The organism is Cellulosimicrobium sp. CpK407, assembly GCF_051844275.1.
GTDB classification, from domain to species: Bacteria; Actinomycetota; Actinomycetes; order Actinomycetales; family Cellulomonadaceae; genus Cellulosimicrobium; species Cellulosimicrobium cellulans_G.
In genome coordinates this window covers 113,194-167,723 of the sequence record NZ_JBGNYC010000004.1, presented here as the reverse complement: position 1 = coordinate 167,723, position 54,530 = coordinate 113,194, and the positions used below count along the sequence as shown (strand labels likewise).

49 protein-coding genes (1 of these 49 running past the window's edge) are annotated in these 54,530 nt (G+C 74.4%); 31 read left to right on the top strand and 18 right to left on the bottom strand.

Annotated elements, in window-relative coordinates; all coding sequences use genetic code 11:
- The first annotated feature begins 143 nt into the window (after positions 1-143).
- From pyrH to ABWU78_RS03515, 8 genes are all read left to right on the top strand, one after another.
- A complete protein-coding gene (gene pyrH / locus ABWU78_RS03550; protein ID WP_253051283.1) occupies positions 144-899 on the top strand; it encodes a UMP kinase in 756 nt (251 codons plus the stop codon).
- 46 nt (positions 900-945) lie between these two features.
- Positions 946-1,503: a ribosome recycling factor gene (frr, locus tag ABWU78_RS03545; protein ID WP_253051284.1), complete on the top strand. Its 558-nt coding sequence runs from the start codon at positions 946-948 to the stop codon at positions 1,501-1,503.
- Positions 1,504-1,535: 32 nt separating this feature from the next.
- A complete protein-coding gene (locus ABWU78_RS03540) occupies positions 1,536-2,393 on the top strand; it encodes a phosphatidate cytidylyltransferase (protein WP_353708125.1) in 858 nt (285 codons plus the stop codon).
- Positions 2,394-2,518: 125 nt separating this feature from the next.
- Positions 2,519-3,610, top strand: coding sequence for a 23S rRNA (adenine(2503)-C(2))-methyltransferase RlmN (gene rlmN / locus ABWU78_RS03535; RefSeq protein ID WP_253051465.1), 1,092 nt, complete (start codon positions 2,519-2,521; stop codon positions 3,608-3,610).
- Positions 3,607-4,158 (top strand): DivIVA domain-containing protein, encoded by a 552-nt coding sequence (locus ABWU78_RS03530; protein ID WP_253051286.1) that lies wholly within the window; start codon positions 3,607-3,609, stop codon positions 4,156-4,158. The genes rlmN and ABWU78_RS03530 overlap by 4 nt, the downstream gene beginning before the upstream one ends.
- A gap of 23 nt (positions 4,159-4,181) precedes the next feature.
- The gene (locus ABWU78_RS03525) at positions 4,182-4,943 is read left to right on the top strand and encodes a class I SAM-dependent methyltransferase (protein WP_353708126.1); all 762 of its coding nucleotides are present in this window, start codon (positions 4,182-4,184) and stop codon (positions 4,941-4,943) included.
- 55 nt (positions 4,944-4,998) lie between these two features.
- On the top strand, positions 4,999-6,198 hold the full coding sequence (gene dxr / locus ABWU78_RS03520) for a 1-deoxy-D-xylulose-5-phosphate reductoisomerase (RefSeq protein ID WP_353708127.1): 1,200 nt from the start codon (positions 4,999-5,001) through the stop codon (positions 6,196-6,198).
- A gap of 55 nt (positions 6,199-6,253) precedes the next feature.
- Positions 6,254-7,564: a M50 family metallopeptidase gene (locus ABWU78_RS03515; protein ID WP_253051289.1), complete on the top strand. Its 1,311-nt coding sequence runs from the start codon at positions 6,254-6,256 to the stop codon at positions 7,562-7,564.
- An 89-nt stretch (positions 7,565-7,653) separates the two neighbouring features.
- Here the strand turns inward: ABWU78_RS03515 and ABWU78_RS03510 are convergent, their stop codons facing one another.
- From ABWU78_RS03510 to ABWU78_RS03485, 6 genes are all read right to left on the bottom strand, one after another.
- Positions 7,654-9,924, bottom strand: a complete 2,271-nt coding sequence (locus tag ABWU78_RS03510; RefSeq protein ID WP_353708128.1) for a glycoside hydrolase family 31 protein — start codon at positions 9,922-9,924, stop codon at positions 7,654-7,656.
- Positions 9,921-11,114 carry a glycoside hydrolase family 15 protein gene (locus ABWU78_RS03505; protein ID WP_353708129.1) on the bottom strand — a complete coding sequence of 398 codons (1,194 nt, stop codon included), beginning with the start codon at positions 11,112-11,114 and terminating at the stop codon, positions 9,921-9,923. The genes ABWU78_RS03510 and ABWU78_RS03505 overlap by 4 nt, the downstream gene beginning before the upstream one ends.
- A gap of 88 nt (positions 11,115-11,202) precedes the next feature.
- Complete coding sequence (locus ABWU78_RS03500) at positions 11,203-12,468, bottom strand: ABC transporter substrate-binding protein (RefSeq protein WP_353706758.1); 1,266 nt, start codon at positions 12,466-12,468, stop codon at positions 11,203-11,205.
- A gap of 43 nt (positions 12,469-12,511) precedes the next feature.
- Positions 12,512-13,408, bottom strand: coding sequence for a carbohydrate ABC transporter permease (locus tag ABWU78_RS03495; protein WP_353706757.1), 897 nt, complete (start codon positions 13,406-13,408; stop codon positions 12,512-12,514).
- Complete coding sequence (locus ABWU78_RS03490) at positions 13,401-14,384, bottom strand: carbohydrate ABC transporter permease (protein WP_353706756.1); 984 nt, start codon at positions 14,382-14,384, stop codon at positions 13,401-13,403. Before ABWU78_RS03490 ends, ABWU78_RS03495 begins: the two co-directional genes overlap by 8 nt.
- Positions 14,384-15,616, bottom strand: coding sequence for an ROK family protein (locus ABWU78_RS03485; protein WP_353706755.1), 1,233 nt, complete (start codon positions 15,614-15,616; stop codon positions 14,384-14,386). Before ABWU78_RS03485 ends, ABWU78_RS03490 begins: the two co-directional genes overlap by 1 nt.
- A 224-nt stretch (positions 15,617-15,840) precedes the next feature.
- Between ABWU78_RS03485 and ispG the strand changes: the two genes are divergently transcribed.
- The gene (gene ispG / locus ABWU78_RS03480) at positions 15,841-16,980 is read left to right on the top strand and encodes a flavodoxin-dependent (E)-4-hydroxy-3-methylbut-2-enyl-diphosphate synthase (RefSeq protein WP_237843615.1); all 1,140 of its coding nucleotides are present in this window, start codon (positions 15,841-15,843) and stop codon (positions 16,978-16,980) included.
- 7 nt (positions 16,981-16,987) lie between these two features.
- Positions 16,988-17,950 carry a GNAT family N-acetyltransferase gene (locus ABWU78_RS03475; RefSeq protein WP_308202276.1) on the top strand — a complete coding sequence of 321 codons (963 nt, stop codon included), beginning with the start codon at positions 16,988-16,990 and terminating at the stop codon, positions 17,948-17,950.
- A gap of 18 nt (positions 17,951-17,968) precedes the next feature.
- Here the strand turns inward: ABWU78_RS03475 and ABWU78_RS03470 are convergent, their stop codons facing one another.
- Positions 17,969-18,892 (bottom strand): Fpg/Nei family DNA glycosylase, encoded by a 924-nt coding sequence (locus tag ABWU78_RS03470; RefSeq protein ID WP_253051290.1) that lies wholly within the window; start codon positions 18,890-18,892, stop codon positions 17,969-17,971.
- Between the two features lie 33 nt (positions 18,893-18,925).
- Between ABWU78_RS03470 and ABWU78_RS03465 the strand changes: the two genes are divergently transcribed.
- The gene (locus ABWU78_RS03465) at positions 18,926-20,794 is read left to right on the top strand and encodes a proline--tRNA ligase (RefSeq protein ID WP_439157555.1); all 1,869 of its coding nucleotides are present in this window, start codon (positions 18,926-18,928) and stop codon (positions 20,792-20,794) included.
- Between the two features lie 161 nt (positions 20,795-20,955).
- Here ABWU78_RS03465 and ABWU78_RS03460 read toward each other — a convergent pair whose 3' ends face one another.
- A complete protein-coding gene (locus tag ABWU78_RS03460; RefSeq protein ID WP_353706753.1) occupies positions 20,956-22,071 on the bottom strand; it encodes a DUF4439 domain-containing protein in 1,116 nt (371 codons plus the stop codon).
- 150 nt (positions 22,072-22,221) lie between these two features.
- Between ABWU78_RS03460 and rimP the strand changes: the two genes are divergently transcribed.
- The 5 genes from rimP to rbfA all read left to right on the top strand — a co-directional run bounded on the left by rimP (position 22,222) and on the right by rbfA (position 27,917).
- A complete protein-coding gene (gene rimP / locus ABWU78_RS03455) occupies positions 22,222-22,851 on the top strand; it encodes a ribosome maturation factor RimP (protein WP_253051293.1) in 630 nt (209 codons plus the stop codon).
- Between the two features lie 2 nt (positions 22,852-22,853).
- Complete coding sequence (nusA, locus tag ABWU78_RS03450) at positions 22,854-23,915, top strand: transcription termination factor NusA (RefSeq protein ID WP_253051294.1); 1,062 nt, start codon at positions 22,854-22,856, stop codon at positions 23,913-23,915.
- Positions 23,916-23,939: 24 nt separating this feature from the next.
- Positions 23,940-24,320, top strand: a complete 381-nt coding sequence (locus ABWU78_RS03445) for a YlxR family protein (protein ID WP_353706752.1) — start codon at positions 23,940-23,942, stop codon at positions 24,318-24,320.
- 156 nt (positions 24,321-24,476) lie between these two features.
- A complete protein-coding gene (gene infB, locus ABWU78_RS03440) occupies positions 24,477-27,338 on the top strand; it encodes a translation initiation factor IF-2 (protein ID WP_253051296.1) in 2,862 nt (953 codons plus the stop codon).
- A 138-nt stretch (positions 27,339-27,476) separates the two neighbouring features.
- Complete coding sequence (gene rbfA, locus ABWU78_RS03435) at positions 27,477-27,917, top strand: 30S ribosome-binding factor RbfA (protein ID WP_253051297.1); 441 nt, start codon at positions 27,477-27,479, stop codon at positions 27,915-27,917.
- 106 nt (positions 27,918-28,023) lie between these two features.
- Here rbfA and ABWU78_RS03430 read toward each other — a convergent pair whose 3' ends face one another.
- On the bottom strand, positions 28,024-29,496 hold the full coding sequence (locus tag ABWU78_RS03430) for a DHA2 family efflux MFS transporter permease subunit (protein WP_353706751.1): 1,473 nt from the start codon (positions 29,494-29,496) through the stop codon (positions 28,024-28,026).
- 75 nt (positions 29,497-29,571) lie between these two features.
- On the opposite strand from ABWU78_RS03430, the gene ABWU78_RS03425 reads away from it, so the two are divergent.
- The 5 genes from ABWU78_RS03425 to ABWU78_RS03405 all read left to right on the top strand — a co-directional run bounded on the left by ABWU78_RS03425 (position 29,572) and on the right by ABWU78_RS03405 (position 34,588).
- Positions 29,572-30,162: a TetR/AcrR family transcriptional regulator gene (locus ABWU78_RS03425; RefSeq protein ID WP_253051299.1), complete on the top strand. Its 591-nt coding sequence runs from the start codon at positions 29,572-29,574 to the stop codon at positions 30,160-30,162.
- A complete protein-coding gene (gene truB / locus ABWU78_RS03420) occupies positions 30,159-31,139 on the top strand; it encodes a tRNA pseudouridine(55) synthase TruB (protein WP_353706750.1) in 981 nt (326 codons plus the stop codon). Before ABWU78_RS03425 ends, truB begins: the two co-directional genes overlap by 4 nt.
- A gap of 106 nt (positions 31,140-31,245) precedes the next feature.
- Positions 31,246-32,280 carry a bifunctional riboflavin kinase/FAD synthetase gene (locus tag ABWU78_RS03415; RefSeq protein WP_439157554.1) on the top strand — a complete coding sequence of 345 codons (1,035 nt, stop codon included), beginning with the start codon at positions 31,246-31,248 and terminating at the stop codon, positions 32,278-32,280.
- A gap of 5 nt (positions 32,281-32,285) precedes the next feature.
- Complete coding sequence (locus tag ABWU78_RS03410; protein WP_439157553.1) at positions 32,286-32,987, top strand: ABC transporter ATP-binding protein; 702 nt, start codon at positions 32,286-32,288, stop codon at positions 32,985-32,987.
- Positions 32,988-32,989: 2 nt separating this feature from the next.
- Positions 32,990-34,588, top strand: a complete 1,599-nt coding sequence (locus tag ABWU78_RS03405; RefSeq protein ID WP_439157552.1) for a DUF6297 family protein — start codon at positions 32,990-32,992, stop codon at positions 34,586-34,588.
- 25 nt (positions 34,589-34,613) lie between these two features.
- On the opposite strand, the gene ABWU78_RS03400 is transcribed toward ABWU78_RS03405, so the two are convergent.
- Both ABWU78_RS03400 and ABWU78_RS03395 read right to left on the bottom strand, forming a co-directional pair.
- The gene (locus tag ABWU78_RS03400) at positions 34,614-35,366 is read right to left on the bottom strand and encodes an ABC transporter ATP-binding protein (protein ID WP_439157551.1); all 753 of its coding nucleotides are present in this window, start codon (positions 35,364-35,366) and stop codon (positions 34,614-34,616) included.
- A gap of 55 nt (positions 35,367-35,421) precedes the next feature.
- On the bottom strand, positions 35,422-36,531 hold the full coding sequence (locus ABWU78_RS03395) for an ABC transporter permease (RefSeq protein ID WP_439157550.1): 1,110 nt from the start codon (positions 36,529-36,531) through the stop codon (positions 35,422-35,424).
- Positions 36,532-36,741: 210 nt separating this feature from the next.
- Here ABWU78_RS03395 and ABWU78_RS03390 point away from each other — a divergent pair, with 210 nt between their 5' ends.
- From ABWU78_RS03390 to ABWU78_RS03355, 8 genes are all read left to right on the top strand, one after another.
- A complete protein-coding gene (locus ABWU78_RS03390) occupies positions 36,742-38,088 on the top strand; it encodes a sensor histidine kinase (RefSeq protein WP_439157549.1) in 1,347 nt (448 codons plus the stop codon).
- Positions 38,085-38,726, top strand: a complete 642-nt coding sequence (locus tag ABWU78_RS03385) for a response regulator transcription factor (RefSeq protein ID WP_353706746.1) — start codon at positions 38,085-38,087, stop codon at positions 38,724-38,726. The genes ABWU78_RS03390 and ABWU78_RS03385 overlap by 4 nt, the downstream gene beginning before the upstream one ends.
- 240 nt (positions 38,727-38,966) lie before the next feature.
- Positions 38,967-40,910 (top strand): peroxidase family protein, encoded by a 1,944-nt coding sequence (locus tag ABWU78_RS03380; protein WP_439157548.1) that lies wholly within the window; start codon positions 38,967-38,969, stop codon positions 40,908-40,910.
- 181 nt (positions 40,911-41,091) lie between these two features.
- Complete coding sequence (rpsO, locus tag ABWU78_RS03375; protein ID WP_021479897.1) at positions 41,092-41,361, top strand: 30S ribosomal protein S15; 270 nt, start codon at positions 41,092-41,094, stop codon at positions 41,359-41,361.
- 314 nt (positions 41,362-41,675) lie between these two features.
- Positions 41,676-43,901 carry a polyribonucleotide nucleotidyltransferase gene (locus ABWU78_RS03370; RefSeq protein WP_253051309.1) on the top strand — a complete coding sequence of 742 codons (2,226 nt, stop codon included), beginning with the start codon at positions 41,676-41,678 and terminating at the stop codon, positions 43,899-43,901.
- Position 43,902: 1 nt separating this feature from the next.
- A complete protein-coding gene (locus ABWU78_RS03365; RefSeq protein WP_439157547.1) occupies positions 43,903-45,234 on the top strand; it encodes a M16 family metallopeptidase in 1,332 nt (443 codons plus the stop codon).
- Positions 45,235-45,409: 175 nt separating this feature from the next.
- Positions 45,410-46,165: a 4-hydroxy-tetrahydrodipicolinate reductase gene (dapB, locus tag ABWU78_RS03360; protein WP_290445096.1), complete on the top strand. Its 756-nt coding sequence runs from the start codon at positions 45,410-45,412 to the stop codon at positions 46,163-46,165.
- 104 nt (positions 46,166-46,269) lie between these two features.
- On the top strand, positions 46,270-46,704 hold the full coding sequence (locus ABWU78_RS03355; protein ID WP_439157561.1) for a hypothetical protein: 435 nt from the start codon (positions 46,270-46,272) through the stop codon (positions 46,702-46,704).
- Between the two features lie 41 nt (positions 46,705-46,745).
- Here ABWU78_RS03355 and ABWU78_RS03350 read toward each other — a convergent pair whose 3' ends face one another.
- From ABWU78_RS03350 to ABWU78_RS03325, 6 genes are all read right to left on the bottom strand, one after another.
- Complete coding sequence (locus ABWU78_RS03350) at positions 46,746-47,204, bottom strand: hypothetical protein (protein WP_439157546.1); 459 nt, start codon at positions 47,202-47,204, stop codon at positions 46,746-46,748.
- Positions 47,205-47,284: 80 nt separating this feature from the next.
- Positions 47,285-47,794 (bottom strand): GNAT family N-acetyltransferase, encoded by a 510-nt coding sequence (locus ABWU78_RS03345; RefSeq protein ID WP_439157545.1) that lies wholly within the window; start codon positions 47,792-47,794, stop codon positions 47,285-47,287.
- A 42-nt stretch (positions 47,795-47,836) separates the two neighbouring features.
- Positions 47,837-48,157, bottom strand: coding sequence for an AzlD domain-containing protein (locus ABWU78_RS03340; RefSeq protein ID WP_439157544.1), 321 nt, complete (start codon positions 48,155-48,157; stop codon positions 47,837-47,839).
- Positions 48,154-48,969, bottom strand: coding sequence for an AzlC family ABC transporter permease (locus ABWU78_RS03335; protein WP_439157543.1), 816 nt, complete (start codon positions 48,967-48,969; stop codon positions 48,154-48,156). The genes ABWU78_RS03340 and ABWU78_RS03335 overlap by 4 nt, the downstream gene beginning before the upstream one ends.
- Positions 48,966-49,625 carry a TIGR00645 family protein gene (locus tag ABWU78_RS03330; protein ID WP_253051315.1) on the bottom strand — a complete coding sequence of 220 codons (660 nt, stop codon included), beginning with the start codon at positions 49,623-49,625 and terminating at the stop codon, positions 48,966-48,968. Before ABWU78_RS03330 ends, ABWU78_RS03335 begins: the two co-directional genes overlap by 4 nt.
- Positions 49,626-49,755: 130 nt before the next feature.
- Positions 49,756-51,240, bottom strand: a complete 1,485-nt coding sequence (locus ABWU78_RS03325) for an NAD-dependent succinate-semialdehyde dehydrogenase (protein ID WP_439157542.1) — start codon at positions 51,238-51,240, stop codon at positions 49,756-49,758.
- A gap of 114 nt (positions 51,241-51,354) precedes the next feature.
- On the opposite strand from ABWU78_RS03325, the gene dapA reads away from it, so the two are divergent.
- On the top strand, positions 51,355-52,281 hold the full coding sequence (gene dapA / locus ABWU78_RS03320; protein ID WP_439157541.1) for a 4-hydroxy-tetrahydrodipicolinate synthase: 927 nt from the start codon (positions 51,355-51,357) through the stop codon (positions 52,279-52,281).
- 50 nt (positions 52,282-52,331) lie between these two features.
- Entirely contained in the window at positions 52,332-54,017 is a 1,686-nt protein-coding gene (locus ABWU78_RS03315) for a ribonuclease J (protein ID WP_439157540.1), read from the top strand.
- 92 nt (positions 54,018-54,109) lie between these two features.
- Here ABWU78_RS03315 and ABWU78_RS03310 read toward each other — a convergent pair whose 3' ends face one another.
- Positions 54,110-54,530: the 3' portion of a TetR/AcrR family transcriptional regulator gene (locus ABWU78_RS03310; RefSeq protein WP_439157539.1), read on the bottom strand. Its footprint extends 167 nt past the window's final position; the window shows 421 of its 588 coding nt (coding positions 168-588); its start codon lies off the right edge, out of view; the stop codon is at positions 54,110-54,112.

Here is a 54,530-nt window from a genome sequence, read left to right as displayed (position 1 = left end):
CCCCCCCCCTCTCCCCCCCCCCCCCCCCCCCCACCGCGCACCCGGCTCCGGGCGCGCGACGACCGGCGTCGTGCCGCACCATCGGGTGGGACGACGGCGGAGCAGGACCACCCCCCACCCCACCGGGCCAGGACGAAGGACAGGTGTCGACAGTGACGGCAGGCGAGCAGACCACGCCCCGCGAGGGTTCCGAGCACCGGCGGGTGCTCCTCAAGCTGTCGGGCGAGACGTTCGGCGGCGGGCAGATCGGTCTGGCGCCGGACGTCGTCCAGCGCGTGGCCCAGGAGATCGCGGACGCGGTCGCCCAGGGCGTGCAGGTCGCCATCGTCGTCGGCGGCGGGAACTTCTTCCGCGGCGCCGAGCTCTCCCAGCGCGGGCTCGACCGCGCGCGTGCCGACTACATGGGCATGCTCGGCACCGTCATGAACTGCCTCGCGCTCCAGGACTTCCTCGAGCAGGCGGGGGTGAAGACGCGCGTGCAGACCGCCATCACGATGGGCCAGGTCGCCGAGCCGTACATCCCGCTGCGGGCGATCCGCCACCTCGAGAAGGGCCGCGTCGTCATCTTCGGCGCCGGCGCCGGCATGCCCTACTTCTCCACCGACACGGTCTCCGTGCAGCGCGCCCTCGAGACGCACTGCCAGGAGGTCCTCATGGGCAAGAACGGCGTGGACGGCGTCTACACCGCCGACCCGCGCAAGGACCCGTCGGCGACGAAGCTCGACCACCTCACGTACACCGACGCGCTCGTCAACGACCTCGGGGTCATGGACGCGACGGCGCTGAGCCTGTGCCGGGACAACGACGTGCGGATGCGCGTCTTCGGCATGAGCGAGCCGGGGAACGTCACGCGTGCCCTGGTCGGCGAGAATATTGGCACACTGGTCACGACCGACTGACGACGGACACCGCACGACCCCACCGACGAACGACGAAGGAGCACTGGTGATCGACGAGACCCTCCTCGAGGCCGAGGAGAAGATGGACAAGGCCGTCGAGGTGGCCAAGGAGGACTTCGCCGCGATCCGCACGGGCCGTGCGAACGCCGCGATGTTCAACAAGATCACGGTCGACTACTACGGCGCGCCGACGCCGCTGCAGCAGCTCGCGTCGTTCACGGTGACCGAGGCGCGCACGATCCTCGTCTCCCCGTTCGACAAGAGCTCGATCACGGCGGTCGAGAAGTCGCTGCGCGACTCCGACCTCGGCGTGAACCCCTCCAACGACGGCAACGTCATCCGGGTCGTGCTGCCCGCCCTCACGGAGGAGCGCCGCCGTGACTTCGTGAAGCTCGCCAAGGCGAAGGCCGAGGACTCGCGCGTCGCGATCCGCAACGTGCGCCGTCGCGCCAAGGAGGAGCTGGACCGCATCGCGCGCGACGGCGAGGCCGGCGAGGACGAGGTCGGGCGCGCCGAGAAGGAGCTCGAGGCCCTCACCAAGGCGCACGTTGACCAGGTGGACGCGCTCCTCGCGGGCAAGGAGAGCGAGCTGCTCGAGGTCTGAGCACCTCGTCCGGCGAGCTCTTCCACGCACCGATGACCGACACCTCCTCGACGGCCGCCGGCGACAGCACCTCCGCGGCGCGCGCTCCCCAGGCGGGCCGCAACCTCCCCGTGGCGATCGCGGTGGGCCTCGGCCTGCTCGCGCTCGTCGCGGCGAGCCTCGCCTTCCGGCCCGAGTTCTTCGTGCTGCTCGCGACCGTGGCGGTCGGCGCCGCGCTGTGGGAGCTCGCCCAGGCGTTCAAGCGCCGCGAGCTGCACCTCCCGCTCCTCCCGCTCCTCGTGGGCACGGTCGGCATCCTCGTGTCCTCGTACTACTCGGGGCCCGAGGCCCTGCTCGTCTCCTTCATGCTCACGGTCGCGGGCGCGGTCGTGTGGCGGGTCATCGACGGGTCGGGGACGGCGGCGGTGCGCGACGCCGCGGCGGCCACGTTCGCGGCGGCGTACCTGCCGTTCATGGCGGGCTTCGTGATGCTCATGCTGGCCGCTCCCGACGGGCGCGTGCGGGTCCTGATCTTCATCCTGCTCGCCGTCGCGAACGACGTCGGCGGGTACGTCGCCGGCGTCCTGTTCGGGCGCCACCCGCTGGCCCCCTCCGTGAGCCCCAAGAAGTCCTGGGAGGGGCTGGCGGGCTCGTTCGTGCTCGCGACGGCGGTCGGCGTGGTCGGGGCCGTGGTGGGCCTCGGGGCGAGCCCGTTCGTGGGCGTCGCGCTGGGCATCCTCGCCCCGCTCACGGCGACGGTCGGCGACCTCGCCGAGTCGATGATCAAGCGCGACCTAGAATTGAAGGACATGGGGTCGCTCCTGCCCGGTCACGGAGGCATCCTGGACCGGCTCGACTCCATGCTCCTCACCGCCCCGTTCGTGTACGTGCTCCTCGCGCTGGCCGTCTGACAGCCGTCCGACGACCTGCTCGCACCGCGGTGCGAACCGTCCGCACGACCCCCCCACGCTTGGACCTCCTCATGACCGTCCGTTCCGTCCGCCCGTCCGCGGAGTCGAAGCCGCTCCCGCTCGTCATGACCGCGCCCCGGCGCGGCAAGCCGCCGCGCCACTTCGCCGACCTCGCGCCCGAGGAGGTGCGCGACGTCGTCGTCGAGCTCGGGGAGAAGCCGTTCCGCGCCAAGCAGCTCGCGACGCACTACTACGCGCACCTCACGCGCGACCCCGAGGCGATGACGGACCTGCCGAAGGCGACGCGCGACGTGCTCACGGACGCGCTCTTCCCGCCGCTGCTCACCGCGGCGCGCCGGATGGAGGCCGACGGCGGGACGACCGTCAAGACGCTGTGGCATCTCTTCGACGGCGCCAAGGTCGAGTCGGTGCTCATGCGGTACCCGCAGCGCTCCACGCTGTGCGTGTCGAGCCAGGCGGGCTGCGGCATGGCGTGCCCGTTCTGCGCGACGGGGCAGCTCGGCCTCACGCGCAACCTCTCCGTCGCCGAGATCGTCGAGCAGGTGCGCTCCGCCGCCCGGTCGCTCGCGGACGGGGAGATCCCCGGCGGCCCGACCCGGCTCAACAACCTCGTGTTCATGGGCATGGGGGAGCCGCTCGCCAACTACAAGGCCGTCATGGGCACGGTCCGACGCCTCGTGGCGCCGGCCCCGGACGGGCTCGGCATGTCGGCGCGCAACATCACGGTGTCGACGGTCGGCCTCGTCCCGGCGATGCGCAAGCTCGCCGACGAGGGGATCCCGGTGACGCTCGCGCTGTCGCTGCACGCCCCCGACGACGACCTGCGCAGCGAGCTCGTGCCGATCAACACGCGGTGGAGCGTCGACGAGACGCTCGACGCGGCGCGGCACTACTTCGAGGTCACCGGACGGCGCGTGAGCATCGAGTACGCGCTCATCAAGGACATGAACGACCACGCGTGGCGTGCCGACCTGCTCGGCGAGAAGCTCAACGCCCGGGGTCGCGGCTGGGTGCACGTCAACCCGATCCCGCTCAACCCGACGCCCGGCTCGATCTGGACGGCCAGCGACCCTGCCGTCGAGGCGGAGTTCGTGGCACGATTGCGCGGTCACGGGATCCCGACGACGATCCGTGACACCCGCGGCAGCGACATCGACGGTGCCTGCGGGCAGCTCGCGGCAGAGGAGGACGAGTGAGTTCGCTGTTCACCACGGTCGGCAAGACCCGGAACGGGTACGACCCCGAGGAGGTCGACGACTTCTTCGAGCACGCCCGCGACGTGTACGAGGGCCGGGTGCAGGAGCGGCTGACCAGCACCGAGATCCAGGCCTCGGTCTTCGACCTGGTCCGTGGGGGGTACGACACGCACGAGGTCGACGCGGCGCTGGACCGCCTCGAGGGTGCGTTCATCGCGCGCCAGCGCGCCGAGTACGTCGCCGCCCACGGCCAGCAGGCCTGGATGAACGCGCTCGCCGAGCGCGCCCGGTCGCTCTACGGCCGCCTGGGCCGCCCGGACGGTGAGAAGTTCGCGCTCGCGGAGCGCGGCAAGCCTGCGTACGACATCGACGACGTGGACGACCTGTGCGACCGGCTCGTCGCCTACTTCGACCGTCAGGTGCCGATCACCGCGGCGGAGATCCGCTCCGCGACGTTCGGCCGTGCGCGGGGTCGCGACGGGTACGCGGAGGGTCCGGTCGACGCGTTCTTCGCCCGCGCCATCGAGGTCCTGCTCGGCGTCGAGTGACGACGCATCAGGACCCGACGCGCGTGAGCCTCGATCCGCGGACGTCCGCGAACCCGCTGGTGCGCCGCGCCGCCTCGTGGCTGAAGGCGGCCAACGACCGGCACCCGTGGAACCACAACGAGCACTTCCACGGCTGGGTCGTGCGCCGGGTGCCGCGCGGCGCCCGGGTCGTGCTCGACGTGGGCTGCGGGGCCGGCGTGCTGCTCGGCCGGCTGCGCGGCCGGGCTCCCGAGGTCCACGGGATCGACGCCGACGCGGGCATGGTCGCCCAGGCTCTGGCGCGCCTCGCCGCCGACCCCGCCGTGACCGTCCGGCAGCTCGGGTTCGACGACGTCCGCTCGCCCGACGACGTCCGCTCACCCGGCGAGCCCGGTCCTCGGGAACGCCCCACCGGCCCGGACGCCCGGGTGGGCGGGGGCTACGACGCGGTGACGATGGTCGCGGTGCTGCACCATCTCGACCTCGACGACGGACTCGCGCACGCCCGCAGCCTCCTCGCCCCGGGCGGGCGGCTGCTCGTCGTCGGCCTCGCGCGCGTGGTGTCGGCGCGCGACCTCGCGGTCGACGTCCCGTCGGCGCTCCTCAACCCCCTCGTGGGCCTCGTCAAGCACCCGCGCCGAGCCCGGCCCGGGGATCCCGGGACGGACGCCCCGGGCATGCCGGTCCGGGACTCGCGGCACACCGTCGACGAGATCGCGCGCACGGCCCGGGCGCACCTGCCCGGGGTGCGCGTGCGCCGTCGGCTCTTCTTCCGGTACACGCTCGAGTGGACGGCCCCGCGCTGACGCGTCGGGACACGCCGTGCGCACGCACCGCCCGCGGCCTGGGAGGATGGGAACCATGCCCGACGGACCCGCCCCCGCCCTCCGCACCGTGACGATCCTCGGCTCGACCGGGTCGATCGGCACGCAGGCGATCGACGTCGTCCAGGCCCACCCCGACCGGTTCCGCGTCGACGCGCTCTCGGCGGGCGGCGGAGACGTGGAGCTGCTCGCGCGCCAGGCCGCGACGCTGGGCGTGCGCGCGGTCGGCGTCGCCGACGCGTCGCGCGCCACGGCGCTGGGCGAGGCGCTGGCGCGCGCCTTCGCCGGACGTGCGGACGTCCCCGAGGTGCTCGCCGGGCCCGACGCCGCCGCTGCGCTCGCCGCCCGGGGGAGCGACGTCGTCCTCAACGGCGTCACGGGTTCCGTCGGGCTCGGCCCGACGCTCGCCGCGCTGCGCGCCGGGTCCACGCTGGCCCTCGCGAACAAGGAGTCGCTCGTCGCCGGGGGTGCCCTGGTGCGCGCGGCGCAGCAGCACGCCGACCAGATCGTGCCCGTCGACTCCGAGCACTCGGCCATCGCGCAGTGCCTGCGGTCCGGGACGCGGGCCGAGGTGCGCCGCCTGATCCTGACCGCCTCCGGCGGGCCCTTCCGCGGGTGGGACGCGGACGCGGTCAAGGCGGCGACGGTCGAGCAGGCGCTCGCGCACCCCACGTGGGCCATGGGTCCGGTCGTCACCGTGAACTCCGCGAGCCTCATGAACAAGGGCCTCGAGCTCATCGAGGCGCACCTGCTGTTCGACGTCCCCGCCGACGACATCACGGTCGTCGTCCACCCGCAGTCCGTGGTGCACTCGATGGTCGAGTTCGTCGACGGCTCGACGATCGCGCAGGCGTCGCCCCCCGACATGCGCCTGCCCATCGCGCTCGGGCTGTCGTGGCCCGAGCGGCTCGACCCCGTGACCCCGCCGTGCGACTGGACGGCCGCGACGTCGTGGACGTTCGAGCCCCTCGACGACGCCGCGTTCCCCGCGGTGAGCCTCGCGCGCGCCGCCGTCGCGGCGAGCGCGACCCACCCGGCGGTCTACAACGCCGCCAACGAGGAGGCCGTCGCGGCCTTCCTCAGCGGACGCGCAGGTTTCGGTGACATCGTGACGACCGTCGAGCGTGTGCTCGCGGCGCACGACGGAACCTCCGCGGACGCCGTGACGTTGGACGACGTGGCGGAGGCCGAGGCCTGGGCGCGCGCCCGCGCGCGCGAGATCCTGGACCGCCGGTGACGAGCAACCGTCCGGTCGCGTCGAGCGCCCGGGCCGAGAAGGAGCAGAGGGACAGATGGCGACGCTGATCGGCATCCTCGTGATCGTGGTCGGGATCGTCGTCTCGATCGCGCTGCACGAGGTCGGGCACATGGTGCCCGCGAAGAGGTTCGGCGTCCGCGTGAGCCAGTACATGGTCGGGTTCGGCCCGACCCTGTGGTCGCGCACCCGGGGCGAGACCGAGTACGGGTTCAAGGCGATCCCGCTCGGCGGCTACGTCCGCCTCGTCGGCATGTACCCGCCCGCGCCCGCCGGTGCGCGCCCGCGGGGGAACGGCTTCTTCTCGCAGGTCGTCGCCGACGCCCGCGACGCGAGCACCGAGGAGATCCGGCCCGGCGAGGAGCACCGGGCCTTCTACAACCTCTCCGCGCCCAAGAAGGTCGTCGTCATGCTCGGCGGTCCCTTCATGAACCTCCTCATCGCGTTCGTGCTCATGGCGATCGTGTGCGTCGGCATCGGCCTGCCCGCCGTCACGACGACGGTCGGGTCCGTGTCCGCGTGCGTCCCGTCGGTCGTCGCGACCGAGCAGGAGGAGTGCGCGGCCACGGCCGACCCGTCGCCGGCGGCCGCCGCCGGACTGGAGCCGGGCGACACCGTGGTGTCGTTCGACGGCACGGAGGTCACCTCCTGGGACCAGCTCTCGGGGATGATCCGCGGCTCCGCCGGCCAGGCGACGCCCGTCGTCGTCGAGCGCGACGGCGAGCAGGTCGACCTCACCATCACGCCCGTCGACGTGGAGCGCCAGGTCGTCGCCGAGGACGGGACGCCCGTCGTGGACGAGTCCGGCGACCCGGTGACCGAGCCCGCCGGCTTCGTCGGCTTCACCCCGACGGTGGAGCGGCAGCCCACGGGGATCGGCGTCGCGGCCGAGGCCACGTGGCAGCAGGTGAGCGGCACGGCGGGGATCATCGTCACCCTGCCCGTGAAGGTCTACGAGGCCGCCCAGGCCGCGTTCACCGACGCGCCCCGCGGCCAGGACTCCGTGATGAGCGTCGTCGGCGTCGGCCGTGTCGCGGTGGACGTGGCAGGTGCCGAGAGCCCGGTCCTCGACCGCGTCGTCACGATGCTCATGCTGCTCGCCGCGCTCAACGTGGCCCTGTTCGTCTTCAACCTCATCCCGCTGCTGCCGCTCGACGGCGGGCACGTCGTCAACGCCCTCTACGAGGGGGCCAAGCGCACGGTCGCCCGGGTCCGCGGCCTCCCGCGCCCCGGCCCCGCGGACCTCGCCCGCATGATGCCCGTCGCGTACGTCATGTTCGTCGTCCTCGTCGGCGTCGGCGCCCTCCTCATCCTCGCCGACATCATCGACCCCGTCCGCCTGACCTGAGCGCACGGACGGGCCCGGGACCACGCCTCTGCGGGTCCCGGGCCCGTCCTCTTGCGCGACGTCTTGCTGACCGCTACGCCGGAGCCGCGCTACGCCTGGAACACCGGCGCGAGGCGCTCCCACGCGTCGGTGCGGACGTACACGGGGATGACGTCGCGCGGCACCGGACGGGTGACGACCTGGCCCGGGCCGCGTCGCTCACCCGTGGCGGGTCGCCCCGTCCACGCGTCCACCCAGTCGCCGGCCGGGAGGTACGTGCTCCACGACGTGGCTCCCTCCTGCGTCACCGGGTGCACGAGGAGGTCGTCCCCGAGCTGGAACTCGTCCGCGTGCGCCCACACGTTCTCGTCGTGCGCGTGGTCGACGAACAGGCCGCGCATGAGCGGCGCGCCCGTGGCGATCGAGCGGCGCGCCTGCTCGGCGACGTAGGGCACGAGCCGCTCGCGGAGCTGGGCGTAGGCGCGGAACACGTCGACGACCTCCGGGTCGTCGTTCGTCTCCGCGACGTACCACGGTGTGCGGTCGCGCAGCGGCCGCCGGTGGTGGTTGAACTCGGAGTGGTACTGCATGACGGGGGTGAACGTCGCGGCCGCGACGCCGCGCAGGTACAGCTCGGAGCCCGGCACGGGGCCGGAGAACCCGGCGAGGTCCCAGCCCCAGTAGACGATGCCGCACGCCGAGGCGGTGATGCCCGCGGTCATGGACCAGCGGAACGCCTCCCACGTGGAGTTCTCGTCGCCCGCCCAGTGCAGGCCGTGCGCCTGCGAGCCGGTGAACCCGGCGCGGGAGAACGTCACGGGTGCCTTGCCGTTCTTGCGCAGCAGGTCGCCGAACGCGCGCGCGTAGTGGACGGGGTACAGGTTGTTGCCCTCGTCGCCGCGGCGCCCGTCGCCGTATCGGAGCTCGTCGCCCCAGGCGTGCTCGCCGCCATCGGTCTTGAAGCCGTCGACGTCGAGCTCGCCGACGAGGTACTGCCGCCGCGCGGTCCACCACTCGCGGCCCTCGGGAGTCGACAGGTCGGCCATGAGGGACTGCGGGAACCACCACCCGCGGTTGTGGTACGCGCTGCCGTCGGCCTCGCGGACGGCGTGCCCGGCCGCGACCATGGCACGGCCGTCGGCGAGGACCTGCGCGTCGTGCGGCACGTCGGGGCCGAGGTCGTGCTCGGTCTTGAGGAGCGGGATCTGCCACAGGACGACCTTGACGCCGCGAGCGTGAAGCTCGTCGATCATGCCCTGAGGGTCGGGCCACGCGCCGTCGGCCGGGTAGGTGAAGTCGTCCGCGGAGTGTGGTGCGCCGTCGGCATGGACCGCGTACCGGGCGTCGCGGAAGATCGTGATGCCCTCCTCGTCGCTCCACGCTTCGATGACGACCACGCCCACGGGGATGTCGAGATCACGGTGCGCGTCCATCTGGCTCATGACGAGCTGCTGGGTGTTCCACTCGTTGCCGGAGGCCCACAGACGCAGGACCCACTCAGGGAGCTCCTCGGCGCGACCGACCTCGTCGCCGAACGCCTTGAGGACCGCGGTCGGGTCGCCCTCGTAGACGCCGACGTCGAGCGCCGCGTCGTCCCCGAGCGCGGCCTCGATCACGAGACGATCGGGCGCCGTGGCGGCGACGTCGTACCAGGTGCGGCGCGAGGTGCGGACGTGGAAGCCCCAGCCCTCACCGCCGACGACGTGCGCGAACGGCATGGGCAGGTAGGTGCGGCCCGTCGCGCCCTGCGACTTGTACTGCTCGAACACGACGGCGTCGAGGCGCTTGCCGCGCTGGTCGACCGCGTCGAAGCGCTCGCCGAAGCCGACGACGTGCTCGGAGTCGGCGAGGCGGAACGCGAGGCGCACGCGGTGCGCGCGGTCCTGGTCGACCCACCACTCGACCGAGCCGGGGACGACGAGGGGGTGCTCGTCGGCGGGGACCCCGCCCACGGTCACGCCGCGGGAACCGGCGGGGGCGGTCGAGGTCCACGCGCCCGCGCTGACCTCGAACCACTCGGTGCTCACGCCGTCGGCCGTGAAGCGGTAGCGGTAGCGGCGCCCGGCGTCGAGGACGGGGCTGGTGGCGTGCCAGGCGCCGTCGGCGGCGAGCTGGCCCGCCTGCGCCGCGGCGAGGTGGCCGTCGCCGCCCGCGAGGGCCGCCGCGTCGGCCGGCGAGACAGAGCCGGGCGCGACGCCGAGACTCGTGACCTGCTCGCCGTCGTCCCACTCGCACGTGACGGCGACGTCGGCGGGGGCGTTCTCGACGACGACGCCCAGGCTGACGGCACTGCCGGCGTGCGGGCGTACGGGCACGCGCTGGTCGGCCGACGCGGCGTAGGGGTGGCCGATGCCGGCCGGGCGGTGGATCAGGGTCGTCATGGGTGCTGCTCCGTCGTCGTGTCGGTCAAGAGGCCGAGCTCGTCGGCCAGGATCAGGTACATGCCGTGGGACCAGAGCAGGGGCAGGGCCACGGGCCCCCACTTCTCGATCCACTCGTCGCGCGAGTCGGCGTGCAGGAGGTGGTCGGGGACCTGCTCGGGCATCTGCCCGTCGGGTTCGGCCTGGGAGGCGATCCACCGCAGGTGGCGCCACGCCTCGTCGGTCCGACCGGCGCGCGCGTGGTTCCAGCCGAGCAGGGCCGACAGCAGGAGCCACTGGCCGCCCCCGTAGAACACGTCGGCGCGGAAGCGGTGCACGCCGCCGTCCACGTCGAGGTCGCGCGCGACGGCGTCGAGCGTGGCCTCCGCGACGGGTGATCCGGGCTCGACGAGGCCGAACGGGACGACGCACGCGGCGAGCGACGCGTCGACCGCGCCCGAACCGAACCACTTCGCGAGGTGCGGAGCGTCGGGGTCGCTCGCGCGGCCCGACGTCATGCCCTCGGCGTGCACGAGCGCGACGATCTCCTCGGCGATCCGGAGGGCGCGCATCGAGCGCGCGTCGTCGAGGAGGGGGGAGCCGTCGGCCGACCGGGCGCCCGCGACGGCCATGAGGCCCGCGCGGACCGGGGCCAGGGTCGAGGGGTGGCGCTCCTCGACGTGCTCCTCCCACCAGTCGTAGCAGGGGAGGCGCCACGTCGCGAAGAGGTAGTCGACCGCGATCCGTACGGCGTCGCGGTAGGCGTCGAGAGGGCGGCCGTGACGCTCCGCGTGCGTCACGAGCTGCCACAGCCACATGCCGTACCCGTCGGTCTGGAAGTCCCACCAGGGGTCCTGACCGTCGGATCCGTCGAGCCGGAACCGCGTGGGCAGCATGTCCGTCAGCGGCAGCTCCTCCCCGGCCTCGGCCCGAGCGAGCAGTGCCGCGACGTGCTCGCCGCGGGACGTCAGGACGCCCACGGCCCACCGGTGGAAGCGGTCGACGGACTCGACGTCGCCGTAGCGGGACATCCCCTCGGCGACGAACGACCCGTCACGGAACCACGCATAGCCCTGGTAGGCGCTGAACGTCGGCGAGGCGGGGTAGGCGCCGCCGACGTCCTGGTGCTGTGAGATCACCTCCGCGCTGACGTGCGCCAGGTCGCGCAGGTGGTCGAGGTCGTCGGTCGTCGCGGGAAGGGCGATGCTCATGGATGTCGTCCTGGGTGGTGAGGGTGGGTGGATCCGGGGGTGGCGGGTCGTGGTGCAGGGGGCACCACGACCCGCCGGCTGGGTGAGGTCAGCCGAGCAGTGCGTCGACGCGCGAGGCGGCGTCGGCTACGGCCTGCTCGACCGTCTTGCGGCCCGCGGCCGCGTTCGACAGCTCCTCGTTGATCGCGTCCTGCATCTCCTGCTGCGAGGCGGTCACGGGCGGGAGCGCGACGGAGTCGAGCGAGTCGATCACGGCCTGACGGTTCGCGGGCGGCGTCTGCTCCAGGTACGGGGCGAGGTCCTCCTCGTCGGCGACGGGCGGCAGCTCCCACGAGCTCGCGAGACGGGTGTCGATCGCGGTCGGCGACGACGTGAGGAACTCGGCGAAGTCCTGCGCGGCCTCCTTCTGCTTCGAGGCGGCAGTCACGGCGACACCGTTGGTGAACAGGGCCGAAGCCTTGTCGACGTCACCGGGCTCGACGACGATGTCCCACTCGAGTCCCTCGACCTGGGACAGGGCGTCGAACATCCAGATGCCCGAGTGCCACATGCCGAGCTTGCCCGCAGAGAACAGGTCCTTGTCGTAGTCGGGGGTGCTGGACCCGTCGGCCTCGGTCGGCATGACCGTACCGGGCTTGGTCACGAGCCAGGTCGCGGCCTTGATGCCCTCGGGGCTGTCGAACGCCGTGGCCGTGCCGTCCTCGGTGAAGAACTGGCCGCCTGCCTGGTCCAGCACCTTGTAGAACTCGTGGAACGTGACGGGTTGGAAGTCGCCGTACACGCCTGCCGCGACGTCGGTGAGCGCGGTGGCCGCGGCCTGCTCGTCCTCCCAGGTCCAGTCGGCGGTGGGGTAGTCGAGGCCCGCGGCGTCGAAGAGCGACGTGTTGTAGTACATGACGACGTTCGAGTACGACGACGGAAGGCCGTACTGCGTGCCGTCGAGCGCGAAGGACTCCAGGAGGGTGTCCTTGTACGCCGAGGCGTCGACGTCCTCGAGCGGTGCGAGGGCGCCCGACTCGGCGTAGGACACGAAGTTCTCGTAGTTGAGGTCCACGACGTCCGCGACGGTCTGGCCCGCGAACGCGGTCTGCAGCTTGGTGAAGTAGTCCGCGAAGGGGATCGTCTCGACCTGGACGTCGACCTCGGGGTTGTCCTTCTCGTATGCCGCGACGATGGTGTCGAGGTCCTGCTCGTGCCCGTCGTTGGACGTGAAGTTCATGTAGCGCACGACGGTCTTTCCGTCCTCGCCCGCGGTCGTCGTGGCGGAACCCTGGGCGCAGGCCGTGAGGGCCGTGACGCAGATGAGGGCGAGGGGGACGAGCGCAGCGGTGCGCTGGGTGAAGCGTGAGGCCATGAGACCTCTCCTTTCGGTGCGGGTGCGTGCTGTGGGTCGGGGTCTACTTGAGCCCGGTGTGGGACATCCCGGCGATGATGTGGCGCTGGGCGAACATGTAGACGACCGCGATGGGCAGGATCGAGACGACCGAGCCGGCCATGACGACGTCCCACTGGGTCGTGAACTGGCCCTGGAGCGTGGACAGGCCCAGGGGGAGGGTCATCAGCTCGGGCGAGCGGATGACGACCAGCGGCCACAGGAAGCTGTTCCAGGAGCCCATGAACGCGAACACCGCGAGGGTCGCGAGCGCGGGCTTCACGAGCGGCAGGACGATCTGCCCGAAGATCCGCAGGTGCCCGGCGCCGTCGAGCGTCGCGGCCTCGTCGAGCTCGCGCGGCACGCCGTCGACGGCCTGGCGGAGCAGGAAGATGCCGAACGCGGACGCGATCGTGGGCGCGAGGAGCGCGAAGTAGGTGTCGTTGAGGTTGAGCCGGGTCATCTGGATGAACAGCGGCACCACGAGGACCTGGAGCGGGATCATGAGCGTCGCGAGGTACGCCGCGAACAGGATGGGCTTGCCCTTGAAGTGCAGGCGGCTGAACCCGTAGGCCGCCATGGAGCCGGTGATCATCTGGAGCAGGGTCGCGACGACCGCGACCCCGAACGAGTTCGCGATGATCCGCCAGATCGGCATGGACGCCATGAGGGTTCGGTACGCGTCGAGCGTCGGGTCCTCGACGATCAGCGACGGGCCACCCGACAGGGAGCCGCTGGGCGTGATCGACGTGATGACGGTCCACAGGAACGGAAACAGCATGAGGACCGCGCCGACGACGACGGACAGGTAGAGGCCGACCCGGCCGAGGACCTGGCGCGCGTTGCGCCGGGGCTGACGTGGCCTCGCGCGAGCCGGTGAGGCGGGACTCGTGACGGCGGTCGGGACGAGGGTCTCAGGCATGGTTCACCCACCTGCGCTGACCGCGCATCTGGAGCGCGGTGACGATGAGGATCAGGACGAAGAGGATCCAGGACAGGGCGGACGCGTCACCCGCCCGGCCGTATCGGAACGTCAGGTCGTAGATCTGGCCGACGACGACCTGGCTGGCACCGGACGGCCCGCCGCCGGTCATCACGTACACCTGGTCGAAGACCTGGAAGCCGTTGATGAGCGAGATGACGACCACGAAGAAGGTCGACGGGGACAACAGCGGGAGGGTGATGTGCCAGAAGCGCTTCCAACCGCCCGCGCCGTCGACCCGGGCGGCCTCCAGGACCTCCCCGGGGATCGACTGCAGCCCTGCGAGCAGGATGACCATGACGAAACCGAGGTCCTTCCACGCCGAGGCGAGGATGACCGACGGCATGGCCCACTGCGGGTCCGTCCACCAGCCGGGGGGCGTCAGCTCGGTGCCGAGGATCCCGTTGATCCCGGTGAGGACGGGCTCGATGAGCTGGTTCACGAGCCCGTTCGAGGGGTTCAGCAGCCACTGCCACACGAGGGCGACGACGACCCAGCTCGTGATGACGGGAAGGAAGTACGCCGCGCGGAAGATCGTGCGGCCCTTGAACGCCCGGTTGAGGAGCATGGCCAGACCGAGACCGCCGACGTACACGAGCGGCAGGTAGCCCACGATGTAGAACAGCGTGTTCCCGAGGACCCGCCAGGTGTCGCCCGACGTGAGCAGGTCGGCGTAGTTGTCGAGCCCGACCCACTCCATGGGGGAGACGAGGTTCCAGTCGTGCAGGCTGACCCACAGCGAGCTGACCATGGGTGCGAGGGTGAAGAGCGCGAGCGGGACGGCGCTCGGGAGCAGGAAGAACGCGACCCACCCGCGGTTGCGCCACCGCGATCCCGCGGAGGTGCGACGGCGGCGACGGGGTGCGGTGCCGCCCTCGGCTGCGGGTCGTGGCGGTGCGGTGGCCGGGACGGTCATCACGCCCTCCTCGCGGCGGTCGGGGTCGGCTCGGCACCGACGTCGGAGTGCAGGCGGGCCACGACGAGACGGCCCTGCTCGCCCGAGGCGCCCGCGGCGTCGAAGGGCGTCGCGAGGACGAGGGCTGCGGCACCGAGCGCCCACTTGTCGTCTGCCCACGGCTCGACGACGAACGGCATGGCGCGACGCGAGGGCAGCAGGTGCGCGCGGAAGGCCGCGTCGAACCCGCTCCGCCAGTGCGCCCAGGCGCCGATGCCTTCGCCGAGGAGGATCACGAGCTCGGGGTCGAGGAGGTGCACGACACCGGCGAGGGTGCGCCCGAGCATGCGACCGGCGTCGCGGTAGAGGTCGCGGGCCGCTGGGTCGCCCGCCTCGGCCCGGACCGCCAGGTCCGCGACGGTCTCGCCGGGGCGCAGGATCCCGGCGGTGACGGCCCGAGCGCGCAACGCGTCGTCTCCGATGAAGGACTCGAGGCAGCCGACGTTGCCGCACGTGCAGGGCGGCCCGTCGTCGTGGACCGGGAAGTGGCCGATCTCGCCCGCCCCACCGGCCGCGCCGCGCCGGATCGTGCCGTCGACGACGAGACCCGAGCCGATGCCGCGCCCGATCGTCAGGACGAGGAAGGAGCTGTGGTCGCGACCGACGCCGTAGAGCTGCTCGGCCACCGCGAGGGTGTTGACGTCGTTCTCGACGAGGACGGGCAGGTCGAGCGCGCGGCGCAGGGACGCGCCCACCGGCACGCCGTTCCAGCCGAGCGTGGGCGCGACCACGACGCCCGAGGCCTGGGAGTCGACCGAGCCGGGAAGACCGACGCCCGCGCCGAGGACGGGACCTTCCTGCGCGTCGACGGTCTCGCGCAGGAGGCGGCCGAGCGTGTCGAGGGCGTCGGGACTCGCCGGGTCGAAGGGGTGGGAGGACTGGTCGAAGGTGCTGCCGTCGAAGCCGACCGAGACGATCGCGACGTGGTCCGCGGTGACCTTCGCGCCGATCGCCCGTGGCGCCGGCCCGTCGGCGAGGCCGAGAAGGCGCCCGGGCCGTCCGCCCGTGCTGGGCACGGTCTCCAGCTCGACGAGGAGGCCCCGGTCGACGAGGTCCTTGGTCACCTGTGTGACGGTCGCGGGGCTGACGCCCAGCTCCCGAGCGATCGCCGCCCGGCTGCGGGGGCCGCGTGAGCCGACCAGCGCCAGCGTGGCGGCTCCGCTCAGGTCTCCCCGGTTCGGGGTCTGGCGCATCCGGAACTCCTTTGTTTCGCAATAACTTTAGAGGCAAACTAAGTCGCTGCGGCAGATGTGTCAAGGCATGCGCAGGGGTCGGGCGCCGAGCGTCCGTCGCCGTGGAGGATCCGCGACGAAGTCCGGGACGCGGAGGAGAGGTGCGTGGTCGCTCGTGGGCGGGCGCGCCCTCGGGTCGGCCGACGGGGGATACTAGGGGCGTGAGCGTACCCATCAGTCTCGGAATGCCTGCTGCCCCGCCGCCGGTCCTCGCCCCGCGACGCAAGAGCCGCAAGATCAAGGTCGGCAAGGTGGACGTCGGCGGCGACGCGCCGATCAGCGTCCAGTCGATGACGACGACGCCGACGACGGACATCAACGCGACGCTCCAGCAGATCGCGGAGCTCACGGCGTCGGGCTGCGACATCGTGCGCGTGGCGGTCCCGAGCGCGGACGACGCGCTCGCGCTGCCGGCGATCGCGAAGAAGTCGCAGATCCCCGTGATCGCGGACATCCACTTCCAGCCCAAGTACGTGTTCGCCGCGATCGACGCGGGCTGCGCCGCGGTGCGCGTGAACCCGGGCAACATCCGCAAGTTCGACGACCAGGTCAAGGAGATCGCGAAGGCGGCCTCGGACGCGGGCGTGTCGCTGCGCATCGGCGTGAACGCCGGGTCTCTCGACCCGCGACTGCTCGCAAAGTACGGCAAGGCGACGCCCGAGGCGCTGGTCGAGTCGGCGGTGTGGGAGGCGTCGCTCTTCGAGGAGCACGGGTTCCACGACTTCAAGATCTCGGTGAAGCACAACGACCCGGTCGTCATGGTGCGGGCGTACGAGCTGCTCGCGGAGGCGGGGGACTGGCCGCTGCACCTCGGCGTGACCGAGGCCGGACCGGCGTTCCAGGGCACGATCAAGTCGGCCACGGCGTTCGGCGCGCTGCTGAGCAAGGGCATCGGCGACACGATCCGCGTCTCGCTGTCCGCGCCCCCGGTCGAGGAGGTCAAGGTCGGGAACCAGATCCTCCAGGCGCTCAACCTGCGCCCCCGCAAGCTCGAGATCGTCTCCTGCCCGTCGTGCGGGCGCGCCCAGGTGGACGTCTACACGCTCGCGGAGAAGGTCACGGCCGGGCTCGAGGGCATGGAGGTGCCGCTGCGCGTCGCCGTCATGGGCTGCGTCGTCAACGGCCCGGGCGAGGCGCGCGAGGCGGACCTCGGCGTCGCGTCGGGCAACGGCAAGGGCCAGATCTTCGTCAAGGGCGAGGTCGTCAAGACGGTGCCGGAGGCGCTGATCGTGGAGACGCTCATCGAGGAGGCGCTGCGCATCGCGGAGACCATGACGCCGGAGAACGACGCGCAGGCCGGTCCGCCGGTCGTCACGGTCGGCTGACGGTCCGGTGGCCCGCTGGCGTCCGACCGTCCCGGCCCTGAGGCCGCGGTCGCGCGGGGAGGCTGGTGCCGGCGAGCACGCCCGGGCGCGCGTCCTCGTCGACGCGGACGTCCCGGAGGCGCTGGCGGTCTGTGCGGGCGACCCGGTCGCGTCGACGCTCGCGGCGGCGCGGCTCGCGGTCGCCCAGCACGCGGGTCTGCACGCGGCGGGCGGGCAGGCCTGGGGGTTCCCGGCCGTCGGGCCGCTCGAGGCGGTGTGCTGGGCTGGTGCCAACCTCGTGCCGGTCGTCCCGGCGTCGCTCGACCCCGACCGGGCCCGCGCGGCGGTCGCGGCGTTCGCCGTGCTCGCGCGGCACGCCGGACGACGGTCGTCGTCGGTGGTGGGGGAGCGTGACGCCGTCCTCGCGCTGTGGGAGCAGCTCGCGCCCCACTGGCCGTCGCCGCGCGAGATCCGGGCGAACCAGCCGTCGCTCGCGATCGACCGCGACCCCGACGTCGAGCCCGACCCGGGCGTGCGTCGCTCCGTCGCGGCCGAGGTGCCCGTGGTCCTGCCCGCGTGCGTGCGCATGTTCACCGAGGAGGTCGGCTACTCGCCCGTCGAGGGCGGCGGGCGCGCCTACGAGGAGCGGGTGCGGTCGCTCGTGCTCGCGGGCCGGTCGTTCGTCCGGATCGCGGGGGGCGACGGCGCGCCGCACGTCGTCTTCAAGGCGGAGCTCGGCGCGGTGACGCCGCTCGTCGCGCAGGTCCAGGGCGTGTGGGTCGACCCGCGGTACCGCGGCCAGGGCCTGGCCGCGCCGGGGATGGCCGCCGTCGTGCACCTCGCCCGCCGGGGGACCCCGGCCGAGGCCGCCCGCCGCGTCGCGCCGCCGGTGGTGTCGCTGTACGTCAACGACTACAACGCGCGCGCGCTCGCGACGTACCGGCGCGTCGGGTTCGAGCAGGTCGGCACGTACGCCACGGTCCTCTTCTGACGGTCCGCGACCCGCGCGCTACTTGAGCAGCCGCGACATCCGGCGGTCGGCGAGGACCTGGCCCCCCGTCTGGCACGTCGCGCAGTACTGCAGGCTGCGGTCGGCGAAGCTCACCTCGCGCACGACGTCCCCGCACACGGGGCACGGCAGCCCGGTGCGTCCGTGCACGCGCATGCCCGCGCGCTTGGCGTCCTTGAGCTCCGCGGCGGGCTTGCCCGACGACGCCGCCACGGCCTCCGCGAGCACCTCGCCGACGGCGGCGTGCACCCGGGCGACCTCGTCCGGCGTGAACGAGCGCGTGAGCTTGAACGGGCTCGTGCGGGCCGCGTGGAGGATGTCGTCGGAGTAGGCGTTGCCGATCCCCGCGATCGACGACTGGTCGCGCAGGAGCCCCTTGACCTGCTGGTTGCGCGCGGCCATGAGCGCCCCGAGCGCCTCGGGGGTGAAGCCCGGGTCGAGCGGCTCGATCCCGAGCGTCTCGATCGCCCGGACCTCCTCGGGGTGCCGGACGACGTGCACCGCGAGCCGCTTGCGCGTCCCCGCCTCGGTGAGGTCGAACCCTGAGCCGTCGTCGAACCGCACGCGCAGCGCGAGCACCGCGGCCTTCCCGCCCCCGCTGCCGCCGAGCCGGGGCCGCACGGGCGTCGTCGGTGCCTTCTCCGACCACCGCAGCCACCCGGCGCGGGCGAGGTGGAAGACGAGGTGGACCTCGTCGTCGGGCCCCGGCGCGGGCGGGCCGTCCACGGGCTGCGCGAGGACGAGGTCGAGCCACTTGCCGTGGCGGCGGGCACCGGTCACGACGCGCCCGACGAGCGCCCCGACGGGCGGGTCGAACGTCTTGAGCGCGGCGATCTGGGCGACGTCGGCGGCGACGACGGTGCGTCCGGTCGCGCGGTCGTCGAGGAACCGGACGAGGGCCTCGACCTCGGGCAGCTCGGGCATGGGGACATCCTCCCTGCCGGTAGGGTGGGGCGCATGTCTTCCGTCACGTCCGGCGCGCCCGCCGCGGCCTCCACCCGCGTCCGGGGCGCCGACCTCCTGCGCCTGTCCACCCTGTTCGTCCGGACGCTGCGCGAGGACCCGGCCGACGCCGAGGTCGCGAGCCACAAGCTCCTCGTGCGAGCGGGCTACATCCGCCGCGCCGCGCCTGGCATCTACACCTGGCTCCCGCTCGGCCTGCGCGTGCTGCGCAAGGTCGAGGACGTGGTCCGCGAGGAGATGGCCGCGGCGGGCGCGCAGGAGGTGCACTTCCCGGCGCTGCTGCCCAAGGAGCCGTACGAGGCGACGGGCCGCTGGACGGAGTACGGGCCCAACATCTTCCGGCTCAAGGACCGCAAGGAGGGCGACTACCTCCTCGCGCCGACGCACGAGGAGATGTTCACGCTCCTCGTCAAGGACCTGTACTCGTCGTACAAGGACCTGCCGCTGACGATCTACCAGATCCAGACCAAGTACCGCGACGAGGCGCGTCCTCGCGCCGGCCTCATCCGCGGCCGCGAGTTCGTCATGAAGGACGCCTACTCGTTCGACACCACGGACGAGGGTCTGGAGCGCTCCTACGAGGCGCAGCGCGCGGCGTACCGGCGCATCTTCGACCGGCTCGGGCTCGAGTACGTGATCGTGGCCGCGACGTCGGGCGCCATGGGCGGCTCGCGCTCCGAGGAGTTCCTCACCCCGACGCCGATCGGCGAGGACACGTTCGTGCGCTCGCCCGGCGGGTACGCGGCCAACGTCGAGGCGGTCGTGACGCCCGTACCGGAGGACGTCGACTACGCCGACGCGCCCGCGGCGCACGTCGAGGACACGCCCGACACCCCGACGATCGACTCGCTCGTCGCCCTCGCCAACGCCCGCTTCCCGCGCCCCGACCGCGCGTGGACGGCGGCGGACACGCTGAAGAACGTCGTGCTCGCCCTCACGCACCCCGACGGCCGCCGCGAGGTCGTCGTCGTCGGGCTGCCCGGCGACCGCGAGGTCGACCTCAAGCGCGTCGGCGCGGCGTTCGAGCCGGCCGAGGTCGAGCCGGCGACGGACGCGGACTTCGTCGCGCACCCCGAGCTCGTCAAGGGCTACATCGGCCCGCAGGTGCTCGGCCCGAACGTCCGGCGCGACGTGCCCGCGGAGGTCGTCGAGGGCGAGGTGCCCGAGCGGCACTCCGTGCGCTACCTGCTCGACCCGCGCGTCGTCGCCGGCACGCGCTGGATCACCGGCGCGAACGAGCCGGGGCGGCACGTGTTCGACCTCGTCGCCGAGCGCGACTTCGCCGCCGACGGCACGGTCGAGGCAGCCGAGGTCCGCGCGGGCGACCTCGCGCCCGACGGCTCGGGCCCGCTCGAGCTGGCCCGCGGCATCGAGATCGGCCACATCTTCGCGCTCGGGCGCAAGTACGCCCAGGCGCTCGGCCTCACCGTGCTCGACGAGAACGGCAAGCAGGTCGTCGTGATCATGGGGTCGTACGGCATCGGCGTGACGCGCGTGCTCGCGGCGCTCGCGGAGGCGAACCACGACGACGCCGGGCTCGCGTGGCCCGCGCACGTCGCGCCCGCGCACGTGCACGTCGTCGCGACGGGCAAGGACGCGAGCGTCTTCGACGAGGCCGAGCGCCTCGCGACCGAGCTCACGGCCCGGGGCGTCGAGGTGGTCTACGACGACCGTCCGAAGGTCTCGCCGGGCGTGAAGTTCAAGGACGCCGAGCTCCTCGGCGTGCCGCTCCTCCTCGTCGTGGGCCGCGGCCTGGCCGACGGCGTCGTCGAGGTCCGCCCCCGCGCGGGCGAGGCCGTGCAGGTCGCCGTCGCGGACGCCGTCGAGCACGTGGCGGCGCAGGTGGCCGAGCTCCTGGGCTGACACGTCGCAGCGTCGGAGGCGCCCCCGGTCCGGTCTCACGGGCCGGGGGCGCCTCCGTCGTCCCCGGAGGAGAGCGGGAGGAGCGGCGGTCCCGCGCGGGTCGCGGGCCGCTCCCGCACCGAGCCGGGTGGCGCCCGTCCGGCGCCGGGGCGCGGCCGGGCTCAGCCGGCGGCCTGCTCCGGGAGCCCGGGGAAGGCGACGGGCGGCTCGCCCCACGCGACCGCGCCCGCCCACGAGTCGACGAGGAGGGCCACCGCCTCGGCCCGGGAGGCGGCCGGGGCGGTCGCGACGAGGCTCGCGTACGACTGCGCGAGGCCCGACTCGACCTGGCGCGCCAGGGAGGCGAGGTCCGCGTCGTCCGGCAGCGCGTAGGCGACGCGCCGGGGGTCCTGCGCGGTGCCGTCCGTCCCGGCTGCGAGGGCCCACGCCTGGCCGCGCGCACGGTGCTCGGCGGCGCGCGCGACCGCTGCCGTGCGGGCGTCGCCCTCGGACTGCGCGGCGCGCACCTCGTACGCGTACCCCGCGGCGTCCTCCGACTCGACGAGCGTCGCGAGGTCCGGCGCGCCGATGCCGGCGGGCGACTCCTCGACGGGTGGGGCCGTCGTCGCGAGCCCGTCGGCCGCGGCGGACCCGGTGAGCGCGGCGAGGCGTCGCGCCGAGACGTGGTCCGACGCCGCGACCGACGCGAGGAGCCGGGCGAGCCCGGCGTCCGTCGACGCGTCGGCCGAGGCGCCCGTGCGCTGCGCGGCCTCCACGAGCGCGACGACGACGTCGTCGGTCGTGGCGACGTCGCCGCCGGTGCCGGGGGCGTCGGGCGAGCCGTCGTCGGTGCCCTCGCCGCCGGCCGGCGTCTCGTCGCCGGCGGCCTCGTCGTCGTCCCCCGGCGGGGGACCCTGTGGGGGGTCGTCGTCACCGGGGAGGTCGAGGTCGCCCAGCCCGGAGTCGTAGACCCCGCCGAGGGCGTCGACGTGCTGCCCGGCGAACGTCGCGACGTCCGCGAGGGCTGCGAGGGTGGCCGGGTCGGTCACGCCCGGCGTGACGTCCGCCACGAGGTCGGCGATCGCGAGGGCGTCGTCCACCGCGCCGGCGCGGAGCACCTCGACGGCGTCGGGCGACGGCTCGGTGGGGGGCGGCGTCTCCAGCCGGAGGCCGCACCCGGCCGTCAGGACGCCGGTCGCGAGCACCGTCACGGCGGCGAGCAGGCGGCCCCCGGGCCGGGGCGTCCGGCCCGGGCGGGAACGGGTCGCCGCGGGTGCCGCGGTCGCGTGGGGAGTCATCGGGGGCGATGATGTCACGTCCGGGGCCCGCGAGTCGTTAGGCTGATCCCCGGTCGAACGTCCCGACGAGCGGATCGTCGGGAGATCCCGAGACAACAACACACCGGTCGTCTTCCGTACCCGGCGTGGGACACGGACAGGAGCTGAGTCATGGCAGGGCAGGCGGGCGGTCAGTCCGGCAAGGCACCCGGGGGCGACGCGACGTCGCACGCGCTCCGCGAGAGCGTGCGCGCGGCGATCGAGCCCGCGGTCCGGGACGCGGGACTCTTCCTCGAGGACGTCACGGTGTCGCGCGCCGGAGCCCGCTCCGTGGTGCGCGTCGTGCTCGACCTCCCGGACGACGTCGAGGGGAACCTCGACCTCGACACCGTGGCGGAGGCGACCCGCCCCATCTCCACGGCGCTGGACGCGGTGGACCCGCTCCGCGGCGCGTACACGCTCGAGGTCTCGACGCCCGGCACCGACCGTCCGCTCACCGAGCCGCGCCACTTCCGGCGCGCCCGCGGTCGCCTCGTACGCCTCGTGCTCGCCGACGGCGGCACGGTCGAGGGGCGCCTGCGGGCCGGGTCCGAGGTCGGCCCGGACCTGCTGCTCGACGTCCCCGGCGCGCGCGGGGTCGTGACGGAGCGCGTCGTGCCGTTGGCCGACGTGGTCCGTGGGCAGGTGCAGGTGGAGCTCAGGCGCGCCCTGGAGGCCGACCTGCCCGAGCTCGACGACGCTGCCGACGATCCGGCGCCCGGCTCGACCGACGACACGACCGCCCACGACGAGGAGGCCTGACGATGGACGTGGACATGAGCGCGCTGCGCCTGCTGGAGCGCGAGAGGGACATCAGCCTCGACGTCCTGGTGGCCGCGATCGAGCAGGCCCTGCTCTCGGCGTACCACCGCACCCCGGACGCGTACTCCCGCGCGCGCGTCGAGCTCGACCGCAAGACGGGGCACGTCACCGTGTGGGCGCGCGAGGAGCTGCCGGCTCCCCAGACCGACGACGAGGACGCCCCGCGCGGCCCGGTCGAGTACGGGCCGGAGTTCGACCACACGCCCGCCGACTTCGGCCGGATCGCGACGTCGACCGCGCGCCAGGTCATCGTCCAGCGCCTGCGCGACGCCGAGGACGACCAGATCCTCGGCACGTTCCGCGGCAAGGAGGGCGAGGTCCTCGCGGGCGTCATCCAGCAGGGCCGCGACCCGCGCGTGGTGCTGGTCGACGTCGGCGGCACCGAGGCGGTCCTCCCGCCGCACGAGCAGGTGCCCACGGAGGAGTACGTGCACGGCGAGCGCCTGCGCGCGTACGTGCTCGAGGTGGCCCGGGGAATGAAGGGCGCGCAGATCACGTTGAGCCGCACGCACCCGAACCTCGTGCGCAAGCTGTTCGAGCTCGAGGTGCCCGAGGTCGCGGACGGGTCGGTGGAGATCACCGCCATCGCCCGCGAGGCCGGGCACCGGACGAAGGTCGCCGTGCGCTCCCGGGTCCCCGGTCTCGGGGCCAAGGGCGCCTGCATCGGCCCCATGGGCTCCCGGGTGCGCGCCGTCATGGCGGAGCTGCACGGCGAGAAGATCGACATCGTCGACCACAGCGACGACCCGGCGCAGTTCGTGGCCAACGCGCTGTCACCGGCTCGTGTGTCGTCCGTCACGGTCGTCGACGAGGTGGCCCGCGCCGCGCGCGTCGTCGTCCCGGACTTCCAGCTCTCCCTGGCGATCGGCAAGGAGGGGCAGAACGCCCGCCTGGCCGCGAAGCTCACGGGGTGGCGCATCGACATCCGCTCGGACGAGGGCGGCGCCCCGGCGGAGCGGTCCGGCGACGACGCTCCCGCAGGTCCTCGCACCGGAGACCGGTAGTCGACGGGGGTGGGACGGTCACGGATGACGGGACGGCGCGGTAGACTGTCCTCGACCGGGCCGCGCGCCCGCACCTCGACCATGCCCCAGGACACCACGACCCGCCCCGTACCCACGGGCTCGGGTCCTGTCCGTACGTGCGTCGGATGCCGGGAGCGCGACCTGCGGTCAGCTCTCCTCCGTCTGGTCCTCGACCGGTCCGGTGCGAGCGCCGACGAGCCCCGGCTCGTGGTGGACGCCGGACGGTCGCTGCCGGGTCGCGGTGCGTGGCTCCACGCGTCGGCCCGGTGCCTCGAGACGGCGGAACGCCGGCGGGCCGTCCCGCGGGCCCTGCGCGTCGCCGGGCCCCTCGACCTCGCCGCGGTCCGCACCGTGATCGAGGCGCGGCCGGGAGAGCACGTCTGAGCCATGCGTCACGGCCCCGTCCCCGGGGCCGCACTGCACGACACGTCGACAAGGAAGCGGGTTAGAAGCCGATGGGCACCCGATGAGTACCCAGCGATGAGCACCCAGCACTAACGACGGTCCTCCCTGTCCGGGACGGGCCGAGACAGGAGAGTTGTGGCAAAGGTCCGCGTCTACGAGCTCGCGAAGGAGCTCGGGGTGGAGAGCAAGACCATCATGACCAAGCTGACGGAGCTCGGTGAGTTCGTCCGCTCGGCATCCTCGACCATCGAGCCACCGGTGGTCCGCAAGCTGCGCGACGCCTTCCCCGCCGGGGGCGGCGCCGCGAGCAAGCCCGCGGCGGCACCCGCCGCGCGCCCGGCCGCGCCGAAGCCGGCCCCGAAGCCCGAGGCGAAGGCCGAGCCGGCCGCGCCGAAGGCGGAGGCTCCCGCGCCCCGGTCGGCGGCCCCGGCCCCGGCCGAGCCCGCGAAGGCACCTCAGGCCCCGGCGCCCGCCGCGCCGGCACCGAAGGCTCCGGCGCCCCAGGCCCCCGCGGCCGAGCGCCCGGCGCCCCAGAAGCCCACCGCCACGCCCAAGCCGGGCGGCGGCACGAACGCGCCCGCCCCCCGTCCGGGTGGCTCGGGCGCGCGCCCCGGTGCCCCGCGCCCGGGCAACAACCCGTTCGCCTCCAGCCAGGGCATGCCCCGGCAGGGTGGCGGCCCGCGTCCGGGCGCCCCGCGCCCGGGCAACAACCCCTTCGCGTCCAGCCAGGGCATGCCCCGGCCCGGCGCGCGTCCCGAGCGCGCCGAGGGTGCCGCGGCGGCGTCGGGCGAGCGTCCGGGCGGCCCCCGCCCGGGTGGCCCCCGTCCCGCTCCGCGTCCCGGTGGCCCGCGCCCGAACCCGGGCATGATGCCCGGCCGCACCTCGATCGGTCGCCCCGGCGAGCGTCCCGCTCCCGGCGGTCGTCCCGGCGGTGGCGGCGGCGGTCGTGGCGGCGGTGGCGGCTTCGGCGGTCGTCCCGGTGGTGGCGGCGCGCCCGGTGGCGGCGGCGGCTTCGCCGGTCGTCCCGGTGGCGGCGGTCGCGGCGGCGCGGGTCGCGGCTCCACGCAGGGCGCCTTCGGGCGCGCCGGCGGCCGTCCCGTGCGCGGGCGCAAGTCGAAGCGCGCGAAGCGCCAGGAGTTCGAGCAGATGCAGGCGCCGTCGCTCGGCGGCGTGCAGGTTCCCCGCGGGAACGGCTCGACCGTCGTGCGACTGCGGCACGGCTCGTCCCTGAACGACTTCGCGGACAAGATCGACGCGAACCCCGCGAGCCTCGTCACGGTCCTCTTCCACCTCGGTGAGATGGCGACCGCGACGCAGTCGCTCGACGAGGACACGTTCGGCACGCTCGCGGCCGAGCTCGGCTACGTCATCGAGATGGTCTCGGCGGAGGAGGAGGACCGCGAGCTGCTCGGGTCCTTCGACATCGACCTGGACGCGGAGCTCGAGGCCGAGGGCGACGACGAGCTCATGGCTCGTCCGCCGGTCGTCACCGTCATGGGTCACGTCGACCACGGAAAGACCAAGCTCCTCGACGCGATCCGCCAGACGGACGTCGTCGCGGGCGAGGCCGGCGGCATCACCCAGCACATCGGTGCCTACCAGGTGCGCCACGAGCACGAGGGCACCGACCGCGCCATCACCTTCATCGACACCCCGGGTCACGAGGCGTTCACCGCCATGCGTGCCCGTGGTGCCCAGGTGACGGACATCGCGATCCTGGTCGTGGCCGCGGACGACGGCGTGATGCCGCAGACCATCGAGGCGCTCAACCACGCCCAGGCGGCGAACGTGCCGATCGTCGTCGCGGTGAACAAGGTGGACAAGGAGTCGGCCAACCCGGCCAAGATCCGCCAGCAGCTCACCGAGTACAACCTGGTGGCCGAGGAGTACGGCGGCGACACCATGTTCGTCGACGTGTCGGCCAAGCAGAACATGGGCATCGACGACCTCCTCGAGGCCGTCCTGCTCACGGCCGACGCCTCGCTCGACCTGCGCGCGAACCCCGACAAGGACGCTCGCGGCGTCGCCATCGAGGCGAACCTGGACAAGGGCCGCGGCGCCGTCGCGACCGTCCTCGTCCAGTCCGGCACGCTGCGCGTCGGTGACGCGATCGTCGCCGGCACGGCCCACGGCCGCGTCCGCGCGATGTTCGACGAGCACGGCAACGCCGTGACCGAGGCAGGCCCCGCCCGTCCGGTCCTCGTGCTGGGTCTCGCGTCCGTGCCGAGCGCGGGCGACACGTTCCTCGTGGCGCCGGACGAGCGCACGGCGCGCCAGATCGCCGAGAAGCGCGAGGCCGCCGAGCGCGCCGCCCTCCTGGCCAAGCGCCGCAAGCGCATCAGCCTCGAGGACTTCACGCAGGCGCTCCAGCAGGGCAAGGTCGAGACTCTCAACCTCGTCCTCAAGGGTGACGTGTCCGGTGCCGTCGAGGCTCTCGAGGACGCGCTGCTCAAGATCGACGTGGGCGACGAGGTCGAGCTGCGCGTCATCCACCGCGGTGTCGGTGCGATCACGCAGAACGACGTCAACCTCGCGACGGTCGACAACGCGATCATCATCGGCTTCAACGTGAAGTACGGCGAGCGCGTCGAGGACCTGGCCGAGCGCGAGGGCGTCGACGTCCGCTTCTACTCGATCATCTACCAGGCGATCGAGGACGTGGAGGCCGCGCTCAAGGGCATGCTCAAGCCGGAGTACGAGGAGGCCCAGCTGGGCACGGCGGAGATCCGCGAGATCTTCCGCTCCTCCAAGTTCGGCAACATCGCGGGTTCGATCGTCCGGTCGGGCGAGATCCGCCGCAACGCCAAGGCGCGCGTCCTGCGCGACGGCAAGGTCGTGGGGGACAACCTCACGGTCGAGTCGCTCAAGCGGTTCAAGGACGACGCCACCGAGGTCCGCGAGGGCTTCGAGTGCGGTATCGGACTGGGCTCGTTCAACGACCTCCAGGTCGGCGACACGATCGAGACGTTCGAGATGCGGGAGAAGCCGCGTTCCTGACGCTCGTCACGCCCGGGGGCGGTCACGGATCGTGGCCGCCCCCGGGCGTTCGTCTCCCGTCCCGCCCGGCCGACGGGGACCGTCGGCGTACGGTCGTCGGGACCGTCGCCGGAACGCTCGGCACGAAAGGAAGAAGCCATGGTCGACCACCCCCGGGCGAGGAAGCTCGCCGACCGCATCAAGGAGATCGTCGCGCAGCTGCTCGACACGCGGATCAAGGACCCGCGGCTCGGGTTCGTCACGGTGACGGACGTGCGCGTCACCGGTGACCTGCAGAACGCGTCCGTGTTCTACACCGTGTACGGCACGGACGAGGAGCGGGCCGGGACGGCCGCCGCGCTGGAGAGCGCCAAGGGGCTCATCCGGTCCGAGGTCGGCAAGCAGACGGGGATCCGTCTCACGCCGACGATCGAGTTCCACCTCGACTCGGTCCCCGAGACGGCCGCGCACCTCGACGCCGCGCTCGTCGAGGCGCGCCGTCGCGACGCGGAGCTCGCGGCCCTGCGCGAGGGCAAGGCCTTCGCCGGGGACGCGGACCCGTACCGGACGAGCGAGGAGGACGGCGCCACCGAGGCGTAGCGTCCTGCGCCACAGGACATCGATGCCCGGTCGGGGAGCGGCGGACACGCGCTCCCCGGCCGGGCACCGTCGTCTCGCGGGGCGTCCCGTCGTCGTGCGCCGCCGGTCAGCGACCTGTGCCGCGCGGGATGGCGAGGCCCGCCACGACGGCGACGACGAGGACCGCCGTGCCCAGGGCCAGCGCCGGAGCGAGGCCCGTGGCGAAGGCGGCAGGGGTGAGCGCACCTCCCGCGCCGAGGAAGGCGGCGGTGAGGACGGCGACGCCGAGCGCGACGCCGACCTCCCGCACGGTGGCGTTGACGCCGCTCGCCGTCGCGTGGTCGGCGTCCCCCACCCCGGCGAGCGCCGCCGTCGAGACCGGGGCGAACGTCAGGCCCATGCCCACCCCGGCGAGGACGAACGCCGGGACGAGCGCGGCGTAGGACGTCCCGGACCCGACGAGCGCGGCCATCCAGCCGAGCGCCGCCGCCTGGAGCACGAGGCCGCCGACGACGAGCGGACGGGTGCCGAGGCGGCCCGCGAGAGCGCCCGCGAGCGGTGCCACGACCATCGGTGCGGCCGTCCAGGGGAGGGTGCGGACGCCGGCCTCGAGGGGGGAGAAGCCCAGCCCGACCTGCAGAAACTGCGTGAGCAGGAAGACGGCGCCGAACATCCCGACCGCGAACGCGAGGCTCGCGACGTTCGCCGCGCTGAAGCTCCGCGAGCGGAACAGCCGCAGCGGCACGAGGGGGTGCGCCGTGCGCGACTCGTGGACGACGAAGAGCACGAGAAGGGCCGTCGCGAGGGAGAGCGTGGCGATCGTGGCCCCCGAGCCCCAGCCGCGCCGCTCGGCGTCGACGATGCCCCACACCGCGAGGAGGATCCCGCTGCCCGCGAGCAGCAGCCCGGGCACGTCGAACGGCTGGCGCCGCCCGAAGGTCTCGCGCAGCCCGGCGAGGACGAGCGGGACGGCGACGAGCGCGACCGGGACGTTGAGCCAGAAGATCGCCTCCCAGCTCAGTCCCTCGACGACGGCGCCGCCGACGAGCGGGCCGAGCGCCACGCCGAGGCCGGAGACGCCGCTCCAGACGCCGATCGCGAGGGCGCGTCGCGCCGGCGGCACCGCGCCCACCAGCAGGGCCAGGGAGAGCGGGAGGATCGCGGCGGCTCCTGCGCCCTGCACCGCACGGGCCGCGACGAGCGCGCCCGGGGTGGACGCCAGGGCTGCCCCCGCCGACGCGAGCGTGAAGAGCGCGATCCCGGCCACGAACACCCGGCGGCGACCGAACCGGTCTCCGAGCGCGGCCGCGGGCAGCATGAGCGCGGCGAAGGTGAGCGTGTACGCGTTGACGAACCACTGCAGCTCCTCGACCGTCGGGCGCAGCGCCGCGGAGATCACGGGGAGCGCGCCGGTGACGACGAGGTTGTCGAGCGTCGCCATGAACATCGGGAGCGAGGCGGCGACGAGTGCGAGCGCGACCGGCCGCGCGCGCCGCGGGCCCGCCTCGGGCGGGGCGTGCGCGGCGGACGGCGACGGCTCCGCGACGGTGGCGAGGTGCTCGTCGTCGCGGGCGACGGCGTCGGGCGGGGAGACGGACATGGCATCCTCCGGCTAGTAAGCATTGATTGATTACTACCCGACGAACGCTAGTTATCGACTGATAACCTGTCAACCATGAGTCCCGACGTCCCGACCCGGCGCATGACGCGCGACGAGCGTCGCGAGCAGATCCTCGACGCCGCGACGGCGGTGTTCGCCGAGGGCGGCTACGCGGGCACGAGCACCGACCAGGTGGCGCGCGCCGCGAACGTCTCCCAGCCGTACGTGGTCCGGCTCTTCGGGACCAAGGAGGAGCTGTTCCGCGAGGTGTTCGACCGCATCGCGACGGAGGTCCTCGCGCGGTTCGAGGCCGTTCGGCCCGGTCCTGACGCGAAGGCCGCGATGGTCGAGGCCTACACGCGCCTCGTCGCCGACCCCGACCAGCTCCGGGTCCTCATGCACGGCTTCGTCCTCGGCTCGGACCCCGTGCTCGGATCGCGGGGGCGCGAGGTGCTGGCGCGGTCGTTCGACCTCTACCGCGCGCGCACCGGTGCGAGCGACGTCGAGGCACGCGACTTCGTGGCGCAGGGCATGCTCCTCAACACGCTCTTCGCGCTCCAGGCCGACGCGCACGCCGACGACGACCCGTCGCTGGCGATGCTCGTGCGGTGCACGATCGACCCCTCGGCCGCCCTGCGGCGGGTCGCGACGGAGCAGGCACGATGACCGAGTCGCGCTCGGGACGACCCCGCACGACGGCCCCGCGCCGGCCCACCGCACCCGACGGTCTCGTCGTCGTCGACAAGCCGGGCGGCTGGACGAGCCACGACGTCGTCGGTCGAGGCCGCCGGCTCGCCGGTACGCGCAAGGTCGGGCACGCGGGCACGCTCGACCCGATGGCGACGGGCGTCCTCGTGCTCGGGGTCGGCCGGGCGACGAAGCTCCTCACGTACGTCGTCGGCGCGGACAAGGACTACGACGCGACGATCCGGCTCGGCGCGAGCACGACGACCGACGACGCCGAGGGCGAACTCGTCGCGCGCGCCGACGCGTCGGGCGTCGGGCGCGCGGACCTCGACCGCGCGATCGCGGACCTCACGGGCGAGATCCTCCAGGTGCCGAGCACGGTGAGCGCGATCAAGGTCGACGGGAAGCGGGCGTACGCGCGCGCCCGGGCGGGCGAGGACGTCGCCCTCGCGGCGCGGCCCGTCGTCGTCTCGCGCTTCGAGGTCCTCGACGTGCGCCCGGCGGGCCCGGGGGAGGCGTCCGACGGCGCGCCCCCCGCCCTGGACGTGGACGTCGCCGTGACCGTCTCGTCCGGCACCTACGTCCGGGCGCTCGCCCGCGACCTCGGTGCCGCGCTCGGCGTGGGCGGGCACCTCACGGCCCTGCGGCGCACGCGCGTCGGCGGGTACGGGCTCGACGTCGCCTCGACGCTCGAGGAGCTCGAGGCACAGGCCGACCGCGACGGCGTCCTCGCGACCCTGCCGCTCGCCGAGGCGGCGCGCGCGACGTTCCCCGTGCGCGACCTCACGGCGCAGGAGGCCACGGCCCTGTCGTACGGGCAGTGGATCCCGGCGACGGGGACGCGGGGCACGGCGGCGGCGATCTCCCCGGCGGGCGAGCTCGTCGCGCTCGTCGAGGACACACGCCGCGGCGGCGCCGACCTCGCGAAGCCCGTGCTGGTCCTGGCGCCCGCCTGACGTCCTCGGTTCGGCGTCGGGGCCGGGGCGTGGCAGTCTTGTCCAGCGGCGCCGACGACTCCCTGCCGGCGCGCCCGACCCGCCCCCTCACCGGAGGAGTTCTCGCGTGCACCTGTGGACGGACCTGAGCCAGGTTCCCCCGGGTTTCGGCCCGTCCGTCGTGACGATCGGCAACTTCGACGGCGTCCACCGCGGCCACGCCCAGGTGCTCGGGCGGATCGTCGACCTCGCCCGCTCGCGCGACGCGCGGGCGGTCGCCGTGACCTTCCACCCGCACCCCGCGGTCGTGCACCGCCCCGAGAGCGCGCCGGAGCTCATCACGGGCATCGCCGACCGGGTCGAGCTGCTCGCGGCGACGGGCCTGGACGCCGTCCTCCTCGTCGAGTACACGCTCGAGTTCGCGCGCCAGACCCCGGAGGAGTTCGTGCGCACGTACCTCGTCGACGGGCTCCGGGTGGGGACGGTCGTCGTGGGGCATGACGTGCGCTTCGGCCGCGACAACGCGGGGACGATCGAGACGATGATCGAGCTCGGGTCGCGGTTCGGGTTCGAGGTCGTGGCGATCGACGACGTCGGGCAGCACCAGGGCGTGCCCGTCACGGACGAGGCGACGCCGGGCGACTCGCAGGTGCGCTGGTCCTCCACGGGCGTGCGGGCGCTGCTCGCGGCGGGCGACGTGCGCGAGGCGGCCCGCATCCTCGGCCGAGCGCACCGCGTGCGGGGCACGGTCGTGCACGGCGACGCCCGGGGCCGCGAGCTCGGCTTCCCGACGGCGAACCTCGGCGCGATCAGCGGCATGGTCCCGGCCGACGGCGTGTACGCGGGCTGGCTGGAGCGCCCGCAGCTCGCGGGTGCCGACCCCCGGCACGCCGACGTCCGGCTCCCGGCCGCGATCTCCATCGGCACCAACCCGACGTTCGACGGCGTCGAACGTCGCGTGGAGGCCTACGTCCTCGACCGGGCCGACCTCGACCTGTACGACGAGGACGTCGTCCTCGAGCTGGTCGAGCGCCTGCGCCCGACGCTGCGCTTCGACGGGATCGAGCCGCTCGTCGCCCAGATGCACGACGACGTCGCCCGCGCCCGCGAGATCCTCGCCGGCTCGGGCGGTGAGCCGGCCGCGCCGACGTCGGGGGCCTGACCGTGGTGGCTCCCGCACCGGCGCCCGCCCCCGTGCTGGAGGCGCGCGCCCTGCGCGTCGGCTACGCCGACGTGGCCGTGTGCGCGCCGGTCGACCTCACGGTGCACCCCGGCGAGCTGGTCGTCGTCATCGGCGCGAACGGCAGCGGGAAGTCGACGCTCCTGCGCACGGTGCTCGGCCTGCAGCCACCGCTCGGCGGCACGGTGCGCGCCTTCGGCCGGGACGTGGACGAGCGCGAGCGGGGCTTCCGCGCCCGCGTCGCGGGCGTGCTCGACGACGACGCGTTCTTCCCCGCGCTCACGGTGCGCGAGCACCTCGTCCTCGTCGCGCGCGGCCACGGCGTGGTGGGAGCGGGGGCGGCCGTGGACGGGCTCCTGGAGCGGTTCGGGATCGCGGAGCAGGCGGCGTCGCTGCCGTCGGCGCTCTCGTCGGGCCAGCGGCGGCGCTTCCTCCTCGCGTCCGGGCTGGTGCGGCCCCGCGAGCTGCTGGTGCTCGACGAGCCCGAGCAGCGCCTCGACCCCGGGATGCGCGAGCGCCTCGCGGGCCTGCTCGTGGACGACGCGCGCGGCGGCGTCGCGGTCGTCCTCGCCACGCACGACCCGGACCTCGTCGCGCGGACCGGCGCCCGCGGCCTCCTCGTCGGCGACGACGCGTGCGTCGCGCTCGACCCGTCGGACACCCACGACGCGCTCCTGGCGGTGCGCTGACGGTGACCGACGCGCGCCCCGGCGGACTCCCCGGAGAGGCCCGCCGCACGAACCGCGACGATACCGACGGCGCGGCGAACGCGCTGCGCACGGACCCCGACGAGCTGCTCACCGGACGCGAGCTGCGCCGTCTGACCGCGCGCGCCGCGGCGGCGCGCGCCGACGCGGGCCCGGGGGAGATCGTCGTCGACGCCGCCTACGCCGTCGTGTCCGTCGCGCTCGCGACCGGCTGGGTGATCGGGCTCGCCTCGATGCTGCGCTCGACCCTCGACCCCGGCTCGGCGGCCGGAGCGCCGGTGCTCGGGCCGGGCGCGGTCCAGGCGCTCGGGACCGCCGCGCTGCTCGCGCTCCTCACGGGCACGGCCGTGCGGCTCGGACCCGTGGGGGCGGGCAGCGCGGGCGTGCGCTGGTGGGTGCCGACACCGGCGGACCGGCGCGGGCTCGTGTCGCCGTCGTTCGTCCGGGCGGTGCTCCTGGGCGGGGTGCTGGGCGCGGTCGGGACGGTGGTCGTGTCGGTCGCCGCCGGCCTCGACGCCGTCACCGCGCTCCGGGCGACGCTGACGGGCGGCGCGCTCGGCCTCCTGCTCGTGGCCGTCGCCGGCCTCGTCCAGCCCTACCCCCGGGCGGCGGGCGCTCTCGCCCGCGCGAGCGACGTCGCGGTCGCGGCCGTCCCGGTCGCCGGGCTCGTGCTCGTCGCCGCCGGCCGACCCGGATTGCCCGCGCTCGTCGCCCCGCCCCTCGTCGCGCTCGGCCTCCTCGCCGTCGGGGCCGTGCTCGTGCTGCGCTGGTGGCGCGGGCTGGAGTCGCTCGGGGCGACCGTCCTGCGCGCGCAGAGCTCGGTGGCGGACCAGGTCGGCGGAGCCGTGCTCTCGTTCGACACCCGCGACCTCGGCCGCGCCCTGCGCCGGGCGGGCGCGACGCGCGTGCGCGTCCGGCGCTCGCGCCGGTTCGCCGCGGTGCGCGGCGCGTTCGGCGCGGTGGTGGCGGCCGACCTCGTCCTCCTCGGGCGCAGCCCGTCCGCGCTCGCGCAGCTCGTCGGCCTCGGTGCGCTGACGGTCGTCGCCCAGCAGGTCCCGGGCCTCGGCTCGGGGTTCGGCCTCTTCGCGGTGCTGGTCGTGGCGGGCCTCGGCGCCGCGGTGCTCGGCGCCGAGGGAGCGCGCACCGCGGAGATGGCGCCCGTCGTCGACGCGCTCGTGCCGCTCGCCGCGCGCTGGACCCGGCTCGCGCGCGGCGTCGTCCCCACGCTCACGGCCGCCGCCTGTCTCCTCGCCGGGTCGGTGCCGCTCGTCGTCGCGACGGGCGACGCGCGCTGGCTGGCCCTCGGTGCGCTCGCGGCCGTGGTCCAGGGCGCCGCCGCCGTGCGCAGCGCCTACCGCGAGCCGCCGAACTGGGGCGGCCCGCTGCTCGCGACGCCCGCGGGCGGGGTGCCCACGGGCGCCGCGGCGGTGCTGCGCAAGGGGCCGGACGTCGCGGTCCTCGGCGCCGTCCCCCTCGGGGTGGCGCTCCTCGTCGGCGTCCCCGGCTGGGGAGCGGTCGTCGCCCAGGCGGTCGCGGCGGGGCTGGCGCTCGCGGTCGCGACGCACGTGCGCGCCGCGCGCTGACCGCGGTCGGCGGCCGGGGGAGCCGTCAGGCGACGACCGGCGCCTCGACGACCCGGCCGTCCGCCAGGTGCACGCGGGCGTCGACCGGGCCGAGGGTCGCCTCGTCGTGCGTGACGAGCAGCGTCGCGGCGTCGAGCTCGCGCGCGAGCCGCACGACGAGCTCCACGACCTGCACGCCGCGCTCGTGGTCGAGCGCCGACGTGGGCTCGTCGACGAGGAGCACCTGGGGGTCGTTCATGAGCGCCCGCGCGATCGCCACCCGCTGGCGCTGACCGCCCGAGAGGTGCTCCGGGCGACGGTCCGCCCGGTCGGCGACGCCCACCGCGTCGAGGAGGGCGAGCGCGTGCGCGCGGCGCGACGCGGCGGGCCGGCCCCGGAGGTGGCTCATGAGCTCGAGCTGCTCCAGCACGGTGAGGGACGCGACGAGCTGCGGCTGCTGGAACACGATCCCGATGCGCTCGCGACGCAGGGTGGCCGCGCGGTCGGCGGCGCGCCGCGCCCGACGGCGGGCGCCGCGGCCCGTCCTCGGCCCGCCCGCGGAGAGGTCGGGCGCGGAGAGCGGGGCGCTGACGACGTCGTCGCCGACGCGCACGACGCCGGACGTCGGCGGCGTGAGGGTGGCGGCGACGGCGAGCAGGCTGGACTTGCCGGCACCCGACGGGCCGAGGAGCGCCGTCGTGGTGCCCGAGGGCACGGTGAGCGAGACGTCGTCCACGGCGACGAGGACGTCGTCGCCGTCGGGGTAGGCGAGGCGGATGCGGTCGAGGACGAGGTCCACGGGGACTCCTTCGGTGCGGGGATCGGGTGCGTGGTGGGCCGAGGGCGGGCGGCGGTCAGCGGGCGGCGAGCGCGGCGTGGGGGTCCACGCGCGCGACGCGCGTCACGGCGAGCACCGCGCCCAGCCCGCCGAGGAGGACGAGCACGACGGCGGGGACGAGCGTCGTGGAGAGGTCGACGACGACGGGCATGACCTGCGCCGCGAGCAGCCCCGCCCCGGCCGCGAGCGCCGTGCCGAGACCGACGCCGACGCCGAGCACGACGCCCGCCTGGCCGATCGCGTCGCGCAGGAGGTAGCGCGTCGAGGCGCCGAGCGCGCGCAGCACGGCGACGTCGCCGGCGCGCTGGATGGTCCAGACGGTGAAGAACGCGCCGACGACGAGCGCGGAGATGGCGAGGAGGAACACCTGCATGAGCGTCAGCGAGAGGTTCTCGGCGGTGAACGAGGAGATGGCCGACCGAGCCTCGCGGGGGGTGGCGGTGACGGTCCCGAGGTCCGCGTCGGCCGCGGCGAGCGCGTCCGCCGACGGCGCGTCGTCGCCGAACCGGAGCGCCACGACGGTCGCGGTCGGGCCGTCCTGCGCGTCGCCCCCGCGCGCGCCGACCGCCTGCCAGTCGTCGAGGGCGACCCACACGACGGGCGTGTGGGCGAAGTCGGCCTCGACGTCCTCGACCGCGGCGACGCGCAGGTCGAGCGGTCCGGCCCCGACCTGGTCGCCGACGTCCGCGCCCAGCGCGTCGGCGGCGCCGCGCGAGAGCACGACCGTCCCGGCGGAGACGTCGGCGCTCCCGTCGCCCGTCCCGGGGACCAGGCCGGAGCCCGGCCGGACGCCGAACGCGGTGACGGCGGCCGTGCCCTCGCCGGACGCGCGCACGGTCGCGACGCCGAGCGGCTCCGCGGACCGGACACCGGGGACGTCTGCCCACGCCTCCTGCTGCTCGGCCGTGACCTCGGACTCGGTGAAGGTCGGCGAGGCGTCCTCGGCCGGCGGCGCGAAGGCGAGGCGGTCGACGGGCAGCCCGGTCACGGCCGACGTGCTCGCGCGACCGAGCCCGGCGGTGAGCGCCGCGAGGAACGCGACGAGGAACGTGATGAGCGCGACGACCGTGATCATGAGCGCGAAGCGCCCGCGGGCGTGGCGCAGGTCGCGCAGGGCGAGGAACACGGGGAGGACCTCCAGGGGTGCCGTGGGCGGGTGGACGACGACGGACCGGGCACCCCGTGGTGCCGTGCGTGCCCGACGTCCTCTCCACGGTCCCGCGGCGGGAGCCGGTCCGGATCGCCGTGCCGGTCGGTCCTGCGGCGCCGTGGGGTGGAGCCGGGCATCGACCGTTCGGACGATGCCGGGCGCGGGCGGCGTGGCTAGGGTGACGGCGTGATCCCGACCGCGTCCTCGAGCCCTGCTGTCGCGCCCCGTGGGCGTGCCGGGCTCGTCGGGGACGGTGCGCGGGTCGTCCCGGCGGCCACGCGGTGGTTGCGCCGGGGCCTCGACGTCCTGCTCGTGGGACTGCTCGTGCTCGCGCTCGTCGGCGCTCTCGCGACGGGCACGGTGCGCGGCGTCGTCGCCGTCGGGGTGGGCGCCGCGCTGCTCGCCCTCTACGTGCTGGGTCGGCGCCGACTGCCGCTCCCGGCCGACGTGCGGGCGCCCCGGGGCGCGTGGTGGCCCGCGGGCGCGTGGGTGACCGGGCTCGTGGTGCTGTGGGTCGCGCTGTGCCTGGTCTCGGTCACGGCCGTGTGGGTCGCGTTCCCGCTCATGTTCCTCGCGATGCACGTGCTCGGCCCGCGTCGCGGCCCGGTCGCGGTGGGGGTGCTCGTGCTCCTCGTGGTCGGGGTCATGGGGGTCTACACGGCGGACGTCGCGCTGCCGTTCGTGCTCGGACCGGCGATCGGCGGGGCCGTCGCGGCCGTCGTCGTGCTCGCGCTCGAGGCGGTCGTGCGCGAGTCGCAGGAGCGGCAGCGCACCCTCGACGAGCTCGTCCGCACGCGCGACGAGCTCGCCACGGCCGAGCGCGAGCGCGCCGTCGCGGCGGAGCGCGAACGCCTCGCGCGCGAGATCCACGACACGCTCGCCCAGGGCTTCTCCTCGGCCGAGCTCCTCCTGCGCGCCGCGCAGACCGCGCTCGACGCCGGCGACGTCGGCACCGCGCGCGGGTACGTCGAGCAGACGCGGGAGGTCGCGCGGCACAACCTCGCCGAGGCGCGCCGCGTCGTGCGCGCGCTGGCGCCGGCCGACCTCGCGTCGTCGAACCTCGTGGACGCGCTGCGCCGCACCTCGGCGCGCACGGCGTCCCGCATCGCGGCGCACGGGGACGGGCGCGGGCCCAACGTCGTCGTGCAGGTGAGCGGCGACCCCGTGGCGCTGCCGACGGACGTCGAGGCGGCGCTGCTGCGCGTGGCCCAGTCCGCGCTCGCCAACGTCGAGCAGCACGCGGACGCGTCGCGCGTCGCGGTCACGCTGAGCTTCCTGGCCGGTGTCGCGCCGGGGGAGGAGGCCGTCGCCCTCGACGTGGTCGACGACGGGCGCGGCTTCGACGCCGGCGGCGTCCCCGGCCGGTCCGAGGACGGGCCGGGGCCGTCGGGCGGGTTCGGCCTCGTGGCGATGCGTGCGCGGCTCGCCGAGCTGGGTGGCACGCTGTCCGTGGAGTCCGCGCCCGGCGCGGGCACCGCGGTCGCGGCCTGGGTGCCGCTCGGGGCCGCCGAGGACGTCGAGGAGGGGCGATGACCGGACCGGCCGTCGTCGACGTCGTGCTCGCGGACGACCACCCGGTCGTGCGCACGGGGCTGCGCGCCGTGCTCGAGGCCGAGCCGGACGTGCGGGTCGTCGCCGAGGTCGGCTCGGCCGAGGAGCTCCTCGCACGGCTGCGCGGCGGGCTGCGGGCCGACGTCGTGCTGCTCGACCTGCAGTTCGGGCCCGGCCGGCTCGGAGGGGTCGACGCGGTCCGGGAGATCGTCGCGACCGACGGGCCCGCCGTGCTCGTCGTGACCACCTACGACGCGGACGCCGACATCCTCGCGGCGGTCGAGGCGGGCGCCCGCGGCTACCTGCTCAAGGACGCGCCGACGCACGAGCTCGTCGCCGCCGTGCGCGCCGCCGCGGCGGGCGAGGTCGCGCTTGGACCGGCCGTGCAGCGGCGCCTGCTCGGCCGCCTGCGCAGCCCCGGCACGGCGCTCACCGCGCGCGAGCTCGAGGTGCTCTCGCTCGTCGCCGAGGGGCGCACCAACGACGAGATCGCGCACGAGCTGTTCCTCTCGCGCGCGACCGTCAAGACACACCTCGTCCACGTCTACGACAAGCTCGGCGCGCCCTCGCGCACCGCGGCGGTCGCCGAGGCCCGACGGCGCGGCCTCCTGCGCGGGTAGCGGACGCCTTCCGGGCGGGGCGTCCGTCGTCGCCCGCGGGGTGTCACAGGCCGGGGTGCGGCCCCTCCCTCCGGGTGAGCGGCGCCGTCGTGCACGGCGTCCGTCGCGGCCGCGCGATCCCCGGGCCGCAGTCCAGGGGGCGGTCGCACACGCCCCTGCGCGAGCGCGAGCCGCCCGCGGGGGCGTCCGGTGGCCCGTCGAGCGGGCCGCACGACGACCTCCCCACAGAGAGGCAGAGCCATGGAGGCTCAGCAGCACGCGGCGACACCCGTCGCCGAGACGGTGGTCGACGACGTCGCCCCCGACGCCGTCGACCAGGCGTCCACCCCGATCGGCCGGACCGTCCGGAGCGTCGGTCACGGCTCGGCCGTCGCACCCGACGGCCCGACGCCGGACGCGGACGTGGACCCCGCGGAGTCGAACGCCCCGCTCCTGCCCGCGGCCGAGGCCGCGGTCGCGCGGGACCACGAGCTCCACCGCTACGACTCCACGACCGCGTTCGACTACCTGTTCCCGGAGCTCGCGGAGAGCTTCCCCGCGTTCCACCTGCCGGTCGGCGACGGCGCGACGGCGGGCACCGTCGAGGCGCTCAAGACGCTCGGGGCGTCCATGGTCGCCCGGCCGGTCGCCCCGCCCGGGCAGCCGCCGCGCGACCTGAACTCCCACGTGCCGGCGGTGTACACGTACTGGGGCCAGTTCATCGACCACGACATCACGCTCAACACGAACGGCCCGGACACGACGGCCGGCCGCGACGGCGACCAGGCGCTCGGCGACGTCGACGCCGTCCCGTTCCAGGTCTTCGCGCCGCGCGTCGTCGTGCGCTCGCTCCACAACGGGCGGCACCCCGCCCTCAACCTCGACTCGCTCTACGGGAGCGGTCCCGTGTTCGCGGGGGAGCGCGGCTACCGGACCACCCGCAGCGAGGCGTCCTTCGTCCCCGGGTCCGCCAAGCTCCGGCTCGGACGCATCTCGACCGAGCCGCTCGTGATCCCGGGCGGCCCGTCGTTCGCCGTCGTCGAGCCCGGCGGCGACGCCCAGCGCGACCTGCCGCGCGACGAGCAGGGCGCACCGCTCGTGCCCGACGGGCGCAACGACGAGAACCTCGTCGTGGCCCAGCTCCACCTCGCCATGATCCGGTTCCACAACGCCGTCGTGGACTGGGTGGACGACGTCGAGCCGCGGACGCGGCTCACGGGCGGCGAGCGCAGCGTCTTCGAGCGCGCGAGCCAGCTCGTGCGCTGGCACTACCAGTGGCTCGTGGTCAACGACTACCTGCGCACCCTCACCAAGCCGGGCGTGCTCGACGCGACGCTCCTGCGTGACACGTCGTTCTTCCGGCCGCGCTACCCGGTCTCGATGCCGCTCGAGTTCGCGGTCGCGGCGTTCCGGTTCGGGCACTCGATGATCCGCGACTCGTACGACTACAACGTCAACTTCACGGGGCCGCCGCCCCGGAACGCGAGCCTCGTCCAGCTCTTCCAGTTCACCGGCAACGGCGGGAGCCTGCGCCCCGGCCCCGCGGGCGTCCCCGCGCTGCCGTCCAACTGGCCGATCGAGTGGGCCCGGTTCGTCGACAAGGGCGACCCCTCGTCGTTCCGGGCCGCCGAGAAGATCGACACGTTCCTGGCACCGAGCCTCGGCGATCTCGTCAAGGAGGGCGCGCTGCCGCCCGAGCCGCCCGCGCACACGCAGGCCCAGCTCGTCGCCAGCGCGCTGCAGAAGCAGCTCGCGCAGCGCAACCTGCTGCGCGGCTACATGCTCGCGCTGCCCACGGGCGAGGCCGTCGCCTCGGCGCTCGGCGTCACCCCGCTCACCCCGGCCCAGCTCGAGGACCGGGCCGGCGACGACGTGAAGCAGGCGCTCGCGGCCCTGCGGGACGGCGACCACGGCGGCACCCCGCTGTGGTACTACGTCCTCAAGGAGGCCGAGCTCCAGGGCAACGGGAGCTTCCTCGGCGAGGTCGGCAGCCGCGTGCTCGCGGAGACGTTCGTGTACCTGCTGCGGCAGGACGACACGTCGTACGTCCGGGCGAGCAACCACTGGACCCCGGCGCAGGGTGTGCACTTCGAGGACGGGTCCCTCGTCCTCACGCTGCCGGACCTGCTCCGGTTCGCGGGCGTGCTGCCCGACGCGGCGGGCCGGTTCCGCGGCGACGGGACGGCCGGGCACGACGGGGCCTGAAGGCCGAGGGCGGTGCGGCCGCGCCGTCGGCGGAGGTGCGTCCGGACGCCGGCCGCACCGCCCGTCGCCGGCGGCGCGGCCGCGCGCTGGTACGATGGATGCGCCGTCTGACCGGCCGCGGATCGAGAGAGCCCGGGAGAACCGTCCCCGGCGCACCGCGCAACGAACCCGAAGGAGAACCGTGCCGCTCGACACTGCCACGAAGCAGCGCATCATGACCGAGTACGCGACGAGCGAGGGCGACACCGGTTCGCCCGAGGTCCAGGTCGCGCTCCTCACGCAGCGCATCAAGGACCTCACCGAGCACCTCAAGGAGCACAAGCACGACCACCACAGCCGTCGTGGTCTGCTCCTCCTCGTCGGCCAGCGCCGTCGCCTGCTCGGCTACCTGCAGAAGGTCGACATCAACCGCTACCGCAGCCTCATCGAGCGCCTCGGTCTGCGTCGCTGACACGACACCGCCAGCCCGGTCCCTGCGGGGACCGGGCTGGTCTGGTGTGATGTACCCGTCACACCCCGGCTGAGCACCACCCAGCCGCACACCACCCACCGCGCCGCCGGCCTCTCGTTCGGTCCTCGGTAGTGGCTCACGGACCCCCGCGGTCTCGTCCCCGGACGTGATCGTGCGGGAACCGCCGTGGACCTCGATCGAAGACCGCCGAGCGTCGAGTGCGACCGGAGCCCCCGCGCCACGCGCGCCGGGGCGCGGACCGGAACCCTCGACAGGGGCTACCCGGGCGGCGCTTCGAGAAAGGGAGGGCACCCGTGGAGGGTCCCGAGATCCAGTTCGCCGAGGCCACGATCGACAACGGTCGCTTCGGCACCCGCACCGTCCGGTTCGAGACCGGGCGCCTCGCCCGTCAGGCCGCCGGCTCCGTCGCCGCATACCTCGACGACGAGACCATGCTCCTGTCGGCCACGACGGCCGGCAAGCACCCCAAGGACCAGTTCGACTTCTTCCCGCTGACGGTGGACGTCGAGGAGCGCATGTACGCCGCGGGCCGCATCCCCGGCTCGTTCTTCCGCCGCGAGGGCCGCCCCTCGACGGACGCCATCCTCGCGTGCCGCCTCATCGACCGCCCGCTGCGCCCGCTCTTCGTCAAGGGCCTGCGCAACGAGGTCCAGGTCGTCATCACGGTCCTCGCGATCCACCCGGACGACGCGTACGACACGCTCGCGATCAACGCCGCCTCGGCGTCGACGCAGATCTCCGGCCTGCCGTTCTCCGGCCCGGTCGGCGCGGTCCGCATCGCGCTCGTCGACGGCCAGTGGGTCGCGTTCCCCAAGTACTCCGACAAGGAGCGCGCGGTCTTCGACATGGTCGTGGCCGGCCGTGTCGTGGGTGACGACGTCGCGATCGCGATGATCGAGGCCGAGGCCACCGATGGTGCCTGGGGCCTCGTCAAGGACCAGGGCGTCGCCGCGCCGACCGAGGAGGTCGTCGCCGAGGGCATCGAGGCGGCCAAGCCGTTCATCAAGGCCCTGTGCGACGCGCAGTCGGCGCTCGCCGCCCAGGCCGCGAAGCCCGTCAAGGAGTACCCGGTCTTCCTGGACTACCAGGACGACGCGTTCGCCGCGGTCGAGGCCGAGGTCTCCACCGACCTGCGCGCCGCGCTCGCCATCGCGGACAAGCAGGACCGCGAGAACCGCCTCGACGAGATCAAGAACGAGATGGTCGGCAAGCTCCAGGCCGGGTTCGACGGCCGCGAGAAGGAGCTCTCCGCCGCGTACCGCGCGCTGCAGAAGAAGCTCGTGCGCCAGCGCGTCCTCACCGAGGGCGTGCGCATCGACGGCCGTGGGCTCGCGGACATCCGCACCCTGTCGGCCGAGGTCGAGGTGCTCCCGCGCGTGCACGGCTCCGCGCTCTTCGAGCGTGGCGAGACCCAGATCATGGGCGTCACCACGCTGAACATGCTCCGCATGGAGCAGCAGATCGACTCGCTCGGTCCGGAGACGCGCAAGCGCTACATGCACAACTACAACTTCCCGCCCTACTCGACCGGCGAGACCGGCCGCGTGGGCAGCCCCAAGCGCCGCGAGATCGGCCACGGCGCGCTCGCCGAGCGTGCGCTCGTGCCGGTGCTCCCGAGCCGCGAGGAGTTCCCGTACGCGATCCGTCAGGTGTCCGAGGCCCTCGGCTCCAACGGCTCGACGTCCATGGGCTCCGTGTGCGCCTCGACGCTCTCGCTCCTCAACGCGGGCGTGCCGCTGCGCGCCCCCGTCGCGGGCATCGCGATGGGCCTCATCTCCGACACGGTGGACGGTGAGACCCGCTACGCGGCGCTCACCGACATCCTCGGTGCCGAGGACGCGTTCGGCGACATGGACTTCAAGGTCGCCGGCACGCGCGAGTTCGTCACGGCGATCCAGCTCGACACCAAGCTCGACGGCATCCCCGCCTCGGTGCTCGCCGGTGCGCTGACCCAGGCGCGCGACGCGCGCCTGACGATCCTCGACGTGCTCGCCGAGGCCATCGACGTGCCCGACGAGATGTCCCCGAACGCCCCGCGCGTCATCTCCGTGAAGGTGCCGGTCGACAAGATCGGCGAGGTCATCGGGCCCAAGGGCAAGATGATCAACCAGATCCAGGAGGAGACGGGCGCGGACATCTCCATCGAGGACGACGGCACCGTGTACATCGGCGCCACCGACGGCCCGTCGGCCGAGGCCGCCCGCGCGGCGATCAACGCGATCGCCAACCCGCACGTCCCGGAGATCGGCGAGCGCTTCGTCGGCACGGTCGTCAAGACGACGTCGTTCGGCGCGTTCATCTCGCTCTCCCCGGGCAAGGACGGTCTGCTGCACATCAGCCAGATCCGCAAGCTCGTGGGCGGCAAGCGCGTCGAGAACGTCGAGGACGTGCTGTCCATCGGCCAGAAGGTCCAGGTCGAGATCGGCGAGATCGACCCGCGCGGCAAGCTCTCGCTGCACGCCGTGGTCGAGGAGGAGGCTCCGGCCGACGCTCCCGCGACCGAGGGCGCGGACGCCTGACGTGCCCTGGGACCTCCCGCTCGTCCCGGCGGGCGACGCCGGGGCCGAGCTGACCGCCGGGCAGGACGGCGCGACGATCCGTCGCTCCGTCCTGCCCGGCGGGGTCCGCGTGCTCACCGAGTCGATGCCGGGCCTGCGCTCGGCGACGATGGGCGCGTGGGTGGGCGTCGGATCGCGCGACGAGACCGACGGCCACTTCGGCTCGACGCACTTCCTGGAGCACCTGTTGTTCAAGGGCACCGCGCGCCGCTCGGCGATGGACATCGCCGAGGCGTTCGACGCCGTCGGCGGCGAGGCCAACGCCGCGACCGGCAAGGAGCACACGTGCTACTACGCGCGCGTGCTCGACGCCGACCTGCCCATGGCGGTCGACGTCGTCGCCGACATGGTGACGTCCGCACGCCTGGACCCCGACGAGCTCGAGACCGAGCGCGGCGTGATCCTCGAAGAGCTCGCGATGAACGACGACGACCCCTCGGACGTCGTGCACGAGGAGTTCGCGGCCGCCGTCCTCGGCGGGCACGCGCTCGGCCGCCCCATCGGCGGCACCCCGGACACGATCAACGCGGTCCCGCGCGACGCGGTCTGGGAGCACTACCGGTGGCACTACCGCCCGGAGACGCTCGTCGTCGCGGCGGCCGGCGGCGTCGACCACGACACGCTCGTCGCGCAGGTGGGCCAGGCGCTGCACGACGGCGGCTGGTCGCTCGACGCGGCCACCGCGCCACGACCCCGGCGCGACCCCGAGGACCCCGCCCTCGCCGGTGTCGGGACCACGGGCGTCGAGCTCTCGGTCCACCGGGCCGTCGAGCAGGCGAACGTCGTCATCGGCGGCACGGGCCTGTCGGCGACCGACGACCGTCGCTTCACGCTCTCCGTGCTCAGCGCGGTGCTGGGGGGCGGCATGAGCTCGCGCCTCTTCCAGGAGATCCGCGAGAAGCGCGGCCTCGCGTACTCGACGTACTCCTTCGCCTCGGGTCACGGCGGCATCGGCACGTTCGGCCTCTACGCCGGGTGCGCGCCGTCGAAGGTCGACGAGGTGACCGAGCTCCTGCACGCCGAGCTCGACCGCCTCGCCGGCGACGGCATCACCGGTGCCGAGCTCGACCGCAGCATCGGCCAGCTCTCCGGCGGCATGGTCCTCGGCCTCGAGGACTCCGGCTCGCGCATGAGCCGGCTCGGCAAGGCCGAGCTCGTCTACGGCGAGCTCCTGAGCGTCGAGGAGTCGCTCGACGCGATCCGCTCGGTCACGGCCGACGACGTGCAGAAGCTGGCGAGCGAGCTCGCTTCGCGGCCCCGGTCCGTCGTGCGCGTCGGGCCGTTCGGCGGCTGAACCGTCGCCGACGCCGTCGTGCCGGGCCGGTGCGGTGGGCGGGCTCGGCGCCGGTGCCGCGGACGGCGCACCGGCCGGTCCGCGCACCGGCGATAGGGTGACGGGCGTGAGCGAGCAGAACATCCCCGCGCCCGATCCCGCCGCGACCGCCCCCGGCCAGGGGCCGGGCCGCCCGTTGCGGGTCGCCGTCCTCGGCGCGGCCGGACGCATGGGCGCGACCGTGTGCGCGGCCGTCGAGGGCGCGGCGGACCTCGAGCTCGTCGCGCGCCTGGACGCCGGCGACGAGGTCACGTCCGCCACGCTCGGCGGCGCCGACGTCGCCGTCGACTTCACCGTCCCGTCCGCGACCGAGGCGAACGTGCACGCGCTGATCGACGCGGGCGTGCACGCCGTCGTCGGGACCACGGGCTGGACGGACGAGAGCCGAGGCCGCGTCACCGAGCACCTCGAGCGTGTCGCCGCGGGCGGCGGCCCCGCCCTCGGCGTCCTGATCGCCCCGAACTTCGGCCTCTCGGCCGTCCTCGCGATGACGTTCGCCGCGAAGGCCGCCCGCTACTTCGAGTCGGCCGAGGTGATCGAGCTCCACCACCCGGACAAGGTCGACGCGCCGTCCGGCACCGCCCGGCACACCGCGGCGGCGATCGCCGCAGCGCGCGCCGACGCGGGCCTCGCGGCGAGCCCCGACGCGACGGAGACGGGGTGGGAGGCGCGCGGCGCCGACGTCGACGGGGTGCGCGTGCACGCGGTGCGTCTGCGCGGCCTCGTCGCGCACGAGGAGATCCTGTTCGGCAACGCGGGCGAGCAGCTCGTCATCCGCCAGGACTCGTTCGACCGCGTCTCCTTCATGCCTGGCGTGCTGCTCGCCGTGCGCGAGGTCGTCGGGCGCCCGGGCCTGACGGTCGGTCTCGAGAACGTGCTGGACCTGGCGTGAGCGCGCCCGGCGGTCCGGTCGGTCCCGACGCCGGCGGCGGCAGCGACGACGGCCGTCCGGAGGGGACGACCGGGCGGTCGCGCGCCGTCCGGCCCTGGAAGGCGATCGTCGGCGCGGTGCTCGTGACGATCCTGCTCGCGATCTACGTGTCGCAGGTGGCGTGGCGTGCCGCCGCGCTCATCGGTACGGGCGAACCCGTCGCGATGGTGATCGGGGCGGGCGTGCTCGTCCTGCCCCTGCTCGTGGTCGGCCTGGTCGGCCGCGAGTTCCTGCTCGCGGGGACCGTGCAGCGCATGGCCGACGACCTCGCCTCCCAGGGTCGGCTCCCGGTCGACGACCTGCCGCGCTCACCCGGCGGGCGCATCGACCGGGACGCCGCCGACGCGGCGTTCGGGCCGTACCGCGACGCGGTCGACGCCGACCCGCAGAGCTGGGAGGCGTGGTACCACCTGGCGTTCGCGTACGACGCCGCGCGCGACCGTCGTCGGGCGCGCGAGGCGCTGCGCAAGGCCGCGGCTCTCTACCGCGCCCGTCGCTGACCGAGGCGGTCCACCCGGCGTGGGCGGACCACGTCGGCAGGTCAGAGGCTCGTCCAGCAGTAGAGGCGGTGGCCCGCGTCGTCCGCCTGGACGCACAGGGTCGCGAGCCGGTGCAGGGCACCGGCCAGGTCGGCGGGGTCGGAGCCTTCCAGCTCCTCGGTGGCGGCCCAGCGCACGGCGACGGCGTCGAGGTCGGTCGGTGTCGCCGCGGCGAGCGCCGCGACGAGCTCCGCGGTGACCGCGACGACCCACGGACCCTCGTCGCCCGCGCTCGCGACGAGCTCCCCGTGCCGGGGGTCGCTCTTCGCCTCGGCGTACGGGCGGTCCGTGAGGAGGCCCGCGAGCGTGCCCAGCACGACGAACGGGTCGATCCCCTTGAGCTCGACCGTGGGGAACACCGGCTGGTTCGTCAGCGGGTCGGGGCTGCTCGGGCCCGTCCGTGCCGCGCGACCGGCCTGCGCGTCGTCGGGTGCGGAGAAGTAGTCGGTGAGGATGCCCATGGCGGTCGATCCTCGCAGGTCACGCGCGCGAACGGGTCACGACGGTGTCACGGCTGCGTGACGAACGGTCGCGCCATCCCTCAGATCTCGGCCGTCCAGCGGCGCTCGACGACGTCGCGCACCCCGGTCGCGAGCGTGCGGGTCCGCCCGTCGGGCCCGAGCCCGGCGCCGGCGAGGAACGTCTCGCGCGCCGTGTCGCCGTCGAGCACCCACGTGACGACCTCCTCCGCGCCGTCGCGGCGCAGCCGGTCGACCGCGGCGGCGAGCAGGCGCGACCCGTGCCCGCCGCGCTGGTGCCGCGGCTCGACCTCGAGCGCGAGGACCTGCCCGGGCGCCACGGCGGCGAACCCGACGACGTCGGCGCCGACGCACGCGACGAGCACGCCGAACCCCGGTCCCGGAGGGGAGGAGATGGCGGCGGCCCACTGCTCGCGCATCCGCACGGTGTCGAGGGCGTCGAGCACGTCCTCGCCGAGGACCTCCTCGTGCGACGAGCGCCACGCACCCACCTGGATCGCGGTCATCGCGACGTCGTCTCCGGGCACGGCGGGGCGGACGGAGACGTCGGCGGTCTCGCGGAAGAGGCTCACGGGTTCACCCTACGAGACGTGGGCCACGCCTCGGGCCGGCGGTCAGCCCCAGCCCAGGGCGCGCAGGCCGGCGGCCGTGGCCGCCGCCAGGACCACGACGACGATGAACGGCGCGCGCAGCGCGAGCGCGACGGCCGCGACGCCGAGCGCGGGCAGGCGCGCGTCGACGACCAGGGCCTGGCCGTCGCCGACCGTCTGGACCGCGACGAGCGCGGCGAGGAGCGCGGCGGTCACGAGCGCGGCCGTGCGCGCGACGCGCTCGTCGGCGAGCCAGTGCTCGGGCACGAGGTGCCCGGCGAGCTTGAGCGCGAAGCACAGCGCCGACGCGGCCAGCACGACGACCCACACGGTCGCTGGCGTCATGAGGTCTCCTTCTCGTCCGTGGACGACGAGGGTGGCGCGCCCGCGGCGCGGCGTCGCCGTCGCGCGTCCACCTGCCCGATGACGATCGCGACGACGGCCGCGGCGAGCACCGGCACGCCGCCCGGCGCGACCGGGACGAGCAGGACCGCGACGAGGACGGCCGCCGCCGCGGTGAGCTGCATCGCCCGCGCTGCGAGCCGGGGCCACAGGAGGGCCAGGAACGCGGCCGCCGCGGCGGCGTCGAGCCCCCACGCGCGCGGCTCGCCGAGCGCGTCGCCCGCGAGCGCGCCGACGAGCGTCATGGCGTTCCACAGCACGAAGATCCCGACGCCGGTCCACCAGAACCCCGCCCGGACGGCGCGGCGGGACCGCTGCGCCGTCGCGACCGCCGTCGACTCGTCGATGGTGAACTGCGCCGCGACGACCTTGTGCCACGACCGCAGCGCGAGCAGCGGGCCGAGCTGCGCCCCGTACAACGCGTTGCGGACCCCGAGGAAGCCCGCGGTGGCGATCGCGGCCGTCGGCGCGCCGCCCGCGCCGACCACGCCGATGAGCGCGAACTGCGAGCCGCCCGAGAACATGAGCAGGCTCAGCGCCATGGTCTGCGCCACGTCGAGGCCCGCGACCACGGACAGCGCCCCGAACGAGATCCCGTACAGCCCCGTCGCGACGGAGACCGAGACGGCCTGGCGGACCGCGGCGCGGACCTCGTCCTCGACGGCGTGCTCGACGGCGCCCGTCACCTCGGCGTCGAGCGACGCGGGGGCGTCCGGCTCGGCGCCTGGGCGCGGGGCGTCGTCGGGCCGGCTCATGCGTGCGGGTCGGCCGGGCCCTCGCCCGCCGCGGCGGCGTTGGCCGCGCGCTGGTGCGCGGTGAGGGACATGCGGTCGATCGCCGCGAGCGCGAGTGCCGAGACGACGAACGCGAGGTGGATGATCGTCTGCCACAGCATGGTCTCGGACGTGATGCGGTTGCTCGACGACTCGATGAACGTGCGCAGCAGGTGGATCGACGAGATGCCGATGATCGACATCGCGAGCTTGGTCTTGAGCACGTTCGCGTTGACGTGGCTCAGCCACTCCGGCTGGTCGGGGTGGTTGTCGAGGCGGATGCGCGACACGAACGTCTCGTAGCCGCCGACGATGACCATGATGAGCAGGTTGGAGATCATGACGACGTCGACGAGGCCGAGGACGGCCAGCATGATCTCCTCGGCGCCGTAGGTGTGCGTCTCGAGCTGGTGCGTGTCCGCGTTCATGACCGACACCTCGCCGGTGAAGCCGCCGACGATGAGGTGCCACAGCTCCTTGAGGAACTGCCAGACGTAGACCACCTGGGCCACGATGAGGCCGAAGTAGAGCGGTGCCTGGAGCCAGCGGGACGCGAAGATCATGTACCCGACGGTCGTGACGCGGGCGCTGGGCGAGGGGACGTTCGGGCTGACGGTCGACGCGGGCGACGAGGGCACGGGCGTGGGCTCTCCGGGAGTCGGTGGCAGGGGAGCGTCAGGCTACCAACGTGCGGCGTCGGCACGTCGTCGGTCACCACGGTGCCGGACACGCCCGCCGGCCCCGCGGGCGTCGTGTCGACGTCCCGCGTCAGAGCGCGACGTACACGGTCTCGAGGTACTCCTCGAGACCCGCCTCCCCGCCCTCGCGGCCGAGGCCCGACTGCTTCAGCCCGCCGAACGGCGCGCTCGCGTCCGACACCATCCCGCGGTTGATGCCGATCATCCCGGCCTCGACCTCCTCGGACACGCGCACGGCGCGGTCGAGCGAGGCGGTGTACGCGTAGGCGGCGAGGCCGTACTCGGTCGCGTTCGCGAGCGCGAGGCCCTCGTCGTCGTCGCCGAACGCGACGACCGGCGCCACCGGCCCGAAGATCTCCTCGGTGACGACGCGCGCGTCCGGGTCGACGCCGGACAGCACGGTCGGCGCGTAGAAGTACCCCGTGGACCGCGGCCGGTCGGCGCCCGTGAGGACCTGCGCGCCGCCGTCGGACGCGGCGTCGACGAGCTCGGCGACCTTGTCCACCGCCTTCGCCTCGATGAGCGGGCCGACCTGCGTCCCGTCCTGCGCGCCCGGACCGACCCGCAGGTCCTCGAACGCGGTGGCGAGCCGCTGCGCGAACTCGCGCGCGACGGCGTCGTGCACGAGGAATCGGTTGGCCGCGACGCACGACTGGCCCGCGTTGCGCAGCTTCGCGACGAGCGCGCCCTCGACCGCGGCGCCGAGGTCCGCGTCGGCGAACACGAGGAACGGCGCGTTGCCGCCGAGCTCCATCGAGGTGCGCAGCACCTGGGGCGCGGCCTTCTCCAGGAGCGTGCGCCCCACGGCCGTCGAGCCCGTGAACGACAGCTTGCGCAGGCGCTCGTCGGCGAGGAGGGGCTCGGTGACGTCCGCCGCGCGCGACGACGGGACGACGTTGACGATGCCGGTCGGCAGACCGCGGTCCGCGAGCTCGGAGCGGATGACCTCGGCCACGAGCGCCGTCGTCAGCGGCGTGAGCCGCGCGGGCTTGATCACGACGGTGCAGCCCGCGGCGAGCGCCGGCCCGATCTTGCGCGTCGCCATCGCGATGGGGAAGTTCCACGGCGTGACGAGCAGCGCCGGGCCCACGGGGCGACGGAAGACGAGCTGCCGGTTGCCGCCCGCGGGTGCGGTGCGGGCGAGCCCGTCGGCGCGCACCGCCTGCTCCGCGTACCAGCGCAGGAAGTCGGCGCCGTAGAGCACCTCGGCGCGCGCCTCGGCGAGCGGCTTGCCGCACTCGGCCGTGATGAGCGCGGCGACGTCGTCGGCGCGCGCGACGACCCGGTCGTAGACCGCGCGCAGGACCTCGCCGCGCTCCCGCGGGGGCGTCGCGCGCCACGCGGGCGCCGCCCGGTGCGCGGCGTCGAGCGCGCGGAGCGCGTCGGCGGGGCTCGCGTCGGCGACGTCGAAGAGGGACTCCTCCGTGGCCGGGTCCTCGACCTCGAACGTCCGGCCCCCCTCCGCCGGGCCCCAGTGCCCGTCGACGAGCAGCCCCGTGGGCACGTGCGCGACGAGCGCGGGGGAGAGGTTCGACGTCGAGGCGGGGCGGGACATGCTCCGAGTATCGCCCTCGGGGTCGCGGGGCCGCACCCGGGCGGCGGTCGCGCGGGGCGGTCCCGCGCCTGGACGGGCGCGGTGCGGGGACCCGCCGCACGGTAGTTTGTGCACATGGTCCTTCCCGCCACCCCTGCGCGCCCGTTCGGTGCCGTCCTCACGGCCATGGTCACCCCGATGACGCCCGACGGCGCCGTCGACCTCGCGGCGGCGGCCCGGCTCGCGAAGCGCCTGGTGGACGACGGGAACGACGGCCTCGTGCTGAGCGGCACGACGGGCGAGTCGCCCACGACCCACGCGCCGGAGAAGCAGGACCTCGTGCGCGTCGTCGTCGACGCGGTCGGCGACCGCGCGGCGGTCGTCGCCGGGGCAGGGTCCAACGACACCGACCACGCCCTGCGCATGGCGGAGCAGGCGGCCGAGGCCGGGGCCGACGGGCTCCTCGTCGTCTCGCCCTACTACTCGCGCCCCAGCCAGGAGGGCGTGTACCGGCACGTGACGGCGATCGCCGACGCGACCGACCTCCCCGTCATGCTCTACGACGTCCCCGGCCGCACGGGCGTGCGGATCGCGCCCGCGACGTACGCGCGGCTCGCGGCGCACGACCGGGTCGTCGCGAGCAAGGACGCGACGGGCGACGTGTACGCCGCCGCCAAGCTCGCCGCCGCGACCGGGCTCGCGTTCTACAGCGGCGACGACGGCCTGCTGCTGCCGTTCCTCGCGCACGGCGCGGCCGGCATCGTCTCCGTCTCCGGGCACGTGGTGGCCGGACCGTTCGCCGAGGTCGTGCGCCGCTTCGACGCGGGCGACCACGCGGGCGCGCTCGACGTCTTCCTCACCACGACGCCGGTCATCGACGCGCTCAACGGCGCGGGCTTCCAGGCCGTCATGGCCAAGGCCGCCGTCGAGCTGCTCGGCATCACCGACAACCGGTTCCTGCGCCTGCCGAACGTCGCGGCGACCGAGGACGACGTCGCGCTGGTCCGCGACGCCCTCGCGGCCGCGGGCGTGCCCGCCGGCGCTGCCGCACCCACGAACTAGCGAGGGCAGGAGCCCTCGAAACCCCCGGCTCAGCCACGACAGGAGGCCCCGTGAGCCATCCCCACCCCGAACTCTCCCTGCCTCCCGAGCTCCCCATCGGAGGGCTGCGCATCGTCGCCCTCGGCGGGCTCGGGGAGGTCGGCCGCAACATGGCCGTCCTCGAGTACGACGGGCGCCTGCTCGTCATCGACTGCGGCGTCCTCTTCCCCGAGGACAACCAGCCCGGCGTCGACCTCATCCTCCCGGACTTCGACTACATCGCGGACCGGCTGGACGACATCGAGGCGATCGTCCTCACGCACGGCCACGAGGACCACATCGGCGCCGTCCCGTACCTGCTGCGCCTGCGCCGCGACATCCCGCTCGTCGGGTCGCAGCTCACGCTCGCGTTCGTCGAGGCGAAGCTCAAGGAGCACCGCATCTCGCCCGTGACCCTCGCGGTCAAGGAGGGCCAGGTCGAGCAGCTCGGCGTGTTCCGCTGCGAGTTCGTCGCCGTCAACCACTCGATCCCCGACGCGCTCGCGGTCGCGGTGACGACCGGCGCCGGGACCGTGCTGCACACGGGCGACTTCAAGATGGACCAGCTCCCGCTCGACGGGCGCATCACCGACCTGCGCGCGTTCGCGCGCCTCGGTGAGCAGGGCGTCGACCTGTTCATGGTCGACTCGACCAACGCCGAGGTCCCCGGGTTCGTCACGCCCGAGGTCGAGATCGGCCCGGTGCTCGACAACGTCTTCGCGGCGTCGGAGAAGCGCATCATCGTCGCGTCGTTCTCCTCGCACGTGCACCGCGTGCAGCAGGTCCTCAACGCGGCGCACCACCACGGGCGCCGTGTCGCGCTCGTCGGGCGCTCGATGGTCCGCAACATGACCATCGCCGCCGAGCTCGGGTACCTCCACGTGCCCGAGGGCGTGCTCATCGACCTCAAGAAGGTCGACTCGCTGCGCGACGACGAGATCGTGCTCATGTGCACCGGATCCCAGGGCGAGCCCATGGCGGCGCTGTCGCGCATGGCCAACGGCGACCACAAGGTCCAGGTCGGCCACGGCGACACCGTGATCCTCGCGTCGTCGCTCATCCCGGGCAACGAGAACGCCGTGTTCCGCATCATCAACGGGCTCACCCGGCTCGGGGCGCGCGTCGTGCACGGCGGCAACGCCAAGGTGCACGTGTCCGGGCACGCGAGCGCGGGCGAGCTCCTCTACTGCTACAACGTGCTCAAGCCCAAGAACGTCATGCCGGTGCACGGCGAGGTCCGTCACCTCGTCGCGAACGGGGCGCTCGCGGTCCGCACGGGAGTGCCCGCGGACCGCGTCGTGCTCGCCGAGGACGGCGTCGTCGTCGACCTCGTCGACGGCAAGGCGTCGGTCGTCGGCGCGGTGCCGTGCGGGTACGTGTACGTCGACGGGTCGAGCGTCGGCGAGATCACCGACGCCGAGCTCAAGGACCGGCGCATCCTCGGCGAGGAGGGCTTCGTGTCCGTCTTCGCCGTCGTGGACTCCGCGACCGGCAAGGTGCTCGCCGGCCCCCAGATCCTCGCGCGCGGCTTCGCCGAGGACGACAAGGTGTTCCAGGACATCCAGCCGGAGGTCGTCAAGGCGCTCGAGGACGCGATCGCCGGCGGCGCGACCGACACGCACCAGCTCCAGCAGGTCATGCGCCGCGTCATCGGGCGGTGGGTCTCCAACCGCCTGCGGCGCCGCCCGATGATCGTCCCGGTGGTCGTCGAGGCCTGACCGGCGACGTCGTTCGCCGGCGCGAGAAGCGAGAAGTGGCCCCTGCCGTCGGTCTGGCGGGGGCCACTTCTCACGTCTCGGGGCCGGGGCCGTCACGTCCCGGCGCTGCGGACCAGCCCGGGGCCGACGGCGGCGAGCGTCGCGCCGTAGCGCGCGGTGCGCTCCGCGTCGTCGCCGGGGACGAGGCCGGCGATCTCGAGCGAGACGAGGCCGTGCACGAGGCCCCACAGCCCGAGCGCGACGTCGTCGACGGCCCCCGCGTCGGGCGCGAGGCGCGCGACGGCGTCGCGCAGCACGAGGAAGGTCGCCTCCTCGACGGCGCGGGGGCGGTCAGCGCCGGGCCGCACGCCGCGCGCGAACATCACGGCGTAGAAGTGCGGGTCCGCGAGCGCGAAGGCGCGGTACGCGCGGCCGAGGGCGGCGAGGTCCGCTCCCGGGTCGTCGGTCCGCTCGACCGCCGCGAGGTGGGCGGCGAAGCGCCGGAAGCCCTCGGCGGACACGGCGGCGACGAGG

Bases quoted from the DNA above. Each gene is read 5' to 3' on its own strand.
- ABWU78_RS03540 (WP_353708125.1), top strand. From the start codon at position 1,536: ATGACCGACACCTCCTCGACGGCCGCCGGCGACAGCACCTCCGCGGCG.
- rlmN (WP_253051465.1), top strand. From the start codon at position 2,519: ATGACCGCGCCCCGGCGCGGCAAGCCGCCGCGCCACTTCGCCGACCTC.
- dxr (WP_353708127.1), top strand. From the start codon at position 4,999: ATGCCCGACGGACCCGCCCCCGCCCTCCGCACCGTGACGATCCTCGGC.
- ABWU78_RS03515 (WP_253051289.1), top strand. From the start codon at position 6,254: ATGGCGACGCTGATCGGCATCCTCGTGATCGTGGTCGGGATCGTCGTC.
- ABWU78_RS03510 (WP_353708128.1), bottom strand. From the start codon at position 9,924: ATGACGACCCTGATCCACCGCCCGGCCGGCATCGGCCACCCCTACGCC.
- ABWU78_RS03505 (WP_353708129.1), bottom strand. From the start codon at position 11,114: ATGAGCATCGCCCTTCCCGCGACGACCGACGACCTCGACCACCTGCGC.
- ABWU78_RS03500 (WP_353706758.1), bottom strand. From the start codon at position 12,468: ATGGCCTCACGCTTCACCCAGCGCACCGCTGCGCTCGTCCCCCTCGCC.
- ABWU78_RS03495 (WP_353706757.1), bottom strand. From the start codon at position 13,408: ATGCCTGAGACCCTCGTCCCGACCGCCGTCACGAGTCCCGCCTCACCG.
- ABWU78_RS03490 (WP_353706756.1), bottom strand. From the start codon at position 14,384: ATGACCGTCCCGGCCACCGCACCGCCACGACCCGCAGCCGAGGGCGGC.
- ABWU78_RS03485 (WP_353706755.1), bottom strand. From the start codon at position 15,616: ATGCGCCAGACCCCGAACCGGGGAGACCTGAGCGGAGCCGCCACGCTG.
- ispG (WP_237843615.1), top strand. From the start codon at position 15,841: ATGCCTGCTGCCCCGCCGCCGGTCCTCGCCCCGCGACGCAAGAGCCGC.
- ABWU78_RS03470 (WP_253051290.1), bottom strand. From the start codon at position 18,892: ATGCCCGAGCTGCCCGAGGTCGAGGCCCTCGTCCGGTTCCTCGACGAC.
- ABWU78_RS03465 (WP_439157555.1), top strand. From the start codon at position 18,926: ATGTCTTCCGTCACGTCCGGCGCGCCCGCCGCGGCCTCCACCCGCGTC.
- ABWU78_RS03460 (WP_353706753.1), bottom strand. From the start codon at position 22,071: ATGACTCCCCACGCGACCGCGGCACCCGCGGCGACCCGTTCCCGCCCG.
- rimP (WP_253051293.1), top strand. From the start codon at position 22,222: ATGGCAGGGCAGGCGGGCGGTCAGTCCGGCAAGGCACCCGGGGGCGAC.
- nusA (WP_253051294.1), top strand. From the start codon at position 22,854: ATGGACGTGGACATGAGCGCGCTGCGCCTGCTGGAGCGCGAGAGGGAC.
- ABWU78_RS03445 (WP_353706752.1), top strand. From the start codon at position 23,940: ATGACGGGACGGCGCGGTAGACTGTCCTCGACCGGGCCGCGCGCCCGC.
- rbfA (WP_253051297.1), top strand. From the start codon at position 27,477: ATGGTCGACCACCCCCGGGCGAGGAAGCTCGCCGACCGCATCAAGGAG.
- ABWU78_RS03430 (WP_353706751.1), bottom strand. From the start codon at position 29,496: ATGTCCGTCTCCCCGCCCGACGCCGTCGCCCGCGACGACGAGCACCTC.
- ABWU78_RS03425 (WP_253051299.1), top strand. From the start codon at position 29,572: ATGAGTCCCGACGTCCCGACCCGGCGCATGACGCGCGACGAGCGTCGC.
- truB (WP_353706750.1), top strand. From the start codon at position 30,159: ATGACCGAGTCGCGCTCGGGACGACCCCGCACGACGGCCCCGCGCCGG.
- ABWU78_RS03385 (WP_353706746.1), top strand. From the start codon at position 38,085: ATGACCGGACCGGCCGTCGTCGACGTCGTGCTCGCGGACGACCACCCG.
- ABWU78_RS03380 (WP_439157548.1), top strand. From the start codon at position 38,967: ATGGAGGCTCAGCAGCACGCGGCGACACCCGTCGCCGAGACGGTGGTC.
- ABWU78_RS03350 (WP_439157546.1), bottom strand. From the start codon at position 47,204: ATGGGCATCCTCACCGACTACTTCTCCGCACCCGACGACGCGCAGGCC.
- ABWU78_RS03340 (WP_439157544.1), bottom strand. From the start codon at position 48,157: ATGACGCCAGCGACCGTGTGGGTCGTCGTGCTGGCCGCGTCGGCGCTG.
- ABWU78_RS03335 (WP_439157543.1), bottom strand. From the start codon at position 48,969: ATGAGCCGGCCCGACGACGCCCCGCGCCCAGGCGCCGAGCCGGACGCC.
- ABWU78_RS03325 (WP_439157542.1), bottom strand. From the start codon at position 51,240: ATGTCCCGCCCCGCCTCGACGTCGAACCTCTCCCCCGCGCTCGTCGCG.
- dapA (WP_439157541.1), top strand. From the start codon at position 51,355: ATGGTCCTTCCCGCCACCCCTGCGCGCCCGTTCGGTGCCGTCCTCACG.